Source organism: Rhizobium acaciae (genome assembly GCF_025941625.1).
GTDB lineage: Bacteria > Pseudomonadota > Alphaproteobacteria > Rhizobiales > Rhizobiaceae > Rhizobium > Rhizobium acaciae.
This window is the reverse complement of record NZ_JAPCZO010000009.1, coordinates 230,687-273,924: the sequence shown is the minus strand read 5'-3', so window position 1 is coordinate 273,924 and position 43,238 is coordinate 230,687. Positions and strand designations below refer to the sequence as shown.

Sequence of the window (43,238 nt, the reverse complement as noted above, 5' to 3'; positions counted from 1 at the left end):
TCGTTCAGGCAAAAGAAAACCATCCACCAATTTGGTGCCTAAGACGCTTGACTGTGATTCGTGGAAATGCGATTCTCGATGTGCTTAAGATCTGAGAAGGGCTTCCACGACGGCGTCGTTGGGGGCCTTTTTCTTTTGCGCGCTACGCTCCTCTGTCCTTGTTGAACTCCTGGAACAGGCCCTTCAGCCTTTCCTGGACGAATTGATCGAAACCGGGCGCGGTCTTGCCGTCGAAGACGAAGGTCGCACCGGATGCTGTCTTCTTGATCATGACAGGCACGCCACTAACCTGGGTTTTGGCCATCGCCGGCTTCGGCGCAGCCGTCTTCTTCGTTGCCAGAACGAGTGCCCGCTGAAACCGCTCGTCGCTCGAAATTTTGCGCGCGTCGTCCGCGGACAACTCAGCGACGATCTTTTCGACGTCGGCTTTCTCAAGCCGCTCGCCCAGTTCCAACCATCGCCGGCGGCCGATATCAGGTGCCGCACCTATGGCGTTGACGAGATCAAGGGGGACCTGTCGTATGACGATCAGCATTCTCGACAGCGCCGCCTTGTCCACGCCGAGAGCCGCCATGATGACATCGCGGCCAAAGCTGCGTTCCTCGAGCCGTGATGCGAAGAGCGCGCGCTCGATGTAGGAGAGATTGGTTCGAGCGCTGTTTTCCTGTCCCTGGCTGACGACCAGTTGACCGTCGGTGAGATCGCGGACGACCGCGCGCACCCGGATGCCGATTTCTCGGGTGGCAGCCAGGCGCCGATGGCCGTAGGCGACCTGATAGCGTCCCCTGGTTTCGGGATGCGGGCGGACAAGGATCGGAACCTGCTGCCCATGCTCGCGGATCTGCTCGACAAGCTGTGCGAGTTCGGCTGCATCGATCGCCAATCGATCGCTGACGAAGGAAGCGTCGATCAGGCCGGGATCGAGTTCGACGATAGTCTGGCCGGTGGCAAGCTGCCGTTCCAGCTCACTCGCCCGCTCCATTTTCTCGGTAATGTTGCCGAGCGTCTTGGTGATGCCGCCGACCGGCGCTGCACTGCGCTCCTGCGGCACGAATCCCGCGATCGGGCGATTGTCGCGCGGTGCGACTGCGTCCATTCTTTCCGGGCTCGGAGCGGAGATTTCGATGAGGTTCTTGCGCGCCATCTATCTATTTCCTCCCCCAGGTCGAGCGAATATGCGCCTCGATCTCGCCGTTCACGAGGTTGAGGGATTCCAGAGCCCGATCGTAGGTTCCGCGTGTGAACTGCGACCGCTCAACCTCGTAGAGTGTCTGCTTGGTGACGCCGGCGTCGGCGACCGCCGTCGACTTCACCATGGCGTTGTGGAGCATTCGATTGCCGAAGATCGCCCGCATGAAGCCGGTCATCTGGCTTTGCGGTCCGTCGTTCGGCTCGAACCGCGTCACGAGATAGCGCATCCAGTCATAGCTGGTACGCCCGCCGGCCTTTTCCACGACCGACATCAGCTCACTCGTCATCGTCAGAAACTGCGACATCGACATGACATCCAGCATTTGCGGGTGGACCGTGATCAAGACCGAGGTGGCCGCGCAGAGCGCCGACATCGTCAAGAACCCCAGCTGCGGCGGGCAGTCGATGACCACGACGTCGTAAAGGCTTTCGATCTCCGTCAGGACCTCGCCGATGCGGGCAAAGAACATCGTCTCCGCCGTACCCGACGCCATCGCCTTCGGCGTCTCGTGCTCGAATTCCATCAGCTCGAGATTGCCCGGAATGAGATGCAGATTGGGCGTGTAGGTGGCGCGCACGATGTCGGCGATGGGGCGCGGCTCCTCATATCGGATCGCACCGTAGATCGTTTCGCCCTCTCCGACGTCGAACTCCGGCTGATGGCCGAACAAGGCGGACAAGGAGGCTTGCGGATCGAGGTCGACGGCGAGCACGCGGTAGCCCCTGAGCGCCATGAATTGCGCCAGATGGGCCGCGGTGGTGGTCTTGCCCGAGCCGCCCTTGAAATTCATGACGGAGACGATCTGGAGCTTTTCCCCCGGCCGGCGCGCCGGCACATATTTCGGCGTTCCGTTTCGCTCGTCGAGGACCCGGCGAATCCGGTCCATATCGGTTGCACTGTAAAGCCGCCGTCCGTTTGCGAGCGGATCCGGCCCATGGCCGTCGGCGGCCACCTGGCGGAGATAACCTTCGCCGATACCGATGAAGGCCGCAGCTTCCGCCGGCGAAAATGTTCTGATGGTCTTTTGCGAGAGCGGGGGAAAGATTTTTGCCTGATGCTGCTGAAGTTGATAGGATAACTCCTTCGCATCTGTTGCCAGAAGCGACGGGAGATGCTCTTGATCGTCCTGAAGAGCAAGGCTCGGCTGCATGGTCTTTTTCCCAAGTAACTGCGCAATTTTGAACGAAAGCGCTTCAGTTGCGCAGTTACTATATGCCTCGATTCGTTACCAATTTACAAATGCTTAACCAAACCGCCCGTTTCAGCCCATCGCGGCGGCTGGCGAGATGCGCCAGATTTCAAGTGATTCGCGCATTGCCGATCACTCGAAGTGACTAACCACGGTGGCTTTCCAGCCGACCGGGAGGTCAACCGCGTCGCCATATAAGCCTAATGTATCAATAGCTTGGGCGCTTCCTCTCTATTTCCCATCGCCCTTCAGGTAGTTGTTGCCGTTGATCACCAGAAGCCCGTCGGAACCTTTGTCCGGCTCGAATATGCTCATGGTCTCGGTCTTGCCGCTCGCATCGGTCAGGTCGAGACGGTAGCCGGAAAGCTTGTAGCGCCCGCTGGCGCCCGGCCGGTTGCTTGACGTGGTGACGCCCAATTGCGATCCGCCAATTTCGTTCGTCATCGAGGCGCCCGACCAGCCTGAGCGTTCGAAAGTGCCGTCTCGATGAAGCCTCAGCGTATGGCTGGAAGCCACCGATCCCGACGAGGTCGCGGTCATGCCGCTCGAGGCGAAGGTGGATACCCATTCGCCGTCGAGCGTCGCACCCTCATCAAACGGCGGCACGGCGCGGTAGTCTGCGTCGGCAATCATCAGGTCCTCACCTTTTTTCGAGAATGTCTTCGTCTCGATCTCGATCGTGCCGTAGGCGGAGGTGACGCTGCGCATTTCGATCGACCCGGCGGAAAAGAAAAACCCGCCGCCGGCAAGCTTGTAGAGGCCGCAATCTGTCGGGGTGTCCCTGCAATGTTCGGCAATGCTCCGGCCGCCCTTCGGCAGCTCCGTGCTGAACAGCCCCTTCGGGTCGAACATGGTGATCGTGCTGTCCGAATAGAAATCCATACCGCCGAAGACGTTCGGCCGGAGACCGGTATCGAGATGGGTGAAGACGCCGTCCAGCCCGCCGTCGTCACTCGCCGGCACCAGATCGAAATCCTTGTCGGAAGGATCAAGCCTCACCGAGCGCACGAGGCTTGCGAAATCGGCCTCGGCACTACTGCTTCTGTCGCCGCTCACATTCAGCAGCACCAGCTGCAGAAAGGCCTGCCGCTTGTCGGTGGCGATGCCGACGACGATCTGGCCGATACTGACGTTCTTCTGATGAACGCAGCAGCGTTCTTCCACGCGGATATCGTAGCCGTTCACCGTGACCCCGTAATGCTTGATCAGGATATCTTCCTTCGCCATGTCGGGCAGCGTCGCGACGAAGGTCTTCATGCCGGCCTGCAGGGAACTGCGCGCTGCCGGGAGCGGCTTGGTGATCTGAATTAGAGCATTGCCGCGCTTGTCGTCCTCCGTTTCCGGAAAATCTTTCTGCAGCATGAACAGATTGCCCTTGCCGGCTTTCCTCCAGCCGGAAGCGGCATCGGGCAGGGTCACCGTCAAGCCGCCGATATCGGCGGGTGCGGCGAAGGATTGAGGGCTGGACAGTAGGGAAACGAGGACGAGGACGAGAATGAAACCCAAGCCTGATCTCACCCGACCGACCCGATCGATCTGTGCGTTGCCCATGTGCGCCTCCCCTCCTTTTCGACTGCTGCCGACGGGATTTGGAGCGGGGTGCGGGTAGTTCAACCCTGAGCTTCATAAAGGTTTCTTGAATGCTTCGAGGTGATGAACCCCGGCGACTTAGGTGAAAACATCCGAACCTCCGGCGTCGCGCCCCTCGACCTTCCGCCGGCCTCAGCATCGGGCGGCAGGGTGCGCCTCAGGATCACGGGTCTACACCGGCCCAACGTTGACTTACCCGGCAAATGAATGTTTGCCATCCCTTGTTTTGCAGTGCACAATATTTGCTGTCAACAGGGATGTGAGCCGGTGAGAATTTGCATCTACAAATCAGATGAAGCTCCTGAAGTGACGCTGTTCTTGAGAGAGGGCGTACCGGTGCCCGCACATCCGAAGAGCCAAAAGTGGCGGCACATAAAAGCGGTTGTTGGCGAAGAGGTAAGGGCCGACCTTCTGACCCAGATAGAGATCGGCAATGGATGTCTTTTTGTCAACCTTGGGGCACCCCCGAAGCACTGATCTAGGCGGCTGGGTTAAACGCTGCTCAACCGACACGGAATATGCTCGCTCATTATTGTACCCGCCGCCAATCTTTCAGGAGGCAAGCCTTGAACCCCCGTTCATCTCTATTCAAAGATTGCGGTGAGCCTTTGAGGGTTCTAATCGCAGCCAGATGAACGTTCTGTGGCGGGTCGATTTTAAGTCTCCAACCGGCCGGAAGAAAAGCCGCACGGCCTACTCCCCCATCGATTGGTTGAGCCAGTCGGAAAGCGTCTGTCGCGCCATGCGCGCGCCGGCGCCGGGAACGAGGGCGTCGTCGGTCAGTTCGACTCCGAAATACGACGTGGATCGATCGGTTATCACCTGCCGTTCGTCTTCGTTCGCGGCGAGATAGATCCGGGCGATTTCATCGATGCCGAACTGCTCCGGGCCGCCGATTTCGACGACATCGCCCGAAGGAGCGCCGGCTGCCAGTTCCGCCAGGAATGCGGCGACATCCCCGGCTGCGACCGGCCTCATGAAGGCCGATGGCAACCGAAAGACATTGCCTTCAGCCCCGATGTCGATCAACCCGTTTATGAACTCGTAAAATTGCGTGGAGCGGAGGATCGTATAGGGTCGGCCTGAAGCCCGGATGAGATTTTCCTGCACCATTTTCGCGCGAAAATAGTCACTCTCCACGAGGTGCGGCGTGCCAACGACCGAGAGTGCGAGATAGTGCCTGATGCCGGCTTCCGCCGCAGCTGCGAGCAAGTTCTTCGTCGACGCCTTGAAGAAATCGAACGCCGAACTGTCACCGAAGGATGCGGCATTGGTCACGTCCACAACGACTTCGGTTCCCGCCATCACCACGTCCAGTCCCTTGCCGGTAACCGTGTCGACGCCAAGCGACAATGATGCGGCCGCGACGTCGTGGCCCGATCGGCGCAACTTCTCGCTGAGCCGCGCTCCGATGAGACCGCTTGCTCCCACCACCGTGACTTTCATATCGGCATCCTCTGCTGCATGTCTTCTGCAATGCCTCACGCGGATCGACAATGACCGGAAAGCCGGACGCCTTCCATCGTGCCTGAGGTCTGGCGCCCTAGCCGTTGGGCATAGCGGAACCAGCCTGAAGTCTAGGATGCGCCATCGGGAAAACTGAACAGTCTTCAGATCCGTCGTTCGCCCGAACATTCCGGCTACATTTCCGCGCAATGCATGGGTTTCCATGAGTTGCGGTTGTGGTGCGGCGGGATTACGCTTTGTAACATGAGCTCGCCAGCCCCAAAATCGAGAACGACTGCTGCAGGAAATGCTGACGATCCCCCGGTTCTCTCTGTCCGGCAGGAGCAGTTGATGCTGGGCGTCTGGTCGCACCGTCCCCAGCTCCTGAATCTGGGGCTTTTCTTCCTCGCCTATGTACTCGCCTGCGGCTTCGCTCAGTCGCTGGCAATCGTGCCGGGAACGGGTATTTCCATCTGGCCTCCGGGCGGGCTTTTCGTCGCGACCCTCATCCTCGCCTCCAGGCGCAGCTGGCCATGGTGGATCCTGGCGGGCTGCCTGGCAGAGATGTTCAGCAATTTCCTGTGGTTCTACAGCCCCGTGCCAGCGGCCTTCCTGATCTATGCCGGCAACGCTCTTGGAGCAATGGTCGCCGCATGGCTGGTCAACCGGACCTTGAAGCACCCGGGTCAGCTGGAAACTCTGCAGGAAGTTCTCACATTTGTCATCCTGGCTGCCGGAATTGCACCGATCGTGAGCGCGACCGTGGGAAGTGCCACGCTTGCCTGGTTCGCGATCCAATCGCAATCCTTTGCGACGGCCTGGCCGCTATGGTGGATCGGAGACGCAACCGGTGTCCTCATCGTTTCGCCGCTGGCGTTGGTCCTCTTTCACAGCTGGCGCAGCAAGACGCAGTTCTCGGCCGCGCAATGGGTGGAAGCCTGCGTCCTGGGGCTGATCTTTCTCGGTGTCGCGGCTCTTTCACTGAGCGGCTACCTTCCTTTTGCCTATATCATCATGCCGCCTCTTCTTTGGGCCGCGGTCCGCTTCGAGTTCAAGGGCGCCGCGGTATCGCTCGCTCTGCTTGCTCTGATCACGGCGGTATTCACGATAACGGGCGCCAGCCAGTTTGCCGGTGATCCGGAAACCCAGAAACACAATCAGATCATGCTGCAGCTGTTTCTGGCCATCTCGGCATTTTCGGCGCTGATTGTCGCCGCCATATCCCGACAGCACCAGCTGGCAGTGCTCACATTGCGCCAAAACGTGGAGACGTTACGCGACCGGGAACGGGAACTCTCGCAACTCGTGGACATGGTTCCAAGCCATGTCTGGCGTCTGACACCCGAGGGCGAGCCGACCTTCTTCAATAGGCGGATGGTCGATTTCCTCGGTCTTGACGTGGCGGACTCGGACAGGCCAGGCATGAGCCGGCTGGAGGCGGTCCTGCAGGCCACCGTTCATCCCGATGATACAGCCGGTTTCAGGGACGCCCTTCGCCATTGCCTCGCCACCGGCGAGAGCTTCGTCATGCGGTATCGGCTGCGGCGCGCCGATGGTCTCTATCGCTGGATGTCGAGCCGAGCCGAGCCGATGCGCGATCAGGCCGGAAACATCGTCCAGTGGTACGGCCTTTGTCATGATATCGACGATCAGATGCGTGCCGAAGAGGCCATCCGCCGGAGCGAAAAACAGCTTCTGCAGATGATCGACGCCGTGCCGGTCCGCATATGGAGCGTGGAATCGACAGGCGGATCGACCTACTTCAACAAACGCTACCAGGATCATTTCCGCGCCGTCATCGCCAATTTCGACGCGCGGGCCGAACCGCGTATCGACGAGCTGCTGCAGCAGCTGATTCATCCCGAGGATGCGCCCGACGTGCAGCGCACGCTACGCAATTGTTTCGAAACCGGCGGCGGCTCCGTCATGCGGTTTCGCTGGCTTGAAAAAGATGGCGTCTACCGCTGGGCCGAATGCAGGGTGGAGCCGCGGCGCGATGACGACGGAACGGTCGTGCAATGGTACGGCGTCTCCCTCGATATCGACGAGGAGGTGCGCGCGCTGGAGGCGTTGCGCGACCGCGAACGCGAGCTGTCGCAGCTCGTGGACATGGTCCCGGTCCAGATCAGGCGCCTGACGCCGGAAGGCGAGCCGGTCTTCTTCAACAAGCGCCTGATCGACTTTTTCGGTCTCGATGTGGGCGATATGGACAAGCCTGGCATGAGCCGCCTCTCCTCGGTCATTCACACCCTCATCCATCCCGATGACGCATCGAGGTTGCTGGAGACGGTTCATCATTCCCTCACCAGCGGCGATCCCTTCTCGATAAAATATCGCATGCGCCGTTTCGACGGAGCCTATCGCTGGGTCGATGGCCGAGCCGAGCCGCTGCGCGATCAAAGCGGCGCGATCATGCAATGGTATGTCATCTCCGTCGACATCGACGACGAGATGCGCGCGCAGGAAGCGCTACGCGACCGGGAACGGGAGCTTTCCCAACTCGTGGACATGGTCCCGAGCCTGCTTTGGCGGCTCGATCCGGAAGGCGCTCCAACCTTCTTCAATCAGCGCCTGATCGATTTTTTGGGTCTCGACATTGCCGATACGGAAAAGCCGGGTGTCAGCCGGCTGGCGGCGCTCATCGAGGCCGCCGTCCATCCCGACGATGCAGCCAGCCTCGAGCAAGCGCTCAACCATTCCTTCGCCACCGGGCAGCGCTTCTCCAGCCAATATCGCCTGCGGCGCGCCGATGGCGTCTACCGCTGGGTGAAAGGCAGCGCGGAGCCGCTGCGGGATCAGAGCGGTCGGATCGTCCAATGGTATGGTCTGTCGCATGACATCGACGATCAACTGCGTGTCGAGGAGGCACTGCGAGAGAGAGAACGATCGCTCTGGCAGCTAGTTGAAACGCTGCCGGCAATGATCGATTGCGCAGCACCTGATGGAGAACCGATCTATCGCAGCCAGCAACTGCGCGACTTCCTCGGTTATAATCTCGAAGAGTTGGATGGAACGGGCAAAACCCGGCTGGACGGCACACTCGATGCCGGTGTTCATCCCGACGATGTGGCAGGGGTCAAAGAAAACTATGCCCGTTCATTGTCCACTGGCGAGCCCTATGCGCGTAGGCACCGTCTGCGGCGCCATGATGGTGAATATCGCTGGGTCGAGACGCGTGCGGCACCGATGCGCAATGCCGAAGGCATCATCGTCCAGTGGAATGTCATCTGCCTTGATATCGACGGTGAGGTTCACGCGGAGGAAGATCTGCGTCGAGCGCGAGAGGGTCTTGCACGGGCGAGCCAGGTGGCGAGCCTGGCGGAGCTTTCAGCCTCCATCGCGCACGAGGTGAACCAGCCGCTTGCGGCCGTCGTGGCCAACTCACACGCCTGCCAGCGCTGGCTCATGGCCGAGCCGCCGAATATGGAGCGGGCACAGAGGACGGTCGAGCGCATCATCCGGGATGCCAACTCGGCGGCGGATGTCGTCAGCCGCATTCGCGCTCTGTTCAAGCAATCGGCAGACAGGAGGATCCCATCGACGCTCTCCGGTATCGTCAACGAAGCGCGCAACCTCATGGCCGACGAGGCCTGGCGTCGTCACGTTCGGATGGAGGTGGAGGTCGACGCCACCCTTCCGCTCATCGCAATCGATCGCATTCAGATCCAGCAGGTTCTGATCAATCTCATCCGCAACGGCATCGAGGCAATGGACGCCACGACAGGCGACAGGATCATCGAAATCCGCGTGCGCCAGATCGGGAATATCCTCCAGACCGAGATCAGCGATCGCGGCCAGGGCATCGACTTTCCCGAAAAGATGTTCGAGCCGTTCTTTACGACGAAGGAAAACGGCATGGGCATGGGGCTGGCCATCTGCCGCTCGATCGTCGAACTGCACGGCGGACGATTGTGGGCAGAGAAGAACAATCCTTGCGGAGCGACGTTGATCTTCACATTGCCTATTGAAACGAAGGCGGCGCCATGACGGCCGACGACCATATCGTCTTCATCGTCGACGACGATGAACGTATCCGGGAAGCGCTCGGCGAACTGCTGGACTCGCACGGCATGCACGCCATCGCCTTCGAATCGGCCTGCGACTACGTGAGAGCGGACAAGCCGGACGTGCCCTCCTGCCTCGTGCTGGATATCGAACTGCCTGACATCAACGGTCTCGATCTGCAGAAGCAGATCGCCGACAGGGATCATCCGCCGATCGTCTTCATTACGGGACACGGCGACATTCCCTCCTCCGTACGTGCGATCAAGCATGGCGCGGTGGACTTCCTGACCAAGCCGTTCAGCGATGCGGATCTCATGGCGGCAATCCACGCAGCGATTGCTCAGGATCGGGAAAAGAGAGCCGGGCGTGCCGAGATCGACATGCTCAGACAACATTATCTCGACCTGACGCCGCGCGAGCGCGAGGTGCTGCCGCTCGTCGTCAGTGGCCTTCTCAACAAGCAGGCCGCAGCCGAATTGGGGATCAGCGAAGTCACGCTGCAGATCCACAGAAGAAACGTGATGCACAAAATGGCGGCGGCATCACTCGCCGATCTGGTGCGGATCGCGGAGAGATTGGAAATACCGATAACCCACTCACGCCGAGTGGGAGGGAATTGAAACATGAACAAGACAAGACACGTCGTGGCAATTGTCGATGACGATCCAAGGTTGCTTGAATCGATGGGCGACCTTCTGGAATCTGCGGGCTATGTGGCCCGCAGCTTCTCATCGGCGGGCTCGCTGCTCGTCAACGGGCTGTCGGACCTCGACCTGCTCATCACCGATATCGGAATGCCTGGCATCGACGGTTTCGAACTTCGCGACCTAGTGAGGAAGTCGCGTCCGGAGCTGCCGGTATTCATGATCACGGGCCGCCACGAGATAGCCGATCAGGGACGCGCTCAAGGCGCAAGCGGATTTTTCCGCAAGCCCTTCGATGCCCAGGCCCTGCTGGCGGCCATTGCCAACGCTTTGCGTAAATCGACAGATGGAGGGTGACATGAGAGTTGACCAGCCGTTGCAGCGGAGATCGGCGCCGTTATCATTGCAGTGCAGTTATGAAGAGAACCAGCCGCTTGTCATTATCGTCGATGACGACGCATCGGTCCGCGAAGCGCTGTCGGAGTTGATCCTGTCGGCGGGTTTCCAGTCGACCAGTTTTGCTTCGACCCGAGAATTGCTTGACGCCGATATACTGGATAGCCCCGGCTGCCTGATCCTCGACGTGCGCATGCCAGGCGCAAGCGGCCTTCACCTGCAGAGCCATCTGGCCGAGAATGGCATTTCCAAGCCGATCATCTTCCTGACCGGACACGGCGATATCCCGATGACCGTCCAGGCGATGAAGGCCGGCGCCGTGGATTTTCTCACTAAGCCGGTGCGGGACCAGACGCTGCTCGACGCCGTCACTGCCGGCATTGCGATGGACGCCGAACGACGGGCGGAAGCCGCGATCGCCGAGCGCAATATCAAGCGCCTGGAGACGCTGACACAGCGCGAACGCGAAGTTCTGCATGAAGTGGCGCGCGGCCGCCTCAACAAGCAGATCGCCTTCGACCTCGGCATCAGCGAGGTGACGGTCAAGCTGCATCGCAGCAATGTCATGCACAAGATGGAGGCGGCCTCCATCGGCGAACTGATCCGGGCCTGGGAAACGCTGCCCGCGCAAATGCGCCAGGTCGGCCCGCGCTAGCTTACAGGCGAAGGATGCCGGCCTCGAAGATGATCTGCCGCCGCTGTCCATTTGATGCGCGCCGTATCCGATTCGCGCCGGAAAAAACGATGCGGCGCCGATAATGGGTTTCGGCTCCGCACCCATGCGTTATCTCTAAATTAAAGCTCGGGGATATGTGCCCGGCTTTGGTTCCCCCAAAGGAGATCTCGCCTTGAACAATCAATCGTCAGCCGCGCCTTCCCCTGAAACCAACGCCTTCGACAACGAAGCAAACTTCCTGTCGGCCATGGGGAATGCCAAACGGCTTCACATTCTGCATCTGTTGGCCGAAGGAGAAATGTCCGTGAGCGTCCTGGCCGACGAGGTGGGACTGAGCCAATCTTCGACTTCCCAGCATTTGGCAATTCTTCGAGAACAGGAACTCGTGCAGACCCGAAGGGCTGCCCAGACGATCTACTATTCACTTCAATCCGCTGCGGCCACGGCGATGCTCGATACGCTCGCCGACATCTTCGGATGGCATCCTCGCTCCCCGGTGGATCGCGTCCGAGCCGTAGGCACCTGACGAAATGGCGAAGCGTTGCTCTTGCGACTCATGATTGGAGCATGATCTTGTCGGCAACTCGGGATCGGCGCCGCGGCAACGAAGAGCAGCGCAATGGCGAAGACGGCGAAAAAGATGACTGCGGCTTGAGCGTAAGCGCCAAGCTGAGGCCGTTCAGGGGCGTCATTCCAGACCTGGATGACCGTCGCGCGGGAGTCCCGCGATGCTTCGCCCACATGCCCCCCCGAACGCATCGATCCCTGATGTACGTTTGATGTACGCCCCCTAGACCACGGTGTGATTACGCCTCCATTGCGAATGGAGATAATGAGCCACATCAGGAACGGAACGGTCAGGAGGAAGCGGCCATGAGTATGGACGTAACGAACGGCCGGCGGCATGGAGGCGATCATGGACGTATATGAGGCAGTCAAAAGTCGGCGGTCGGTGCGCGGATTCAAGGACGAGCCTGTGGAGAGGGAAGTGCTTGAGCGAGTGCTGTCGGCCGCAGCTTGGTCGCCGTCAGGATCGAACATCCAGCCGTGGAACACCTACGTGATGACCGGCGCACCGCTGGCAGAGCTCAAGACGTCCGCCGTCGAGCGCGTGGCCCATGGCGACGCCTGGGACAAGCGGCAGTACGAGATGTACCCGGCCGGACTGAAGGCTCCCTACGGCGAGCGTCGGTCCGCCTTCGGCAAGGAGCGCTACAGCGCGCTCGGCATTGCGCGCGAGGACTGGGAGGCGCGCCAGCGGGCAGCAATCGCCAACTGGAACTGTTTCGGCGCGCCCGCCGCCCTGTTCTGCTACATCGACCGTGAGTTGGGCCTACCGCAATGGGCCGACGTCGGCATGTATCTGCAGACCGTCATGCTGCTGCTCCGCGCCGAAGGTCTGCACAGTTGCCCGCAGATGGCGTGGTCGCAGGTTCGCGAGACGGTCGCAGAGGTCCTGTCACCCCCGGACGGGCTCATCCTCTTCTGCGGCATGTCGATCGGCTACGAGGACCCCACGGTCAGTTACGCCCGTACAGGCCGCGCCCCGCTCGACGAGACGGTCACGTTCCTCGGCGGTTAGTGACGTGCGATCAAAGGACAAGACACCCCTTCTATGATTCTTGCGTATGATGCGTCCCTATCATGCGAGATATTGGAGAACGCCATGACCACGCATAAAGTAGGCTATCTCATCGGCAGCCTCGCCAAGGGCTCGATCAACCGCAAGCTCGCCAAGGCGTTGGTGCGTTTGGCCCCGCCGGAACTTGAAATGTCGGAGATATCCTTCAAGGACCTGCCGCTCTACAGCTACGACTATGACGCCGACTACCCTCCGGCTGGCAAGGCATTCAAGGCGGCAATCGCGGCCGTCGACGCCGTGCTGTTCGTCACGCCCGAATACAATCGATCCATACCTGGCGGGCTGAAAAACGCCATCGACTGGGCGAGCCGCCCGTATGGCACCAACTCGTTCACACGCAAGCCGTCAGCGGTGATCGGCACGTCGCCGGGCGCGATAGGCACGGCAGTCGCCCAACAGAATTTGCGCAGTGTGCTCAGTTTCTGCAACTCTCCCCAGATGAATGCCCCGGAAGCCTACATCCAGTTCACACCGGGGCTGATCACCGATGACGGCGAGGTCACCAACGACAAAACCGCCGATTTCCTTCGCACTTACATGCAGGACTTCCATGTCTTCATCGCAAGGGTTCGCTCAGTGCTGCCGAAAGATGCCTAGAGCCGTCGCCCTGCGGGAGCTGGCCTGGCCATCCGGCGGCCAGCTCCTGCTTTTTAAAGCGGGCAATGGCCTCAGGCGAAGGCGTAGGAGCCGTCGGGCCGCTTCGGCACGCGTCGCTGCCAATGGATGTAACCTTCTTCCTCCATCGCCTTCTCGTCCATTTCGACACCCCAGCCCGGCCGGTCGGGACGCAGCTCCAGATAGCCGTCCTTCGGCAGATAGGGATCGACGACGTAACGGGTTTCCCCCTCCCGCTTCTCGATATCGAGGCCGCCATAGACATAGGCCTGTCCCTTTGGCAGCCGGTATTCGAGGATGCGGAAATTCTGCGCCGCCGCCGAAAAATGAACGTTGACCGCCGTCGCAAGCGGGCCCATTGGATTGTGCGGCGCCACGCCGACGAAGAAGGCTTCGGCGAGTGTGGCGATGCGGCGCATTTCGCTGATGCCGCCGACGACGCAGATGTCGGGCTGGATAAGGTCGGCGCCCTTGACCTGCAGCAGCCGCAGGAACTCGTTTCTGTTGTAGAGCGACTCGCCGGTCGCCAGCGTGCAGTTGAGGCCCTGTTTCAGGTCGCCCCAGGCCTCGATATTTTCAGGACGCAGCGGCTCCTCGAAAAACAGCGGGTCATAAGGCGCCAGCGCATTGCCGAGCTGGCGAGCGGCGATCGGTTCGAAAATCTTCGCATGGGCATCGAAGGCGATTTCGTATTCGTCATTGACCGTTTCGCGAAGCGAGCGGAAATAATCCGCCGAGGCTTTGACGACATTACCCCAGCGGTTGGAGTGCATGTCGATCCGCCAGGGGCTGAGCTTGAAGGCGGTGAACCCCCATCCCTCCTTCAGGCGATCGAATTCGTCGCGGGCCGCCGGCGCATCCGGCGCGGTATAGACACCGGCATAGACCTTGATGCGGTCGCGCACTTCGCCGCCGAGCAGCTTGTAGACCGGGACATTCACCGCCTTGGCCGCAAGGTCCCACAGGCAGTGATCAAGCGCGGAGATCGCGGCAAGGCCAAGCGCCCCCGGCGGAAAGCGGCTCTGCTGGATCAGCAGATTGACGAGATACTCCACGCGTGTCGGGTCCTGGCCGGAGACAAATCCGTAGAGATAATCGAGCAGCGGCGGCAGCGCCTTGTCGGGGCCGTGATTGTAGCATTCGCCCCAACCCGTCAGCCCGTCATCGGTGTCGAGCGCGACGATCACGCGCGGACGGTCCTTGTCGCGGGTCATGAAAACCCGCATGCGGTCGATCTTCATCTTTCTGTCCTTCTAGCGATTGAAATAGGTGCGGCGCGACTGGCGCGTCTGCACGTAGAGATGCTCGTTGTCGGTTCCGGGATTGTAGGCGCCGGCACTTTGCGGGACCGAGACATTGCCGTTGCTGGGGAAGCGCGCCACGAAGGCCTCATCGATATCGCAGCCAAGTCCCGGGCCATCAGGAACGGCGATCAAGCCGTCGACCTGTTGCGGGTGCGGCACGATCGTCTGGCGACGGCCGTCCCAGTCGTCGTCGAGCCGCTCGAGGATGAGCGCGTTGGGGATCGCTGCAAGCAGATGCAGAGCCGCATATTCCGCCACCGGCCCGAGCGAACCCGAATGCGGCGCCATTTGGATATGATGGGCTTCGGCCATGGCCGCGATCTTCTTCATCTGGGTGATGCCGCCGGCCCGGCCGGTGTCCGGCTGGATGATGTCGACCAGCTCCTTCTCGATGAGCTCACGCTCGCCGAAGATGGTCGCCGAGCGCTCGCCGGCGGCAAGCGGCACATGTGCTGCGTCGCGGATGCGCCGGTAGCCGTCGATATTCTCCGGCGCAATCGGATCTTCCACCCACATCAATTCATAGGGTTCGAGCGCCCGCACCAGCCGGCAGGCATCCGCAGGCGTCAGCCACGGCGGCCCATGCAGATCGATGGCGATGTCCATGTCGTCGCCGACGGCGTCGCGCAGCGCAGCAACCTTGCGGACCGGATCGGCGACGCCGCCGCATTTGATCGCCTTTATGCCGCGCGCTTTTATGGCAAGCGCGCGCTCAGGCGTATTCGCATGCGAATAGATCGGGATCCGGTCGCGCACCTTGCCGCCGAGCAGCATCCAGACAGGCACGCCGAGCGCCTTGCCCTTGATGTCCCATAGCGCCATGTCGATGCCGGTCATCGCACCGCCTCCGACCGTTCCGAGCATGCCATGGCCCATCATCGCGATATGCATCTTCTGCCATAGCCGTTCGGTATGGGCCGGATCTTCGCCGATGAGGAGTGGGGCGAGATCATGAATCGCCGTCTCGACGACGCGCGGCCAGCCTGAGCATTCACCGATGCCGGTGATGCCCTCGTCGGTATCGATCTTCAGAAAGAGCCAATTTCTGGTGCCGCCGAACTGCTTGGAGGCGCCACCGCCAGAACGTTGGTCGGAAGCCCAGTTCGCGGGATCGGGCTGACCGACATGCATGAGAAAAGTGCGGATCCCGGTGATTTTCATCGCTGAAAACTCCCATTCTTCAAAATGTCCGGCGCAACGTAGCGGAAACGCCGCGATTGATCGCGATCACGCGGATCAGGGCGCGGAATCGCGGATATGAGCGCCTGCGTATAGGCGTGCTCGGGTGTGCGGCAGACCTTCTCCGCGTCGCCGATTTCGACGAGCTGGCCTTTGTACATGACGCCCACACGGTCGCACATGTAGCGGATAACGCCGATATCATGACTGATGAAGATATAGGCGAGCCCGAGTTCGTCCTGCAGACGCATCAACAGGTCGAGCACCTGCGAGCGCACGGAAACGTCGAGCGCCGAGGTCGCCTCATCGGCAACGATGACGCGCGGATTGAGGGTGATGGCGCGGGCAATGCCGATGCGCTGGCGCTGGCCGCCGGAGAAGGCGTGCGGGTAGCGTTCGCGTGCCCTCGGATCGAGGCCAACCTGCTCCATCAGGTGACAAACCCGCTCCTCCAGCGCCCGCCCCTTTGCAACACCATTGACGAGCAGCGGCTCGCCGATGATCTGGGAGACGGTCATGCGTGGGTTGAGAGAGCCGAAAGGATCCTGAAACACCATTCGTAATTCCCGCCGTGCGGCGGCAAGCGTCTGCCCTTTTGCCGTTGCCAGATCGATGATGTCGCCGTCGGCGCGGCGATAGAGGATTTCGCCTGCAGTCGGATCGATCAGCCGCATGATCGAGCGACCCATCGTCGTCTTGCCGGAACCGCTCTCGCCGACGATGCCGAGCGTTTCGCCCGGCAGAAGCGAAATGGAAACATCTTCCAGCGCTTTCACCTCGCCGAAATCCATCGAGACATTGCGCAGTTCGAGGATCGGTGGCGCCGTCGTGTCGAGCGGCGGGCGCGCCAGCCGGATTTCGGCCTTCGCTTCCAGCTTCAGCACCGAGCCGATCAGCATGCGGGTATAGTCGTCTTTCGGCGCATGAAAGATCTGCTCGACCGGCGCATATTCCTTGGCGACTCCGTTGTGCATGACCAACACGTCGTCGGCGATCTGCGCGACGACACCCATGTCATGCGTAATGAAGAGAACGGCCATGCCCTTGGCCTTCTGCAGCCGGGCGATCAGGTCGAGAATTTCGGCCTGGGTCGTCACGTCGAGGGCCGTGGTCGGCTCGTCGGCGATCAGCAGCTGCGGCTTGCAGGCGAGCGCCATGGCAATCATCGCGCGCTGGCGCATCCCGCCGGAATATTGAAAGGCATATCGGTCCAGCGCTTTTTCCGGCGAGGGAATCTCGACCTGGCTGAGCAGCGATATGGCTTCCGCGCGCGCCTCTGCCTTGCTCATCCTGGTGTGAAGGCGAAGCGCCTCGACGATCTGGTTGCCGACCGTGTGGATCGGCGACAGCGACGACATCGGCTCCTGGAAGATCATCGCGATGTCGCGGCCGCGGATCGCTCGGATCTGACGCCCGCGCGGATTGAGGCTGGTCAGATCGATCGAGCCGCCGTTTTGATCGTTCAGTATGATCGATCCGCCGGATATGCGACCGGGCGCATCGACGATCTGCAGGATCGAGCGCGCCGTCACCGATTTGCCGGATCCGCTTTCGCCGACGACGCAGAGCGTCTTGCCCGGCTCGATCGAGAAAGACAGATCGCTGACGGCGCGAAAGACGCCGGTGCGCAGAGGGAACTCGACCGTCAGATTTTTCACCTGCAACAGCGGCCTGTCGGCAATGGGAAGGATATCGGTCATGCCGGCCTCATTTGTTGTAGGGGTCGGCCGCATCGCGCAGGCCGTCGCCGAGAAGGTTGAGCGCCATCACGGCGACCACGACGGCACAGCCCGGCATGAAGAGCCATGGCGCGGTGGCGATCGAGCGAATGTTCTGGGCCTCGCGCAGAAGCACGCCCCAGGAGATGGTCGGCGGCTGCAGACCGAGCCCCAGGAACGAGAGAGAGGTTTCGGCAAGGATCATCGCCGGCACAGCAAGCGTGATCGACGCGATGATATGGCTGGCAAAGCTCGGCAGCATGTGGCGAAAGATGATGCGCCTTTCGCGAACGCCGTCGAGCCTCGCTGCGGCGACGAATTCCTCGGTGCGCAAGGACAGGAAGCGGCCGCGAACGACACGGGCAAGCTGCGCCCAGCCAGTCAGCGACAGGATGATCGTGATCATCATATATTGCAGCGTCGCAGGCCAGTCCTGCGGCAGGGCCGCGGCCATTGCCAGCCAGATCGGGATCGTCGGCAGCGACAGCACGAAATCGATCACCCGCTGCAGGAAGAAATCGATGCGGCCGCCGTAATATCCCGAGATGCCGCCGAGCACGATACCGAGCATAAGCGAGAAGAAGACACCGACGAGGCCGATCGACAAAGAGATCTGCGAACCCTGCACCGTTCGGCTGAAGACATCGCGCCCAAGCCTGTCGGCGCCAAACAGAAGCAGCGGCGTCGTCTTGTCGGGCGAGGCGATCAAATGGATGTTGGTCCTGAAGAGGCCGAACACGGAATATTCATAACCGCGCCCAAAGAACTGGACATCGACACGCTTCGTCGTGTCCTCCTTGTAGATGGCGGCCAGCGTTTCCGGATCGCGGGTCAGCTTCATCGGATAATAATGCGGGCCGAAGGAGAAACCGTTCTCAGTATCGATCAGATGCAATTTCTGCGGCGGGTGAAAGGTCGCCCGCGCATTTTGCAGGTACGGATCGTTGATGGCGAAGAAGCCGGGAATGACGGCGACGATATACATCAGCACGGTGACGACAAGCGCCACCATGGCCAGCCGGTGCCGGCGGAAAGCCCACCAGATGAGCTGCCACTGCGATGCGACGGCGGCGCGATCCGGCTGAATATTTGTAATGGGGATGTCGACCACGTGAGGCTCCTATTCCAACCGGATGCGGGGATCGACCAGCGCAAGCAGGATATCGCTGATCAGAGAGCCTATCAGCGTCAGCGCGCAGATCAGCAGGACGAAGGCGCCGGCGAGATACATGTCCTGGGCCATCAGCGCCTGCAGCAGCAAAGGTGCGGCCGTCGGCAGATTGAGGACGATGGCGACGACGACCGAGCCGGAAATGAGATTGGGCAGCAGCCACGCAATCGTCGAGATGAACGGATTGAGCGCGATCATCAAAGGATATTTCATCAGCAGCCGGAACTCAGAGAGCCCTTTTGCCCGTGCCGTGGCCACGTAAGGCTTCGGCAGTTCATCGAGCATGTTGGCGCGCATGACGCGGATGAGGCTCGCCGTCGAGGAGACGGCAAGGATGATGACGGGAAGCCAGAGATGCGAGAAGAGGTCGACCATCTTGGCGAAGCTCCAGGACGCGTTCTCGTATTCCGGCGAAAAGAGCCCGCCGACATCCTGTCCGAATTCGACCGCCGCGACATACATCAGCACCAGCGCCAGCAGGAAGGACGGAACGGCCAGGCCGAAGAAGGTGAAGGCGGTGAAGAAATAGTCACCGATCGAATATTTGCGCACGGCGGAATAGACGCCGATCGGCAGCGCGATCGCCCAGGTGGCGATCAATGTCGACAGGGCCAGAACGAGCGTCAGCGCCATGCGCTCCCAGATCAGGTCAGAGACCGGCTGCTGCCATTCGAAGGAAATGCCGAAATCGCCGCGCGTGAGAATGCCCCATATCCATTTGAAATATTGGACGAGCATCGGGTCGCCGAGGCCGAAGCGCTCGCGCAATTGCGCCGCCGTGTTCTGATCGACGATCTCGTTGGAGGCTGCCAGCGTCGCAATATAGGTCGTGACATAATCGCCCGGCGGCAGCTGGATCAGCACGAAAGCCAGGAAGCTGACGGCAAACAGCGATGGGATCATCCATAGGAAGCGTTTGGCGATAAAGACCAGCATGAGGCGCCTCTTGCATTGAACGCCGCCTTCCGGGCCTTGTCGGCCGTCAGGACCGGCAAGGCATCTCGGAGGGCGAACTGGAAGAAAGCGCCGCACCTGATGGCACGGCGCTCAAGACGAAAATCAGCTCGTGAAGGTGAATTGCTGCGGCAGCGCAGGCCCTGGATTAGGCCAGGACCAGCTATCCGGCTCCTTCTCGGGAACATTGCGCAGATTGTTGCGGATGATGCCGAAGCCGCCGACGGCAAGGCAAAGGCCGACGGTCTCGAACTCCTCGGCCGCGATGTCGAAGATCTGCTTCATGATCGCGCCGCGCTTGTCGAGATCGGCCGTCGAACGCGCTTCGTCGAAGAGCTTCATGCGCTTCTTCTGGCTTTCCGGCGGTTCTTCGCCGCGTGCACCGTTGGAGGTGTACCAAAGCGTCCACGGGATGGCGTAACGCGAACCCTGCGGATGGAAGGCGAAGAAATCGCGCGGATCGAGCATCGGATCGAGACCGCCAGGACCCGGCCACACCGCCGCATCATGGGCGTTGTCGTCGCCGCGGGTGTAATAGAGCGCCCGCTCGATCGTGTTGACCTTCATGTCGACACCGATCTGAGCCCAATGCGCCTTGACCAGTTCCAGGGCATCGACGAGGTCGGGATAGAGCGTCGGAATGACGTCGATCGAGAAGAACACCTTCTGGCCGTCGGGCCGGAGGCGAAAACCGTCGCCGCCTTTCTTATAGCCGGCCTCATCGAGCATCGCGCCTGCCTTGTCGGCATCAAATTCGGTGAATTGGCGCGCGTATTTTTCGTTATACCAGGGATGGGTCGGACGCGGACCAGCCTGGTAGGGCTCGCTCTGTCCGAAATAGACGATGTCGATGAGCTCCTGGCGGTTGATGCCGATCGAGAGCGCTTGCCGAAACGACTTATCGGCAAACATCTTGCGCATGGCAGGATCTTTGTGGGTGATGTTGAAGTAGATCTGGCACTGTTGCGAGGCCGAAGGCACGAGCGTCAGCAGCCGATAATCGCCCTTTTCCATGTTCTTGGACAGCGTCGGCTTGTTGGCGAGAACGCTGATGTGACGTTCCTGGATGTCGATCTTTCCAGAGATGACGTTCAGCATCAGCGATTCGACGTCCTGCGAGATGCCGAAGTTGATTTCATCGATGTAGGGGAGCTGGTTGCCCTCGGTATCGACCTGCCAGAAATAAGGGTTGCGGGTCATGACGACGCGCGTCGCGCCGCCGGCATAGGGCTCCTTGACCACCCATGGATCGAGCGTCGGCTTGTCGACATTGCCCCATCGCGATGGGATCTCGATGTCGCCGCAACGGCTGCGGAACAGCTCCGTCCAGCTGGTGACGCCGGCCTTCTTCGCATCGGCCTCGATATTGGGATTATATTTGGGCAGGAACTGGCTGCAGTAATGCTTCGGGAACAGCGTCGGATGCTGGCCAAGCGGTGTGGCGAGGTTTTCCAGGTAAAGCGCGTTGGCCGCAGCAAAGGTGAACTTCACCGTATAGTCGTCAATCTTCTCGACCGTGACCGGCTTGCCGGCGACAGCAAGCTGCGCCGGGGTCGAGCTGTAGAGCTCGGTGTTCTTGACGCAATCTTCGATCGCGAAAACGACGTCATCGGCCGTAAAGGGATGACCGTCGGACCAGCGCACGCCTTCGATCAGATGGAACGTGAATTGTGTTGCGTCGTCGCTGACTTCCCAGCGCTCGGCAAGGTTCGGCTGCACGGCGGTAAAATCGAGGTTCCAGCGCACAAGGCTCTGGTTGCCGACCATACGCAGGATACCGTTATGGTCGGATGAACCGCGAAGGCCGCGGCGCAGCGAACCGCCATAGGTGCCGACCTTCTCGAACGGCGTCACCACCATCGGCTTTTTCGGCAGGCGCTCGGCGAGCGGCGGCAGCTTTCCATCCTTGGCGAGCTGCGCAAGGGCCGGCGCTTCACCGCCTGCGGCAGACACGCGACCGGCGATAGACAGTGCCGCGACACCAGCCATGCCACCAAGCACGGCGCGGCGGGTGACGCCACGCGACAGTATTTCTTTGGCCATCGAATTCCTCCCTTTTGAGCCGGCGCAGCCTTTGCACCGGCTGATGCGGCGGGCTCCCGACCCGACGCTGACGCCCTCCTCGGCGCTACGACCGAAACCATAGACACGTTCTCAAATGATTACAAGAGTTGACAGATAATTACAAATTTTGTAGCCATGCTGCATTGAAATGCGACGTTGTGCCGCTGAAATACGGCTAGCAGGACGAAAAACGTTGAATCTGTCAGATGCTGTCGCCCTGAACATGATGGCCGGCAACAGCCCAGGGTGCGGCCGCTGACCCGGCGCACGCGGCGTTGAGAGAAAAGGACCATGATGACATTCGCCGTCGATGCCGTTTCGAACAGAGGCGCAACGCGCTTCAGCGACATCATCTACGAGAAGATCGTAGGGATGATCGCCGACGGCAACTTTCCGGTGAACGAACGGCTGCCGCCGGAGACGAAGCTCGCCGCTGATTTCGGCGCATCGAGACCCGTCGTGCGCGAAGCGCTCGAACGCTTGAGAGCCGATGGGCTGGTCGTTTCGCGCAAGGGTTCCGGTTCCTATGTCAGGCAAAGGCCGGATTCGTCGATGCTGAAAATGGTGCCGGTCGGCTCCTTGGCCGATGTCCAGCGGTTCTTCGAATTCCGCGCCGGTCTCGAAGCCGAGGCGGCGGAGCTTGCAGCGCGAAACTGGCAACCGGTCGACAAGGAGCGGATAACGGCAGCGCTTCTTTCGATCGAGCAATGTTTGCGCAACGGGGAGCTTGGCGCCGAGGAGGACCAGGCTCTACACGATGCAATTGCCATGGCGACCGGCAACCAGTTCCACATCACCCTGCGCGAGTGGTTCAAGCCGCATTTCGCCATCGGGCATTCCGTTACGCGAAGCTTGAGCTTGAAGCGGACGCCGGAACAGATCCGCAGCGTCCAGGATGAGCATGCGGTGATCGTCGAGGCGATCTTCGCGCACCGGGAAACCGAAGCGCATGATGCGATGAAAAGACACATACTGAATGCTCGCGCCCGCATGTTCCAGGGCGTTTGAGCGATAATGGGAGGAGAGACGATGAAACGGGTCGCTGTGACGGGTGCTGCCGGACGTGTAGGGACGCTGCTGCGCCCGCTTCTTCGGTCGCATTTCGAGCACCTCAGCCTGATCGATCTGCAGGAGCCCGACGAGCTTGGCGAAAACGAGAATTTCGTCAGGGCCGATTTTACAAAGCTCGACGAGGCGACGGCTGCGCTGAAGGATATCGATGGCGTCGTCCATCTGGCGGGTATTGCAAGCGGCACGGACATGAACGCCATTCTGCACGCGAATGTGCTTGGAACATACAATCTCTACGAAGCGGCGCGGATCAACAAGGTCCAGCGGGTCGTCTATGCATCGAGCAATCATGCCACGGGCTTTTATCCGCGCGGCCAGCTCGTGTCGCCGCTCGACCCGATGCGCCCCGACAGCCCATACGGACTTTCCAAATGCTGGGGCGAACTTGTGGCAGGGCTTTACTACGACACATCGGGCATTCGCTCCCTTTCCATCCGCATCGGCAATGCCGGCACCTATCCCAACAGCGAACGATCGATTGCGATCTGGATCAGCGCACGAGACCTGGCGCAATTGGTCAGGATCGGCCTTTCGCACCCGTTGATCGCAGCAACAGTGGTCTACGGCGTTTCTGACACCGAAGAGATGTGGTGGGAGAACGATCTGGCGACACGATTGGGTTACCAGCCGCAGGACCGGCCGCGTGACCACGCCCTGATCGAAGAGGGATCCGAAGGGCCGGTCGCGCTGGCGTTCCAGGGCGGCGGGTTCTGTGAGATCAATCACGACGGCACCATCCGCATGCGCGACGCCGAGGGCCTGGCCAAGAGCCTGGAGACGGTTGAATGACGGCGCCTCGGATCATCCGTCCTGACGTCCGTCCGGTGTTCCAACAGCCGCTGTCGGTCGGTGAATCGCCGGTATGGGACGAAGAGACCGGCACTTTGTGGTTCGTCGATATTCCGGCGCCGGCGCTCGTCCGGCTCTCGGCTTCTGGAAAGACCGACCGTTTCGATATGCCGGCTGCAATCGGCGCCCTCGGGCTTTGCCGCGATCATAGGATCGTCGTGGCGCTTCAGACGGGCGTCCATCTCTTCGATCCCGTCTCAAGAGATTTGGACTTTCTGTGCGATCCGGTCGGACGCGACATCAATTGCCGCCTCAACGATGGAAAGGTCGGTCCCGACGGGCACTTCTGGATCGGCTCGATCAGTGAATCCAAGCCGCAGATTGATGAGGCCGCCCTTTTCCGCGTGAGCGCCGACGGCAGCACGCGGACCGTGGCCACGAAACTGACGAGCTCCAACGGCCTTGCCTGGTCGCCGGACGGCCGGCGGATGTATCATTCCGACAGCCGGCAATGCTTCCTGCAGGCATTCGACTTCGATCCCGATACGGGCAACCTCGGCGATGGGCGCCGGCTTCGCAGCTTCACGGAAGACGAGGGTCGGCCGGACGGAGCGACAACCGATCGTGACGGGTTCTACTGGAGTGCCGGCGTGTCCGCCGGTCGCCTCAACCGAATATCACCCAAAGGCGAAATCGTCGAAATCTACATTCTGCCGGTCCCCGCACCGACGATGCCGTGTTTCGGAGGGCCGGATCTCCGCACCCTCTTCGTCACGAGCCTGTCGACGGATCGCAGCGGGCGTTTTGAAGCAGGGACGGTGATCGCCTTCGACGTGGATGCAGAGGGCCTGCCGCCCTTCCGCTTCGGGGATCATCCCGTCGGATGACAGCGTGCCGATCACCCCGGGTGACGGCGGATTGATGGAAAGATAACGGGGAAGAAAGATGAGCATCGCAACCATGCGCAAGGCGCTTACAGGCGTATCGGGTGTTCCGGTCACCGCCTATGACGGCAAAGGTGAAGTCGAACCCCGGATCACGGCGAAGGTCTATGAGCGGGTGGCGGCAGCGGGTATCCACAACATCGTCGCCGCCGGCAATACCGGGGAATTCTATGCTCTGACGCCGCAGGAGATCAGGATCGTCCACGAGGCGGCGGTTTCAGGCGTTGCCGGCAAGGCGCCGGTGACGGCGGCGATCGGCCGGTCGCTGCGCGAGGCGATCGGCATGGCGAAAGATGCGGCAGCGATCGGCGCATCTGCCGTCATGTCACATCAGCCCGTCGATCCTTTCGCAGCACCTGCGGCCCAGATCGACTATTTCTGCAATCTTGCGGATGCTTCCGCCCTGCCGCTCATCGCCTATGTCAGGGCGGATGGCTTCGCCGTCGCTGATATCGTCCGCCTCGCAAATCACGGCAATATTGCCGGCATCAAATTCGCCACGACCGATCTGATGTTGTTGTCGAGGGCGATCCCGGCGGCGAGCCCCGGCGGCGCGCTGTTCGTCTGCGGCCTAGCGGAGAGCTGGGCGCCGACATTTACCGCAGCCGGCGCCCGCGGCTTCACGTCCGGCCTCGTCAATGTGGCGCCGAAGCTCTCGCTTGCGGTCCACGCTGCGCTTGAAAAAGGCGATTTTGCCGCCGCCAGGGCGGTCGTCAACAAGCTCGAGCCATTCGAGCGGATGCGAACCAAATTCCGCAATGGCACGAACGTGACCGTCGTCAAGGAAGCCGTCACCTATTCGGGTCTCGATGTCGGTCCCGTGCGTGTGCCGGGATTGCCGCAGCTCGACCAGCATGACCGCGAGGAGCTTCATCGGCTGCTTCAAGGCTGGGAAGCCGAAGGCGACATTCAAACTCATTCACACCAGCCGGCCGCAAAGGCGGCCGGCTGATTTCGACACTATCCACAAACAACAGGATTGGGAGGTCTTGAGATGCTGAGACAAGTACTGACAACCATCGCAATTGCCGGCGCCCTGACGACGGCGCAGCCCAGCTTCGCGGCGTCGCCGCCCAACATGCTGGTGATCGGCACCAATCTCACCGGCATAAGGACGCTCGATCCGGCCCAGAACAATGCCCGCACGGTTTCCGAGCTGATCTCGAATCTCTACGACAACCTCGTGCAACTGTCGCCGGACGATCTTAAAACGCTGAAGCCGATGCTCGCGACGCAATGGAGCGTCTCGGCGGATGGCAAGATCATCACGCTGACATTACGCGACGACGCCGTCTTCCAGAGCGGCAACAAGGTGACCGCCGAGGACGCTGCCTGGTCGATCCAGCGCGTCATCAAGATGGGCCAGGTCGGCTCCACGGACATCGCGCTCTGGGGCTTCACACCTGAAAACGTCGAAAAGCTCGTTCGCGCAAAAGACGAACACACGCTCGAGATCGAGCTGCCGCAAGCGGTCAATACCGATCTGGTGCTCTATTCGCTGGCGGGCTCGTCGATCGGCATCGTCGACAAGAAGACGGTTCTGTCGCACGAGGCGAACGGCGATTTCGGCGGCGCCTGGCTTTCCGCCAATTCCGCCGGCAGCGGCCCATTCAGTCTGGCGCAGTGGCGGCCGAACGATGTCGCGATCTTCAATGCCCAGCCGAAATATTGGGGCGGCAAGCCGGCCATGGCGCGCGTCGTCGCTCGTCATATCCCGGAATCCGGCAATCTCCGGCTTCAGCTCGAAGCCGGCGACGTCGATGTCGGCCAATATGTTTCAAGCGGCGACCTCGATGCGCTCGCTACCAAGAAGGACATGGTCATCGAGAATGTCCCGGGTCTCGGCTTCTACTATATCGCCCTCAATCAGAAAGACCCGGATCTGCAGAAGCCAAAGGTTCGCGAGGCCTTCCAGCATGCCTTCGACTGGAAAGCGATCTCCGGCAACATCATGCGCCATACGGGCTTTCCCTGGCAGTCGATGATCCCGCGCGGCATGATCGGCGCTCCCGGCGAGGCGGAGATCCGCTACGATTACGATCCCGCCAAGGCCAAGCAACTGCTGGCGGAGGCCGGATATCCCAATGGCCTGAAGAAGGTGCTCAATCCGTCGGGAGCCCCGACCCTGCCCTTCGCCGAAGCGCTGCAGGCGAGTGCCCGCGCCGCCGGCATCGATCTCGATCTCGTGCCCGGCGAGTTCACGCCCGCTTTCCGCGAGCGCAAATTCGAAGTGCTGCTCGGCAATTCCGGCGCCCGTCTGCCCGATCCCTTCGCGGTCGCCACGCAATATGCCTTCAACCCCGACAATAGCGACGAAGCACGCCTCGGCAGCTATTACCTCTGGCGCACGGGCATGAAGGTGGACGAGCTCAACACGCTCATCGACCAATCAATGAAGGAGCGCGACACGGAAAAGCGCACCGACATCTTCAAGAAGATGGACGGCATCTATGCCGGTATGGCTTCGCCGCTGGTCATCTTCTTCCAGCGAACCGACCCCTATGTCATGCGCGCCAACGTGAAGGGCTATCACGGGCATACGACATGGTCGACGCGCTGGCACGACGTGACCAAGGAGTAGAACGCCGTGGCAAGCGCCGATATCACATCGAAGGGGGGGAGCAGCCTGCCCTCCCCGGCGGGCGGGTTCGCCGAGGCGGCCCCTCACCCGGCACTGAGCCTGCTGCGGCGCTTGGCGGGACGCGTCGTGGCCGTCGTGACGACGCTGCTCGGCCTGCTTTTCCTGACCTTCTCGATGGGCCGCCTGCTGCCCGCTGACCCGGTGCTCGCCATCACCGGGGCGGAAGTCAGCAAGGAGGTTTACGATCGCGTCTATAACGAGCTGGGTCTTGGGCAGCCGATCTGGATGCAGTTCCTCTCCTATGTCGGCAAGATCGCCACAGGCGATCTCGGCATGTCGGCGACGACGGGCCAGCCGATCCTCACCGATCTGATGGCGATCTTTCCCGCGACGATCGAACTTGCGATCATCGCCATGATCATCGGAGCGATCGTCGGCATTCCCTTGGGGATCACCGCTGCGGTCAGGCGCGGAACCATTATCGACCACATCGCACGGATCGTCGCCCTTGCCGGCCACTCCATCCCGATCTTCTGGACCGGGCTGATGGCGCTCTTCGTCTTTTATGCGAAGCTGAAGCTCGTCGGCGCCTCGGGCCGGATCGATGTCTTCTATGAAGGCCTCGTCACGCCGATGACGGGCTTTTTCCTGATCGACGCGGCGATTCAGGGCCAATGGGACGTGTTTTACAACGCCCTTGGCCACATCATCCTGCCGGCGGCAATCCTCGGCTATTATTCCGTCGCCTATATCAGCCGCATGTCGCGGAGCTTCATGCTGGAGCAACTGAGCCAGGAATACATCATCACGGCGCGGGCCAAGGGGCTCGGCACCCGCAAGGTGGTCTGGCGCCACGCATTCAAGAACATCCGCGTGCAGCTCCTGACGATCATGGCGCTGACCTTCGGCGGTCTGCTCGAAGGCGCGGTGCTGATCGAGACCGTCTTCGGGTGGCCGGGGCTCGGCCAGTACCTGACCCGGGGGCTGCAGATGAACGACATGAACGTGGTCATGGGTTCGGTGCTGACGATCGGCGCCGTCTTCCTGACGATCAACATCCTGTCGGACTTCCTTTATCGCATTCTTGATCCGAGGACACGGTGACGCCATGACGATCTCCTCTGAGCACGCAGACAGCGTCAACACTGGCGGCCTTCGCAACTGGCTGCTCGCACCGGAACCTCGAGGCTGGTTCCAGTCATCGGCGCAGCAGATTCACCAGGGCTGGCGGAAATTCAGCCTGCACCCGCTTGGGCTGGCCGGATTGGCCATCATTGTAATGCTGATCGTCGTGGCGCTGGCTGCCCCCCTGCTGACGAGCTATGATCCGATCGTTCAGGACATGGCCGGGCGGCTTGCCGCGCCATCCGCGAGCCATTGGCTCGGCACCGACAATTTCGGCCGCGACGTCTTTTCCCGGGTGATTTATGGCGCCCGCACGACGCTCTACATCATCATGCTCGTCACGGTCATCGTCGCCCCGCTCGGCCTACTGATCGGCACCGTCTCAGGCTATTTCGGCGGCATCGTCGATGAAATCCTGATGCGCATCACCGATATTTTTCTCTCCTTCCCCGGTCTCGTGCTGGCGCTGGGTTTTGCCGCAGCGCTCGGTCCGGGCATCACCAATGCAATCATCGCGATTTCACTGACGGCCTGGCCGCCGATCGCGCGCCTGGCGCGCGCCGAGACGCTCAGCCTGCGCAAGGCGGATTACATCGCCGCCGTACGCCTGCAGGGCGCGACATCACTCGCGATCATCACTCGTCACATCCTGCCGATGTGCATTCCCTCGGTGATCGTCCGCGTCACCCTCAATATGGCCGGCATCATCATCACTGCCGCCGGTCTCGGCTTCCTCGGCCTCGGCGCGCAGCCGCCATGGCCGGAATGGGGTTCGATGGCCGCCAGCGGACGTGAATTCATGCTCGACAGCCCCTGGGTCATCGCAGCACCCGGCATTGCCATTGCGCTCGTCAGCCTCGCCTTCAACCTCGTCGGCGATGCGCTTCGCGATGTTCTCGATCCCCGAGGTTCGGAATGACTGACCTTATCGATATTCGGAACCTCGAAATCGCCTTCGGCGGCGGACAGGTGCGGGCCGTGCGCGGCGTGAGCTTTTCGCTTGGACAGGAAAAGCTCGGGATCGTCGGTGAATCCGGATCGGGAAAGTCGACCGTCGGCCGCGCGATCATGAAGCTGCTGCCACCGACCGCGATCGTCAATGCCGAGCGGATGCGCTTTCGCGACGTCGATCTGCTCAAGGCGACCGAAAAAACGATGATGACGATCAGGGGGCGGCGGATCGGCCTGATCCTGCAGGATCCGAAATATTCGCTCAATCCCGTCATGCGGATCGGCGAACAGATCGCCGAGACCTACCGCTTCCATCATCCGAGGGCGAGCAAGAGCAAGACCTACAGCCAAGCGCTCGATATGCTCGAAGCCGTCCAGATCCGTGATCCCGAGCGCGTGGCCCGCCTTTATCCGCACGAAATCTCCGGCGGCATGGGCCAGCGGGCGATGATCGCCATGATGCTGATTGCCGAACCCGAAGTGCTGATCGCAGACGAGCCGACGTCAGCGCTCGACGTGACGGTGAGGCTCGAGATCCTGGCTCTGCTCGATGAGCTCGTCTTGCGCCGCAATCTCGGGCTGATCTTCATCAGCCACGACCTCAATCTCATCCGGAATTTCTGCGATCGCGTCCTCATCATGTATGCGGGGCGGGTCGTGGAAGTGCTCGAGGCGCGCGATCTCGACAAGGCCCGACATCCTTATACGCAAGGATTGCTGGCATCCCTACCGACGATCGAAGATCCCCCTGCCCGGCTGCCGATCCTGAAACGAGATCCGGCCTGGCTTGAAGAATTCGCATTGGAGCCGCCGCGGTGATTAAAATCGACAATCTTACGGTCCGTTTCGGACCCGGGCAACGGCCTGTCGTTCGAGACGTAAGCTTCGCCATCGAAAAGGGAACTGCTTTCGGCCTGGTCGGCGAGTCCGGCTGCGGGAAATCCACTGTCCTGAGGGCGCTTTCCGGCCTCAACGCCAATTATGACGGCCGGATCGAGCTCCAAGGCGAGCCGTTGAATCAACGGCGCAGTCGGCCATTCTTCCGCCAAGTGCAGATGGTGTTCCAGGACCCCTATGGATCGCTCCATCCCCGCAAGACCATCCGCTCGCAGCTGAAAGAACCGCTGCGCAACCAGGGCCTGGATACGAATTCCGTCGACGTCAACGCCGTCCTGAGATCGGTCGGCCTCGATCCGGCGCTGAGCTACAGATTTCCGCACCAGCTCTCCGGCGGCCAGCGCCAGCGCGTGGCGATCGCCCGCGCGCTGATGCTGGATCCGGACGTTCTGCTTCTCGACGAACCGACATCGGCGCTCGATGTGTCGGTTCAGGCCGAAATCCTCAATCTCCTCCAGGATTTGCGCGTCAATCGCGGTCTGACCTATCTGCTCGTCAGCCATGATCTCGCCGTCGTCTCGCACATGTGCAGCCGCGTCGCCATCATGGAAGCGGGCGAGATCGTCGAACAGATCGATGTCGGCGCCTTGCGAAAAGGTGCGGTCGAACATCCCTACTCGCAACGCCTGCTGCGCGCGAGCAGGATGTACGGAAGGGCGTAGCCGTTGGTCGGCACGGCCCTACCTGCTTTTGACGCCACAAGCTACGGACCGCAATGGGCTTCGATAGCAGAAATGATCTCCTGCCAATCCCGGAGATGAATTTCGTGGCCACCGCCCTCGATCCGAATGAGCTTCGCTCCCTTGACGGTTCGTGCCAGCAATTCGCCGTGCTCAACGGGATAAATTGGATCAGCCGTCCCGTGTATGACAAGGAGGGGCGCGGCAAGTTCAGCCAGTTTGCCCTTTAAGGCCTGGCCGCCCTTCAGCATGAAATGATTGGTGGCGCTGACGAAGTTTTTGGCCCGTTTGACGTCACGTTCAACAAAGGCGCGCGCCTGCCGTTCGTCGTAAGGGTGCGCCGAACCGGCGATCATCCGGGTATCCTTGACAAGGAATTCGATCACTTGGGCATTGTCTGTCCATTCGACGTGCTCACCCGTTGCTGCGTGCTCCATGTAGGCGTCGATGGTATGGGGTAGAACACTGGTATCAACGCCCACCGGCGTGGTGGAGATCAGCGTTAGTGTCTTGACGCGCTTCGGATTTGACAATGCGGCGATCTGGGCGATCGTGCCGCCCATCGACATTCCGATCAGATTGGCACGGTCGATGCCGTAGCCATCGAGTACCTTTATGGCGTCCTCGGCCATGTCGTCCATTGCATAGGGCGGCTCCCCAGGCGGGTAGATCGTCGAGCGGCCGGTGTCTCGATTGTCGTAGCGGATGACATAGAACTCGTGATCAGCAAGCTTTTGGCAGAAGCCGTCCGGCCACCACAACATTGAAGCCATGGCGCCCATGATGAGCAGGATCGGCTCATGCGTCGGGTTGCCGAAAGCCTGCGTGGCAATCTCGACGTCGTCAAACTTGATCATACGTTCAGTCACTTGGCGGCATCCTTTAGCTTGGGTGAAGCAGCAAAAATCGTAGGTCTTCGTATCTGCAGGCGTCCATGGCAGAGCGGACCAACTTGCAGTCGGGATCTGCTGCTCTCGATGGACGCCTCAAAGATTCTCGCAGACTTCCCGTAAGGTCTGCATGTTCCCTATCCTCTGGCTAAGGTGGGTGGTGCCGCATCGGGCATTTTGAGTATGACAGGCCGCAAAAACCATTTTCGCGGCATAGTGATCCAACCGGATGCAGGTCAGGGTCCCGGGGACTGAACATCGCCGGCGCTTGGGATCTCCGCATCGCTACTCTGCACCGTCGGGATGACTATGTCTTCATCTCTGCTAATCTCGAACTTCAGGCTTCGGAGCATCTTGTGTCGACATCCCCTAGAAGGTCTCGGTTTTCAGGCCGTGCAGTTGAACTCGATTCGATGGAATCCGCTTTCCGAGATGTGACCGGCGGGCGGCAACGTTGCTTTCTTGTCGGGGCAGAAGCAGGCGGCGGCAAAACGCGGCTGGTTGAAGAGTTTGCCAACCGACTGTCCGGCCGTACCCTGTTTCTGAAAGGCGGGTGCATTGAGCAGCGGGAATCGGCATTGCCTTACGCGCCGGTAGCGGCTGTGCTGCATGAACTTGTTCATCTGCGCGGCGCGCCGGCAGTCAAATCCTTTGTCGGCGCCGAGGGCGCGCGAGAACTAGCCTGGCTTCTTCCCGAATTCGGCGAGAACTCCGAAAGATTTGATTCCGGCATCGCAAGAGCGCGGCTGTTCGAGGTGCTGCGAAAGTTGTTCGAGGAGCTAGCGCGGGAGACGCCGCTCGTGGTGGTCATCGAGGATATTCACTGGGCCGACCATGCAACTTGCGATCTGCTTCGTTTCCTCGCGACACGGCTGAAGAAAATTCGGCTGATGCTGATCGTCACCTATCGACCCGAGGAGACCAACGCCACCAACGCCCTGCGGACGACTATCGCTGACCTCTCACTTTCCGAGGGTGCCGAGGTGTTGACGCTTCCCCGCCTTCGACGCGCGGAGGTCGCCGTGCAGCTCGAGGGGCTGCTAGGACGCCCGCCAACACCCGCGCTGATCAATGAGGTCCATGCGCGGTGCTGCGGAATCCCGCTTTTCACGGAGGCACTCATCGATGCCAACGGAGGCTTGCGCAGAGATTTTCCTGGTTCGCTCAACGACTACCTGCTGAGAGCAGTCAGGGACATGCCGGCGTCGACGGCCGAGCTGTTGAAGGTGATGGCGCTCGGCGGCCCGCATATCACTCATGCGCTTCTTCGCAGCGTCGCGAACAAGGCCGACCTTGAATTAGCAGAATGGCTGCGTCCTGCGATTTTGGCTGGGATCCTGGTGCCTGATCATGATGGATATGCGTTCCGCCACGCACTTATCCACGAAGCGGTGCGGGGTGACCTGATCGCCGGCGAAAAGGTGGCCATCCATCGCGCCTATGCGGACGTGCTCGAACGCGGACCGGCTCCAAGCTACAGGGTTTGGCATTCCGTTGCGCTTGCGCGCCACTGGTACGGCGCTGGTCAAGCCGAAAATTGCCTGCGATGGGCCTGGCAATCCGCCACGGAGGCCGCAGCCACTTTCGCTTATGCAGACCAGATGGAGATGCTGAAGCTCGTGCTGGCAATGTGGCCCGAGGTCGATGATGCGATTGACGTGATCGGCGCGGATCACTGCAAGGTGTTGGAACTCGCTGCCGATGCCGCCTGCTGGGCAGCGGAGGCGGAACAGGGGCTGGCTTTTGTCGAACGCGCACTCGCCGAGGTGGATGTCGGTCGCGACAAGGAGCAACTCGCAGCGCTTCTTCTGCAGCGCGCGGTGATGCGTCAACACGCACTTATCCCAGGCGAGATCGCCGACCTCGAGCGCGCGCTCGATCATGCGCTCGATTCCACAAGGCTGCGCGCGGACGGACTGGGGCAGTTTTCCCGCGCGCTGATACTAAGGGGAGAGTTCGATCGCGCCAGGCGCTTGGGCGACGAACTGAAGGATCTGTCTGAAAGGCTCGATGACGAGGAGTACCGCATAGAGGCACTGATCGTCGCGGAGTCTTTGGAGATGGCATCGGGCAGTTACCACATCGATGGCCTCTGGAGCGTCGTTGACCGCGCCAGGCAGGCCTCCATCGGACGGGTCGAGGTGCTGGCGGGCGCCGCATTGCTTCGCGCCCTGCTTGAGACGGGACAATATCCTCAGGTCGCCGAAATCGGACCGGCGATCTTTGCGCGGACGGTCGAGTTCGGCCAGGCACGCTATATCGGGGCGATAATCGGTTCGCCTTTGTGCCGCGCCCTCCTCGCATTGGGCCGCGTTTCTGAAGCCATTGAGACATGTGAGCGGATGGCGGCATTGGATCCGCTACCGCTCGGGCTCGTTCATGTTTTCGAATGCCAGGCGGAGATCGCCTTGGTCTTGGGGAACTCGGATCGAATTGCCGTTGCGGCGAGATCCTTGCGCAGTCTGCCACCCGGCCCTCAGGTTGCGAGCCGCATGGCGGCCAATCTTTTGAGATTTGACATCGAAAGCCGCACGCTGGCGGGTGACATGGATCAATCTGCGATGCTGATAAGATCCGCCTTGAACCATTGCGAAAAACAAGGACGCGTCTCTTGGCCACTCCTGGCGTCTGCGATGCGCGTTGCCGTTGATACGAACCAGAAAGATGTGGCGCGGCAGTTCGCCGACCTTGCCGCTCGGTCCCCGTGCCGCAATGTGGTGGAGGAAGCCGAGAGGCTGGGCATCCTGGCCGAGATGTCGCGCTCGACGGGTTCCGACCTCGAGGCGTGGGAAGCGGTTGCCCAAAGCTGGGCTGATTTGAGCCAGCCCTTTCAGCAGGCATATGCCCTTATGCAGGCCGGTGGTGCTGCAGTGAATGCCGGCCAGCGCGTGAAGGGTGCGGGCCATTTCCGGCGAGGCGCGGACCTTGCCCATTCGACCGGCGCTTCCCTCCTGGGCAATCAGATCGAGACCCTCGCCGAAAAGGCCCGCATTGATCTTGGAAACGGAAAGGAGGGTGGCATGCCGAAGGCACCCCTCGGCCTGACGGATCGGGAATTCGAGGTGCTCCGGCTTCTCGCCGCGGGACAGAGCAATCGCGAGATCGCCGTCAATCTGTTCATTTCCTCGAAAACGGCGAGCGTTCATGTCTCCAACATCTTGAGCAAACTCTCAGTCCCCAGCCGCGGCGCCGCGGCCGCCATGGCCCACCGGCTCCGGATCGTAGATCCGGCCTAAGGTTTGCTTGTCTTGCTATGCCCTTCCGGTGTCTGTCGTCCGCACGACCCAGGCGTCGCATTCCTATTTGATTGTCTAGGCATGTTGCCTGATGTGCTTATGCCGGCCTTAGGCCGAGGATGCTTATATGGCGCGCCCGAGCGGCGCCCAAAATGCGAACATCCGGAGGTCAAATGAACATCCCTTCCACCACCTTGGCCAACACCCAACGTACGATCGATTCTTATGAAGGTTGCGCCGATGACTATAGTCGCATCGTTGATCAGTTTCCCTGGCCGAGCCTCGAGGCGGCACTGCGTCAGGTAGCTACCGCCGCCGGCAAGGGTGGCCAGATCCTTGAGATCGGGTCCGGGGCCGGATGGGATGCGGATTTCCTGGAGACACAGGGCGTTTCGGTAAGGCGAACCGATGCGACGCGACGGTTTCTGGAACTGCAGGCCGCGCGCGGCAAGAAGGGCGAGCTCCTCAACGTCATCACCGACGACCTCGGCGGACCCTATGACGCGGTGGTCGCTCTCTGTATCCTGATACATGTGCCGCGTGACCAGACCGGCCCGGTTCTCGAAAAGATCGTCGCCGCGCTACGCCCGGGAGGTGTCTTCCTGGTGTCGATGCGTGATGGGGACGGAGAGACGAGCGGCGCCTACCACATGTCCTACTGGCGCCGGGACGATTTCGCGCTGTGCATCAAGCAGGCAGGGCTGGCTCTTGAATGGGACGCACACAGGGTCAACCGTGACGGCGATGGGTGGAACACGTTTTACGCTCGCAGAGAGTGATACGGGCCAGGTTGCACAACCTCATTGTGTAAGACCGATCTAAAGCCTGATGCGGGCGATCGGCAATCCCTTTCAGCGCGCATGGGCAGCATTGGTAGGTTGATCCTGTTGAAAACGTGCGCGCTGCGTTGGGAACGCGGTCAATGCCTCCCATACGGAACCAAATCATCGCCGAGCGGTTATATGACAGCTTCCTCCTCGAAGAGCCGAGTGTCATGATGCGGATGTTACGCGGCCCGAAAGTTACTCAGATGATCAAGGTCCTTTCATGCACCATCGCCGCGGCGACGGCGTCAATGCTCATGGCCGGAGCCGCCAAAGCCGATGAGTCTGCCTTCCTCAAAACACTGGCGGGAAATTGGAGCGGCAACGGTACGGTGAAAGTGCGGACAAATGCACCCACCATGAAAGTCACCTGCCGTTTCAAGTCGGACGCGAATGCAAGCTCCCTTGCACTCAATGGGCGCTGCACCAGTCTCGTCGTTTTTTCCCGCGTCATCAGCGCCAACCTCAGGGCCAGCGGTGACACCTACACCGGCTCCTACGTGGGCGCGGGCACCGGCACCGCGGGTCTTGGCGGAAAACGCGCCGGCAATGCCATAAGCCTCGCGATCAAATGGGCGAAAGAGGTCAATGGCGATCGACGTGCGCAGATGATGATCGAAAAAACCGGGGCATCGGGCATGCGCCTCACAACCGTCGATACCGACCCCGCTACAGGTCGATCGGTTGTTACGAGCCGCATTGACCTTCGTCGGAGCTGATATCTTTTTGCGTTCAAAGCGCCGCTGGCGTGCTAAAGGGTTGATAGAGAAGCTCCGAAGCTATAGTTTCGCCTTCGCAAATCGCTGAACGATACAAGGAAATAGTTATCTCATGCCGACAGGTACCGTTAAATTCTTCAATGACGACAAGGGCTTCGGCTTCATCACCCCTGAGGGTGGCGGACAGGACGTTTTTGTTCACGTGTCTGCGCTGCAGAGCGGCGGGTCGCTCCGCGAAGGCGACAAGGTCAGCTTCGAAGTTGGACAGGATCGCAAGACCGGAAAATCGAAGGCTGAGAACGTCTCGACCCTCTGATCGAAATCGAAGGCGGCCCAGCCTGCGTTGAGCGGGTTGGGCTCATCCTCACGAGACGTGGGCGCGAATGCCTCCGTACTCTAAAGCGCGTCGTGATCTTCGCGCTTTATGTCTTTGTGTTACGTATGTCGTGGTCGCGAAACCGCTGCACAGTTTTGCGCCACATGCTTTAAGCCGAAACGCCGGCGATCGAGGTCTGGGCGTGTCGTTTAACGTCCGCGCCCTGGAAATCCCGAATATGACGCGTGACGATGATCATGCCAGCGCAGTGGCGGCAACCAGAGCATTTTCTCCTTGACAGAGGATGTTCCACGCATTCGCTTTAGACAATGCGAGGAGCTGATCACATCACGCCCCTGATAGAATGCTTTTCGCGGCCTTCTCGGCAATCATTATCACCGGCGAGTTGGTGTTGCCCGACACGATCGTCGGCATGATCGAGGCATCGACCACCCGCAGTTTCGCCAGCCCATGCACCCGCAATTGCGGATCGACAACCGCCATCGTGTCGCTCCCCATCTTGCAGGTACCGACCGGATGGAAGATCGTCGTGGCGATATCGCCGACGCGACGGATCAGTTCCTCGTCAGTCCGGTATTCCATGCCCGGCAGCATCTCCTGCGGCCGGTACTTGGCGATCGCACCCGCCTCCATGAGCCGGCGGGCGTGCCGGATCGATTTCGTCGCAACCATCCGGTCGCCGACGGTCGAAAGATAATTCGGGCGGATTTCCGGCGCCACGGAAAAGTCCGGGCCGCCAACATGCACGGTCCCCCGGCTCTCCGGCCGCAGATTGCAGACGGAGACGGTGACGGCGGGATATTTGTGCAGCGGCTCGCCGAGCCGCTCGGTGCTCAACGGCTGCACGTGATATTCGAGATCGGCGGTCACAACGGCCGGATCGCTCTTGGCAAAGATACCGAGCTGGCTCGGCGCCATCGACAAGGGCCCGGACCGGCGCAGCATATATTCAAGCCCCATACCCGCCCGGGTGAACAGGTTGTGATACAGCTGGTTCAGCGTCTTTGCGCCCTCGATGCGGAAGACCGTACGGATTTGCAGATGGTCCTGCAGGTTTTCGCCGACACCCGGAAGTTCATGGGCGAGGTCCAGTCCGGCAGCGGACAACACATCCGGGCGACCGACCCCGGAAAGCTCCAGGATTTTCGGCGAATTGATCGCACCGGCAGACAGAATGACCTCGCGACCGGCGCGAGCCAGATGGTTCTGCCCGTTCAGCCGGAACCGCACGCCGGTCACCATTCTGCCGTCGAATTCCAGCCGCTCGGTTTCGGCGCCGGTCAGCACACGCAGATTGGGCCGCTTCATCGCCGGGCGCAGAAAGGCCTTCCTCGTGTTCCAGCGCAGGCCGCCGCGCTGATTGACCTCGAAATAGCCCGAGCCTTCATTGTCGCCATCGTTGAAATCGTCGGTCTTCGGGATACCCAGTTCTTCGGCGGCATCGCGAAAGGCATCGAGGATCGGCCAGGAAAGCCGCTGCTTTTCCACCCGCCATTCGCCGCCTGCCCCGTGCATTGGCGACTTGCCGCGATAGTTGTCCTCGGATTTCAGGAAATAGGGCAGCACGTCGTCCCAGCCCCAGCCGGAATTACCCGCCTGGCGCCAACCATCGTAATCGGCCGCCTGGCCGCGCATGTAGATCATGCCGTTGATCGACGAGCAGCCGCCCAGCACTTTTCCACGCGGATAGGGCAATGACCGGCCGTTCAGTCCGGCCTCCGCCTCCGTCTTCATCATCCAATCGGTGCGTGGATTGCCCATGCAGTAGAGATAGCCGATCGGCACATGCACCCAATGATACCGGTCGCTGCCGCCGGCTTCGAGCAGCAGGACACGGGTTTTCGGATCGGCCGACAGCCGGTTGGCCAGAACGCATCCCGCCGATCCTGCGCCGACGATGATAAAATCGTAGCTTCCCGCATCAATGGCCGCATCATCGACACGCATGTTCATGCCGCCGCCCCCGCTGCCGCCGGCGGGACCGCTGTCAGACGCCGCCAGAGCGGTGCCATTGCCTCGGCGATATCCAGATAGAGAGCGTAGCGCCGCGCATAATGCGCCTCAAGCGAGACATCCGGGCGATAATGCCGCTCGGTCCGGACCATGGCCGCAGCACCAGCGCCGAAGTCCGCGAAGACGCCGACGCCGGTTCCAGCCGCAATCGCCGCCCCCAGCGCACCGGTTTCGCGCGAGCGGGCGACAGTGACGGGTACGCCGAGCACATCGGCAAAGATCTGCGGCCAGATCAGGCTGCGCGAGCCGCCGCCGGAGAGCACCGCCTCGTTGAACACCGCTCCGGCCTTTCGGATCGTCTCGATGTGCTGGCGATGACCGAAGGCGACACCTTCGAGAAGCGCGCGAACGAGATGCCCCTTGGTGTGCCAGCCGGCAATGCCGTAGAAGCCGGCGCGTGCGTGGCCGTCCTGCTGGGCGCCATAGAGATAGGGATGGTAGAGCGGGTCGTCTGCCGCGGGCTCGATCGCCCCGGCCAGTGCGCAGCAGGCATCGAAGGCCGAAACGCCTGCCGCATGCTCGCCTTCGAAGAACTCCCGCACCAGCCATTCGAGATTGGCAGCCGAGGTGGCGCTGTTCTCCATCGCCATGTAGCGGGTGCGATCGAAGGTCGAGGACATGAAGACCGGCCCGTCGAGGTCGGGACTGTCTATAACGACCTGGTTGATGCTCCAGGTGCCGGCAATGATCGAGGCGCTGCCGGTGCGCGAAACGCCCGAGCCGAGCGCCGAGGCGACAACGTCGAACAGCCCGCCGACCACAGGCGTACCGGCGGCGAGCCCGGTTTGCGTCGCCACCTCGTCCGTTACCGTGCCGGCAATGTCGGCGCTTTCGATGAGTGGCGGCAAGAGGTCCATGCAATCGCCCAGTCCATAGGCTTCCATCAGCGCCTTGTCGTAGCGGCGCGCGGCAAGATCGAGCAGACCGGCCCCCGACATGTCGGATACTTCGCTGACGCGGCGGCCGGTCAGGCGGTTGACGACGAAATCCTTGGAGAAGAACACCGTACCGATGCGGTTGAACAATTCCGGCCGGTGACGCTTCAGCCAGGCAAGCAATGTCGGCGTCTGGGATGGCCACGGGCGCTGGCGGGCAATCGGATAGGTCCGGTCACCAACGCCGGCTTCTCGCCATTCATCGACCAGCCCGGCCGCCCGCGTGTCGAGCGACTGGATGCCGATGAGCGGAGCGCCGTCGCGATCAAGCGCATAGAGACCGTTGCCGTGCCCGGCGCAACCGATCGCGGCGATTTCCCCCGGCTGGATCCTTGCCTTTTCAATGCAGGCGCGGATGACCTGGCGGGCATTCGCCCATAATTCGTCCAGACCCCGCTCGACATGCCCCGGGCTCGGCATGCGGCTGCGTCCCTCTGCCGACGCAGCCGCGATCTCGTTGCCCGCTCGGTCGAAAATTACCGCCTTGATGACGGTGTTTCCGGCGTCGAGACCCAAAAGATACTCTCCCATGCAGAACCCTCCCAAGATTCGAAATCGCTGCTCAGCCCTGCTGGTAGAGCGCAAAGGCCTGTTCGCCGCTCGCATCCTCGTGCACGATCGCCATCAGCCCGCGCACCACGGCACTCGGATTGGCGTGCTGATAGATGTTGCGCCCATAGACCATGCCCATTGCGCCCTGTCGCATCAAGGCGGCGGATTTGTCGAAGACGGCGCGAAGATCTTCCTTGCCGCCGCCGCGCACCAGAACCGGACAACGGGCTGCTTCCACCACTCTGTGGAAATCCTCGGCATTGGTGGTCGGATCCGCCTTGACGATATCCGCCCCCATCTCGCGGGCGAGCCGCGTCAAGGTAACGATCTTGTCCGCGTCGCCATCGACCATGTAACCGCCCTTTTCGGTGACCGGCTGCATTACCAGCGGCTCGATCATCAGCGGCATGCCATACTTGTCGCAATCGGCCCGCACGCGGGAGATGTTCTGCACGCACTGGCGGAACAGGTCCGGCTCGTCCGGCAGCATGAACAGGTTGACGACGACGCAGGCCGCATCCATTTCGATCGCGCCGATCAACGGCTCGGTCTCGTTCTGCAGCACCGCCCACATGTCGCGGTGGCGGATCCGGTTATAGGGATTGCCCATGTCGATGCGCATGACCAGCGCCGGCTTGTCCTTGCCGGGCACATCCTGCAGCAGGTCCGCCTGGCCGTAATTCATCTGGATCGCATCCGGCCCGGCGGAAACCAGCGCCTTGACGACGGCCTGAATATCCTCCAGCCCATTGAGGAAGGACGGTTCGTTGCAGACGCCGTGATCGATCGCCACGTCGAGGCAACGGCCGCCGCCGAACAGCCGGTTCATCCGGACTTTGCTGTTGTGTCGCATTCTATGCTCCTTGGTTCGTTCCTTGCGGAAAGCATGTCTTCATCGACGCCGTGGCGTTCGTTGAGAAGGGTGAGAAAACGGTCGCGCTCACGGGCGTGATGCGCGAGCGTCCAGTGCCTTTCCTGCGCCAGCAGGTCGAGTACGGCATCCATCATGTCGAGCGTAAGCTCGCCCGAAACGGCAAGCGTTGTGCGCCGCAAAAGCAGGTCGTCCAGATGTTCCACCGCTTCACCGCGGATCAGGAACTGCAATTCGCGCACCGAGTAGCCGGCGTGCGGCAGCACCGCATCGGGGCCCGCCGCGATGAAACCGGCAACCGCCTCGGAATCCGTGCCATATCGAGCAAACAGCTCAGCCATGCGCCGGATGGAAAGGCCTTTGCTGGCCGCCACCTGCGTTAGCCAGACAGGCGCGTTGGTGGGAAATGCCTGCCCGCCGCCGATCGGCCGATCGGTCGTCGTAATACGGCGCTGCCTGCCTAGCCTTTCCAGTGCCATGTCGGCCGCCAGTTCCCCGAAGGATCGGAATGTCGTCCACTTGCCGCCGATCATGCACAGAACCGGTGGGCCGCCATCCTTCGGCTCGACGACCGTGCAGAAATGATCGCGCGGAATGCGCCCGGTAAAACTGTCGGTGCTGGCCGGCAGCGGGCGCACGCCGGAAAACTGGAAAACGATCTGTTCCGGCCGGATGGTGATGTCAGGCAGGACGAAGGCGAGCGATTGCAAGATATAATCCCGCTCGTCCGCCTCGCAGCGCACCGTTTCCGGATTGTCGACGCGGATATCGGTGGAACCGACGAGAACCTTGCCGAGGTAGGGAAACAGGATGCAGATCCGCCCGTCCTCGTTCTCATAGTACAGCATGTGATCGGCGAGCGCGTCGCGCAGGTCGGCATTGTCGACGATCAGATGCGAGCCCTTGGTGCCGCCCATCAGTGGTGCCGGCCGTGTTTCCGGCGAAAACAGGGTCTGATTGGCGATGTCGATCCAGCCGCCGGTGGCGTTGATGATCAGCGCTGGTTCGACGGCAACGGACGCGCCGCCGATCTGGTCTTCGAGACGGTACTGACCATCCTCTGTCCGCCGCAGTTCCGCATAGTTCAGCGCCATCGCCCCGAACTTTGCTGAAATACCATCCTGCAGAAGCTCGATGCCCAGCCGCTCCGGGTGGCTGACCCAGGCGTCGAAATAGGTGGCTGAACTCTTGATGTCGGGATTGAGCGCCGGCCACTTGGCAAGCGTCGTGCGCCGGCCGCGAAACTGGTGGCGCGGCATCAATGCCCGCTTGCGGGTCAGGAAATCATAGATGCTGAGGCCCGCCTTGATGGCGATAGCGCCACGCCGGCTCGGGCGGCGGCTGAGACCCAGGAAGCGGACGATGCCATTGCCGAGGCCGGAAAAGATATCGAACACCGGCACCGTCGTCGGCAGCGGCGCGACGTAATGCGGCGCGTTGCGCAGCAGCCGGTCCCGCTCGACCAGCGATTCCTGCACCAGCTTGAATTCGCCGTTTTCAAGATAGCGAAGCCCGCCATGCACCATGCGCGACAGCGCCGAACTGGCCCCGGAGCAATAGTCGTGTTTTTCCAAAAGCAGCACGTTCAGCCCCTGCAGCGACAGCTCCCGAAAGACGCTGATGCCGTTGATGCCGCCGCCGATGACACAAACGTCCACCTTCGGGCTCTGGCGGAGCCCGTCCAATATCTCTTGCCGTTTCATGATGGCGATCCGCTACCTGTCCATGTCAGTCAGTTTCGCCGCTATGGCCGTATCGATGGCCGCAAGATCGGCCACATCCAGCCGGATGGTCCCGGCCCGCGCATTGTCGAGCGCTTGTGCCGGATTGCGCGCCCCGCAAAGTGCAAAGGTGACGCCCGGCTGCGCCAGCGTCCAGGCAATCACGATCTGGGCGATGCTGGCGCCGTGTTTTTCGGCGACCGGCCGGATGGCGTCGGCCAGCGCCGCTGCCTTCTGGCGGTTGTCGACCGAAAAGCGCGGATTGCCCTTGCGCTGGTCGTCGCCTGAGAACACGCGGTCAGGACCGATGGTGCCGG

Annotated in this window: 36 protein-coding genes (1 of these 36 cut by a window edge); 20 read left to right on the top strand and 16 right to left on the bottom strand. The window is 61.3% G+C overall.

Annotated features, from left to right (window positions below; translation table 11 throughout):
* Window positions 1-142 precede the first annotated feature (142 nt).
* From repB to OLZ32_RS16785, 4 genes are all read right to left on the bottom strand, one after another.
* Window positions 143-1,144 carry a plasmid partitioning protein RepB gene (gene repB, locus OLZ32_RS16800; protein WP_011648803.1) on the bottom strand — a complete coding sequence of 334 codons (1,002 nt, stop codon included), beginning with the start codon at window positions 1,142-1,144 and terminating at the stop codon, window positions 143-145.
* Window positions 1,145-1,148: 4 nt separating this feature from the next.
* The gene (gene repA / locus OLZ32_RS16795; RefSeq protein WP_017991335.1) at window positions 1,149-2,342 is read right to left on the bottom strand and encodes a plasmid partitioning protein RepA; all 1,194 of its coding nucleotides are present in this window, start codon (window positions 2,340-2,342) and stop codon (window positions 1,149-1,151) included.
* Window positions 2,343-2,612: 270 nt separating this feature from the next.
* A complete protein-coding gene (locus OLZ32_RS16790; RefSeq protein ID WP_017991336.1) occupies window positions 2,613-3,932 on the bottom strand; it encodes a hypothetical protein in 1,320 nt (439 codons plus the stop codon).
* A gap of 732 nt (window positions 3,933-4,664) precedes the next feature.
* Window positions 4,665-5,417 (bottom strand): SDR family oxidoreductase, encoded by a 753-nt coding sequence (locus OLZ32_RS16785; protein WP_017991337.1) that lies wholly within the window; start codon window positions 5,415-5,417, stop codon window positions 4,665-4,667.
* 351 nt (window positions 5,418-5,768) lie between these two features.
* Here OLZ32_RS16785 and OLZ32_RS16780 point away from each other — a divergent pair, with 351 nt between their 5' ends.
* The 7 genes from OLZ32_RS16780 to OLZ32_RS16750 all read left to right on the top strand — a co-directional run bounded on the left by OLZ32_RS16780 (window position 5,769) and on the right by OLZ32_RS16750 (window position 13,377).
* On the top strand, window positions 5,769-9,404 hold the full coding sequence (locus tag OLZ32_RS16780; protein WP_264421846.1) for a PAS domain-containing protein: 3,636 nt from the start codon (window positions 5,769-5,771) through the stop codon (window positions 9,402-9,404).
* Window positions 9,401-10,042 (top strand): response regulator transcription factor, encoded by a 642-nt coding sequence (locus OLZ32_RS16775; protein ID WP_003550118.1) that lies wholly within the window; start codon window positions 9,401-9,403, stop codon window positions 10,040-10,042. Before OLZ32_RS16780 ends, OLZ32_RS16775 begins: the two co-directional genes overlap by 4 nt.
* A 3-nt stretch (window positions 10,043-10,045) precedes the next feature.
* On the top strand, window positions 10,046-10,423 hold the full coding sequence (locus OLZ32_RS16770) for a response regulator (protein ID WP_017991339.1): 378 nt from the start codon (window positions 10,046-10,048) through the stop codon (window positions 10,421-10,423).
* Window position 10,424: 1 nt separating this feature from the next.
* Entirely contained in the window at window positions 10,425-11,117 is a 693-nt protein-coding gene (locus OLZ32_RS16765; RefSeq protein WP_017991340.1) for a response regulator transcription factor, read from the top strand.
* Between the two features lie 193 nt (window positions 11,118-11,310).
* The gene (locus tag OLZ32_RS16760; RefSeq protein WP_264421842.1) at window positions 11,311-11,664 is read left to right on the top strand and encodes an ArsR/SmtB family transcription factor; all 354 of its coding nucleotides are present in this window, start codon (window positions 11,311-11,313) and stop codon (window positions 11,662-11,664) included.
* A gap of 390 nt (window positions 11,665-12,054) precedes the next feature.
* Window positions 12,055-12,720, top strand: coding sequence for a nitroreductase (locus tag OLZ32_RS16755; protein WP_264421840.1), 666 nt, complete (start codon window positions 12,055-12,057; stop codon window positions 12,718-12,720).
* 84 nt (window positions 12,721-12,804) lie between these two features.
* Window positions 12,805-13,377 (top strand): NADPH-dependent FMN reductase, encoded by a 573-nt coding sequence (locus OLZ32_RS16750; protein ID WP_003550113.1) that lies wholly within the window; start codon window positions 12,805-12,807, stop codon window positions 13,375-13,377.
* 71 nt (window positions 13,378-13,448) lie between these two features.
* On the opposite strand, the gene OLZ32_RS16745 is transcribed toward OLZ32_RS16750, so the two are convergent.
* The 6 genes from OLZ32_RS16745 to OLZ32_RS16720 form a co-directional block, all read right to left on the bottom strand.
* Window positions 13,449-14,636, bottom strand: a complete 1,188-nt coding sequence (locus OLZ32_RS16745; RefSeq protein WP_011649533.1) for a galactarate dehydratase — start codon at window positions 14,634-14,636, stop codon at window positions 13,449-13,451.
* Window positions 14,637-14,648: 12 nt separating this feature from the next.
* Window positions 14,649-15,860: a mandelate racemase/muconate lactonizing enzyme family protein gene (locus OLZ32_RS16740; protein ID WP_131627423.1), complete on the bottom strand. Its 1,212-nt coding sequence runs from the start codon at window positions 15,858-15,860 to the stop codon at window positions 14,649-14,651.
* Window positions 15,857-17,578, bottom strand: a complete 1,722-nt coding sequence (locus OLZ32_RS16735; protein ID WP_264421834.1) for an ABC transporter ATP-binding protein — start codon at window positions 17,576-17,578, stop codon at window positions 15,857-15,859. Before OLZ32_RS16735 ends, OLZ32_RS16740 begins: the two co-directional genes overlap by 4 nt.
* A 7-nt stretch (window positions 17,579-17,585) precedes the next feature.
* A complete protein-coding gene (locus tag OLZ32_RS16730) occupies window positions 17,586-18,707 on the bottom strand; it encodes an ABC transporter permease (protein WP_003550109.1) in 1,122 nt (373 codons plus the stop codon).
* A gap of 9 nt (window positions 18,708-18,716) precedes the next feature.
* Window positions 18,717-19,703, bottom strand: a complete 987-nt coding sequence (locus tag OLZ32_RS16725) for an ABC transporter permease (RefSeq protein WP_264421832.1) — start codon at window positions 19,701-19,703, stop codon at window positions 18,717-18,719.
* Between the two features lie 123 nt (window positions 19,704-19,826).
* Window positions 19,827-21,764 carry an ABC transporter substrate-binding protein gene (locus OLZ32_RS16720; RefSeq protein ID WP_017991347.1) on the bottom strand — a complete coding sequence of 646 codons (1,938 nt, stop codon included), beginning with the start codon at window positions 21,762-21,764 and terminating at the stop codon, window positions 19,827-19,829.
* A 315-nt stretch (window positions 21,765-22,079) separates the two neighbouring features.
* Between OLZ32_RS16720 and OLZ32_RS16715 the strand changes: the two genes are divergently transcribed.
* From OLZ32_RS16715 to OLZ32_RS16675, 9 genes are read left to right on the top strand one after another with little or no spacing between them, the layout of a single operon-like run.
* The gene (locus tag OLZ32_RS16715; protein WP_026160238.1) at window positions 22,080-22,793 is read left to right on the top strand and encodes a FadR/GntR family transcriptional regulator; all 714 of its coding nucleotides are present in this window, start codon (window positions 22,080-22,082) and stop codon (window positions 22,791-22,793) included.
* Between the two features lie 21 nt (window positions 22,794-22,814).
* A complete protein-coding gene (locus OLZ32_RS16710; protein WP_264421829.1) occupies window positions 22,815-23,645 on the top strand; it encodes an NAD-dependent epimerase/dehydratase family protein in 831 nt (276 codons plus the stop codon).
* Window positions 23,642-24,532, top strand: coding sequence for an SMP-30/gluconolactonase/LRE family protein (locus OLZ32_RS16705; RefSeq protein WP_264421827.1), 891 nt, complete (start codon window positions 23,642-23,644; stop codon window positions 24,530-24,532). The genes OLZ32_RS16710 and OLZ32_RS16705 overlap by 4 nt, the downstream gene beginning before the upstream one ends.
* A gap of 58 nt (window positions 24,533-24,590) precedes the next feature.
* Window positions 24,591-25,541, top strand: coding sequence for a dihydrodipicolinate synthase family protein (locus OLZ32_RS16700; protein ID WP_017991351.1), 951 nt, complete (start codon window positions 24,591-24,593; stop codon window positions 25,539-25,541).
* 42 nt (window positions 25,542-25,583) lie between these two features.
* Window positions 25,584-27,170 carry an ABC transporter substrate-binding protein gene (locus OLZ32_RS16695; RefSeq protein WP_264421825.1) on the top strand — a complete coding sequence of 529 codons (1,587 nt, stop codon included), beginning with the start codon at window positions 25,584-25,586 and terminating at the stop codon, window positions 27,168-27,170.
* 6 nt (window positions 27,171-27,176) lie between these two features.
* Window positions 27,177-28,274 (top strand): ABC transporter permease, encoded by a 1,098-nt coding sequence (locus OLZ32_RS16690; RefSeq protein ID WP_264421823.1) that lies wholly within the window; start codon window positions 27,177-27,179, stop codon window positions 28,272-28,274.
* Window positions 28,275-28,278: 4 nt separating this feature from the next.
* Entirely contained in the window at window positions 28,279-29,214 is a 936-nt protein-coding gene (locus OLZ32_RS16685) for an ABC transporter permease (RefSeq protein ID WP_222410294.1), read from the top strand.
* A complete protein-coding gene (locus OLZ32_RS16680) occupies window positions 29,211-30,065 on the top strand; it encodes an ABC transporter ATP-binding protein (protein WP_003550099.1) in 855 nt (284 codons plus the stop codon). The genes OLZ32_RS16685 and OLZ32_RS16680 overlap by 4 nt, the downstream gene beginning before the upstream one ends.
* Window positions 30,062-30,805, top strand: a complete 744-nt coding sequence (locus tag OLZ32_RS16675) for an ABC transporter ATP-binding protein (RefSeq protein WP_017991355.1) — start codon at window positions 30,062-30,064, stop codon at window positions 30,803-30,805. Before OLZ32_RS16680 ends, OLZ32_RS16675 begins: the two co-directional genes overlap by 4 nt.
* Window positions 30,806-30,846: 41 nt before the next feature.
* Here the strand turns inward: OLZ32_RS16675 and OLZ32_RS16670 are convergent, their stop codons facing one another.
* On the bottom strand, window positions 30,847-31,692 hold the full coding sequence (locus OLZ32_RS16670; protein WP_017991356.1) for an alpha/beta fold hydrolase: 846 nt from the start codon (window positions 31,690-31,692) through the stop codon (window positions 30,847-30,849).
* Window positions 31,693-32,069: 377 nt separating this feature from the next.
* Here OLZ32_RS16670 and OLZ32_RS16665 point away from each other — a divergent pair, with 377 nt between their 5' ends.
* From OLZ32_RS16665 to OLZ32_RS16650, 4 genes are all read left to right on the top strand, one after another.
* Window positions 32,070-34,949 carry a helix-turn-helix transcriptional regulator gene (locus OLZ32_RS16665; RefSeq protein ID WP_017991358.1) on the top strand — a complete coding sequence of 960 codons (2,880 nt, stop codon included), beginning with the start codon at window positions 32,070-32,072 and terminating at the stop codon, window positions 34,947-34,949.
* A 173-nt stretch (window positions 34,950-35,122) separates the two neighbouring features.
* Window positions 35,123-35,728 carry a class I SAM-dependent DNA methyltransferase gene (locus OLZ32_RS16660; protein WP_017991359.1) on the top strand — a complete coding sequence of 202 codons (606 nt, stop codon included), beginning with the start codon at window positions 35,123-35,125 and terminating at the stop codon, window positions 35,726-35,728.
* Window positions 35,729-35,871: 143 nt separating this feature from the next.
* A complete protein-coding gene (locus OLZ32_RS16655) occupies window positions 35,872-36,492 on the top strand; it encodes a hypothetical protein (RefSeq protein WP_017991360.1) in 621 nt (206 codons plus the stop codon).
* 112 nt (window positions 36,493-36,604) lie between these two features.
* A complete protein-coding gene (locus OLZ32_RS16650; RefSeq protein ID WP_003550088.1) occupies window positions 36,605-36,808 on the top strand; it encodes a cold-shock protein in 204 nt (67 codons plus the stop codon).
* Between the two features lie 348 nt (window positions 36,809-37,156).
* Here OLZ32_RS16650 and OLZ32_RS16645 read toward each other — a convergent pair whose 3' ends face one another.
* The 5 genes in view from OLZ32_RS16645 to OLZ32_RS16625 are tightly spaced (at most 31 nt apart) and all read right to left on the bottom strand, a layout consistent with a single transcriptional unit that may run on beyond the window.
* On the bottom strand, window positions 37,157-38,782 hold the full coding sequence (locus OLZ32_RS16645) for a GMC family oxidoreductase (RefSeq protein WP_264397259.1): 1,626 nt from the start codon (window positions 38,780-38,782) through the stop codon (window positions 37,157-37,159).
* Window positions 38,779-40,308 carry an FGGY-family carbohydrate kinase gene (locus OLZ32_RS16640; RefSeq protein WP_017991363.1) on the bottom strand — a complete coding sequence of 510 codons (1,530 nt, stop codon included), beginning with the start codon at window positions 40,306-40,308 and terminating at the stop codon, window positions 38,779-38,781. The genes OLZ32_RS16645 and OLZ32_RS16640 overlap by 4 nt, the downstream gene beginning before the upstream one ends.
* 31 nt (window positions 40,309-40,339) lie before the next feature.
* On the bottom strand, window positions 40,340-41,182 hold the full coding sequence (locus OLZ32_RS16635) for a class I fructose-bisphosphate aldolase (RefSeq protein WP_032986786.1): 843 nt from the start codon (window positions 41,180-41,182) through the stop codon (window positions 40,340-40,342).
* On the bottom strand, window positions 41,155-42,903 hold the full coding sequence (locus OLZ32_RS16630; RefSeq protein WP_017991365.1) for a glycerol-3-phosphate dehydrogenase/oxidase: 1,749 nt from the start codon (window positions 42,901-42,903) through the stop codon (window positions 41,155-41,157). Before OLZ32_RS16630 ends, OLZ32_RS16635 begins: the two co-directional genes overlap by 28 nt.
* Before the next feature lie 12 nt (window positions 42,904-42,915).
* Window positions 42,916-43,238, bottom strand: partial view of an aldo/keto reductase gene (locus OLZ32_RS16625; RefSeq protein ID WP_017991366.1) — the 3' end only. 673 nt of this gene lie beyond the right edge of the window; only the last 323 of its 996 coding nucleotides appear in the window; its start codon lies beyond the right edge, outside the window; its stop codon occupies window positions 42,916-42,918.

Coding starts and splice junctions, on each gene's coding strand:
- repB (WP_011648803.1), bottom strand. CDS start 1,144: ATGGCGCGCAAGAACCTCATCGAAATCTCCGCTCCGAGCCCGGAAAGA.
- repA (WP_017991335.1), bottom strand. CDS start 2,342: ATGCAGCCGAGCCTTGCTCTTCAGGACGATCAAGAGCATCTCCCGTCG.
- OLZ32_RS16790 (WP_017991336.1), bottom strand. CDS start 3,932: ATGGGCAACGCACAGATCGATCGGGTCGGTCGGGTGAGATCAGGCTTG.
- OLZ32_RS16785 (WP_017991337.1), bottom strand. CDS start 5,417: ATGAAAGTCACGGTGGTGGGAGCAAGCGGTCTCATCGGAGCGCGGCTC.
- OLZ32_RS16780 (WP_264421846.1), top strand. CDS start 5,769: ATGCTGGGCGTCTGGTCGCACCGTCCCCAGCTCCTGAATCTGGGGCTT.
- OLZ32_RS16775 (WP_003550118.1), top strand. CDS start 9,401: ATGACGGCCGACGACCATATCGTCTTCATCGTCGACGACGATGAACGT.
- OLZ32_RS16770 (WP_017991339.1), top strand. CDS start 10,046: ATGAACAAGACAAGACACGTCGTGGCAATTGTCGATGACGATCCAAGG.
- OLZ32_RS16765 (WP_017991340.1), top strand. CDS start 10,425: ATGAGAGTTGACCAGCCGTTGCAGCGGAGATCGGCGCCGTTATCATTG.
- OLZ32_RS16755 (WP_264421840.1), top strand. CDS start 12,055: ATGGACGTATATGAGGCAGTCAAAAGTCGGCGGTCGGTGCGCGGATTC.
- OLZ32_RS16750 (WP_003550113.1), top strand. CDS start 12,805: ATGACCACGCATAAAGTAGGCTATCTCATCGGCAGCCTCGCCAAGGGC.
- OLZ32_RS16745 (WP_011649533.1), bottom strand. CDS start 14,636: ATGAAGATCGACCGCATGCGGGTTTTCATGACCCGCGACAAGGACCGT.
- OLZ32_RS16740 (WP_131627423.1), bottom strand. CDS start 15,860: ATGAAAATCACCGGGATCCGCACTTTTCTCATGCATGTCGGTCAGCCC.
- OLZ32_RS16735 (WP_264421834.1), bottom strand. CDS start 17,578: ATGACCGATATCCTTCCCATTGCCGACAGGCCGCTGTTGCAGGTGAAA.
- OLZ32_RS16725 (WP_264421832.1), bottom strand. CDS start 19,703: ATGCTGGTCTTTATCGCCAAACGCTTCCTATGGATGATCCCATCGCTG.
- OLZ32_RS16720 (WP_017991347.1), bottom strand. CDS start 21,764: ATGGCCAAAGAAATACTGTCGCGTGGCGTCACCCGCCGCGCCGTGCTT.
- OLZ32_RS16715 (WP_026160238.1), top strand. CDS start 22,080: ATGACATTCGCCGTCGATGCCGTTTCGAACAGAGGCGCAACGCGCTTC.
- OLZ32_RS16710 (WP_264421829.1), top strand. CDS start 22,815: ATGAAACGGGTCGCTGTGACGGGTGCTGCCGGACGTGTAGGGACGCTG.
- OLZ32_RS16705 (WP_264421827.1), top strand. CDS start 23,642: ATGACGGCGCCTCGGATCATCCGTCCTGACGTCCGTCCGGTGTTCCAA.
- OLZ32_RS16700 (WP_017991351.1), top strand. CDS start 24,591: ATGAGCATCGCAACCATGCGCAAGGCGCTTACAGGCGTATCGGGTGTT.
- OLZ32_RS16695 (WP_264421825.1), top strand. CDS start 25,584: ATGCTGAGACAAGTACTGACAACCATCGCAATTGCCGGCGCCCTGACG.
- OLZ32_RS16685 (WP_222410294.1), top strand. CDS start 28,279: ATGACGATCTCCTCTGAGCACGCAGACAGCGTCAACACTGGCGGCCTT.
- OLZ32_RS16680 (WP_003550099.1), top strand. CDS start 29,211: ATGACTGACCTTATCGATATTCGGAACCTCGAAATCGCCTTCGGCGGC.
- OLZ32_RS16660 (WP_017991359.1), top strand. CDS start 35,123: ATGAACATCCCTTCCACCACCTTGGCCAACACCCAACGTACGATCGAT.
- OLZ32_RS16655 (WP_017991360.1), top strand. CDS start 35,872: ATGCCTCCCATACGGAACCAAATCATCGCCGAGCGGTTATATGACAGC.
- OLZ32_RS16650 (WP_003550088.1), top strand. CDS start 36,605: ATGCCGACAGGTACCGTTAAATTCTTCAATGACGACAAGGGCTTCGGC.
- OLZ32_RS16645 (WP_264397259.1), bottom strand. CDS start 38,782: ATGAACATGCGTGTCGATGATGCGGCCATTGATGCGGGAAGCTACGAT.
- OLZ32_RS16640 (WP_017991363.1), bottom strand. CDS start 40,308: ATGGGAGAGTATCTTTTGGGTCTCGACGCCGGAAACACCGTCATCAAG.
- OLZ32_RS16635 (WP_032986786.1), bottom strand. CDS start 41,182: ATGCGACACAACAGCAAAGTCCGGATGAACCGGCTGTTCGGCGGCGGC.
- OLZ32_RS16630 (WP_017991365.1), bottom strand. CDS start 42,903: ATGAAACGGCAAGAGATATTGGACGGGCTCCGCCAGAGCCCGAAGGTG.